The organism is Solilutibacter silvestris (assembly GCF_050574925.1).
GTDB classification, from domain to species: domain Bacteria; phylum Pseudomonadota; class Gammaproteobacteria; order Xanthomonadales; family Xanthomonadaceae; genus Solilutibacter; species Solilutibacter silvestris_A.
The window spans coordinates 273,868-331,538 of sequence record NZ_JBCMOO010000003.1 but is presented as its reverse complement, the minus strand read 5'-3'; the positions used below and the strand labels follow the sequence as shown (position 1 = coordinate 331,538).

Annotated in this window: 48 protein-coding genes and 5 tRNA genes (1 of these 53 running past the window's edge); 28 read left to right on the top strand and 25 right to left on the bottom strand. The window is 63.4% G+C overall.

Annotation, left to right across the window (positions count from 1 at the left end; translation table 11 throughout):
* From lon to grxC, 11 genes are all read right to left on the bottom strand, one after another.
* On the bottom strand, window positions 1-183 hold the 5' portion of the coding sequence (gene lon / locus ABE093_RS08280; RefSeq protein WP_430760401.1) for an endopeptidase La. Its footprint begins 2,298 nt before the window's first position; the window shows 183 of its 2,481 coding nt (coding positions 1-183); it begins with the start codon at window positions 181-183; the stop codon falls past the left edge of the window.
* Window positions 184-364: 181 nt separating this feature from the next.
* The gene (clpX, locus tag ABE093_RS08275) at window positions 365-1,660 is read right to left on the bottom strand and encodes an ATP-dependent Clp protease ATP-binding subunit ClpX (protein WP_430760400.1); all 1,296 of its coding nucleotides are present in this window, start codon (window positions 1,658-1,660) and stop codon (window positions 365-367) included.
* Window positions 1,661-1,784: 124 nt separating this feature from the next.
* A complete protein-coding gene (clpP, locus tag ABE093_RS08270; RefSeq protein ID WP_430760399.1) occupies window positions 1,785-2,414 on the bottom strand; it encodes an ATP-dependent Clp endopeptidase proteolytic subunit ClpP in 630 nt (209 codons plus the stop codon).
* Between the two features lie 69 nt (window positions 2,415-2,483).
* The gene (gene tig / locus ABE093_RS08265) at window positions 2,484-3,785 is read right to left on the bottom strand and encodes a trigger factor (protein ID WP_430760398.1); all 1,302 of its coding nucleotides are present in this window, start codon (window positions 3,783-3,785) and stop codon (window positions 2,484-2,486) included.
* A 124-nt stretch (window positions 3,786-3,909) separates the two neighbouring features.
* Window positions 3,910-3,994: transfer RNA gene (locus ABE093_RS08260), tRNA-Leu, on the bottom strand.
* A gap of 56 nt (window positions 3,995-4,050) precedes the next feature.
* Window positions 4,051-4,126: transfer RNA gene (locus ABE093_RS08255), tRNA-Lys, on the bottom strand.
* Between the two features lie 54 nt (window positions 4,127-4,180).
* Window positions 4,181-4,257 (bottom strand) — tRNA-His (locus ABE093_RS08250).
* A 23-nt stretch (window positions 4,258-4,280) separates the two neighbouring features.
* Window positions 4,281-4,357: transfer RNA gene (locus ABE093_RS08245), tRNA-Arg, on the bottom strand.
* A gap of 22 nt (window positions 4,358-4,379) precedes the next feature.
* Window positions 4,380-4,456, bottom strand: a tRNA-Pro gene (locus tag ABE093_RS08240).
* Between the two features lie 127 nt (window positions 4,457-4,583).
* Window positions 4,584-5,591, bottom strand: coding sequence for an isocitrate dehydrogenase (locus tag ABE093_RS08235; RefSeq protein WP_430760397.1), 1,008 nt, complete (start codon window positions 5,589-5,591; stop codon window positions 4,584-4,586).
* Between the two features lie 118 nt (window positions 5,592-5,709).
* Window positions 5,710-5,973 (bottom strand): glutaredoxin 3, encoded by a 264-nt coding sequence (grxC, locus tag ABE093_RS08230; RefSeq protein ID WP_430760396.1) that lies wholly within the window; start codon window positions 5,971-5,973, stop codon window positions 5,710-5,712.
* A gap of 240 nt (window positions 5,974-6,213) precedes the next feature.
* On the opposite strand from grxC, the gene ABE093_RS08225 reads away from it, so the two are divergent.
* The 5 genes from ABE093_RS08225 to ppx all read left to right on the top strand — a co-directional run bounded on the left by ABE093_RS08225 (window position 6,214) and on the right by ppx (window position 13,521).
* Window positions 6,214-7,743 (top strand): M48 family metalloprotease, encoded by a 1,530-nt coding sequence (locus ABE093_RS08225; RefSeq protein WP_430760633.1) that lies wholly within the window; start codon window positions 6,214-6,216, stop codon window positions 7,741-7,743.
* Window positions 7,744-7,833: 90 nt separating this feature from the next.
* Window positions 7,834-8,535, top strand: coding sequence for a phosphate regulon transcriptional regulator PhoB (gene phoB / locus ABE093_RS08220; protein WP_430760395.1), 702 nt, complete (start codon window positions 7,834-7,836; stop codon window positions 8,533-8,535).
* A 19-nt stretch (window positions 8,536-8,554) separates the two neighbouring features.
* Window positions 8,555-9,859, top strand: a complete 1,305-nt coding sequence (phoR, locus tag ABE093_RS08215) for a phosphate regulon sensor histidine kinase PhoR (protein WP_430760394.1) — start codon at window positions 8,555-8,557, stop codon at window positions 9,857-9,859.
* Window positions 9,856-11,949, top strand: coding sequence for a polyphosphate kinase 1 (ppk1, locus tag ABE093_RS08210; protein ID WP_430760632.1), 2,094 nt, complete (start codon window positions 9,856-9,858; stop codon window positions 11,947-11,949). The genes phoR and ppk1 overlap by 4 nt, the downstream gene beginning before the upstream one ends.
* Before the next feature lie 39 nt (window positions 11,950-11,988).
* Entirely contained in the window at window positions 11,989-13,521 is a 1,533-nt protein-coding gene (ppx, locus tag ABE093_RS08205; RefSeq protein ID WP_430760393.1) for an exopolyphosphatase, read from the top strand.
* An 11-nt stretch (window positions 13,522-13,532) separates the two neighbouring features.
* On the opposite strand, the gene ABE093_RS08200 is transcribed toward ppx, so the two are convergent.
* Together ABE093_RS08200 and ABE093_RS08195 are read right to left on the bottom strand one after the other, a co-directional pair.
* A complete protein-coding gene (locus tag ABE093_RS08200) occupies window positions 13,533-14,276 on the bottom strand; it encodes a queuosine precursor transporter (protein ID WP_430760392.1) in 744 nt (247 codons plus the stop codon).
* 50 nt (window positions 14,277-14,326) lie between these two features.
* Window positions 14,327-15,250, bottom strand: coding sequence for a M14 family metallopeptidase (locus ABE093_RS08195; RefSeq protein ID WP_430760391.1), 924 nt, complete (start codon window positions 15,248-15,250; stop codon window positions 14,327-14,329).
* 147 nt (window positions 15,251-15,397) lie between these two features.
* On the opposite strand from ABE093_RS08195, the gene phaZ7 reads away from it, so the two are divergent.
* Entirely contained in the window at window positions 15,398-16,510 is a 1,113-nt protein-coding gene (phaZ7, locus tag ABE093_RS08190) for an extracellular native short-chain-length polyhydroxyalkanoate depolymerase PhaZ7 (protein WP_430760390.1), read from the top strand.
* 124 nt (window positions 16,511-16,634) lie between these two features.
* The gene (locus ABE093_RS08185) at window positions 16,635-17,702 is read left to right on the top strand and encodes a tetratricopeptide repeat protein (RefSeq protein ID WP_430760389.1); all 1,068 of its coding nucleotides are present in this window, start codon (window positions 16,635-16,637) and stop codon (window positions 17,700-17,702) included.
* A gap of 21 nt (window positions 17,703-17,723) precedes the next feature.
* On the opposite strand, the gene ABE093_RS08180 is transcribed toward ABE093_RS08185, so the two are convergent.
* Window positions 17,724-18,896 (bottom strand): glycoside hydrolase family 18 protein, encoded by a 1,173-nt coding sequence (locus ABE093_RS08180; RefSeq protein WP_430760388.1) that lies wholly within the window; start codon window positions 18,894-18,896, stop codon window positions 17,724-17,726.
* Window positions 18,897-19,023: 127 nt separating this feature from the next.
* On the opposite strand from ABE093_RS08180, the gene ABE093_RS08175 reads away from it, so the two are divergent.
* The 3 genes from ABE093_RS08175 to ABE093_RS08165 are packed head-to-tail and all read left to right on the top strand — an operon-like array spanning window position 19,024 to window position 20,872.
* On the top strand, window positions 19,024-19,566 hold the full coding sequence (locus tag ABE093_RS08175) for a cytochrome b (RefSeq protein ID WP_430760387.1): 543 nt from the start codon (window positions 19,024-19,026) through the stop codon (window positions 19,564-19,566).
* Window positions 19,567-19,599: 33 nt separating this feature from the next.
* Window positions 19,600-20,142: a sigma-70 family RNA polymerase sigma factor gene (locus tag ABE093_RS08170; RefSeq protein ID WP_430760386.1), complete on the top strand. Its 543-nt coding sequence runs from the start codon at window positions 19,600-19,602 to the stop codon at window positions 20,140-20,142.
* Window positions 20,132-20,872: an anti-sigma factor family protein gene (locus ABE093_RS08165; RefSeq protein WP_430760385.1), complete on the top strand. Its 741-nt coding sequence runs from the start codon at window positions 20,132-20,134 to the stop codon at window positions 20,870-20,872. The genes ABE093_RS08170 and ABE093_RS08165 overlap by 11 nt, the downstream gene beginning before the upstream one ends.
* Before the next feature lie 9 nt (window positions 20,873-20,881).
* Here ABE093_RS08165 and ABE093_RS08160 read toward each other — a convergent pair whose 3' ends face one another.
* From ABE093_RS08160 to ABE093_RS08150, 3 genes are read right to left on the bottom strand one after another with little or no spacing between them, the layout of a single operon-like run.
* Complete coding sequence (locus tag ABE093_RS08160) at window positions 20,882-21,358, bottom strand: hypothetical protein (RefSeq protein ID WP_430760384.1); 477 nt, start codon at window positions 21,356-21,358, stop codon at window positions 20,882-20,884.
* Window positions 21,359-21,393: 35 nt separating this feature from the next.
* Window positions 21,394-21,804, bottom strand: coding sequence for a VOC family protein (locus tag ABE093_RS08155; RefSeq protein WP_430760383.1), 411 nt, complete (start codon window positions 21,802-21,804; stop codon window positions 21,394-21,396).
* A gap of 37 nt (window positions 21,805-21,841) precedes the next feature.
* On the bottom strand, window positions 21,842-22,306 hold the full coding sequence (locus tag ABE093_RS08150) for a helix-turn-helix transcriptional regulator (protein WP_430760382.1): 465 nt from the start codon (window positions 22,304-22,306) through the stop codon (window positions 21,842-21,844).
* 34 nt (window positions 22,307-22,340) lie between these two features.
* Between ABE093_RS08150 and ABE093_RS08145 the strand changes: the two genes are divergently transcribed.
* The 3 genes from ABE093_RS08145 to ABE093_RS08135 all read left to right on the top strand — a co-directional run bounded on the left by ABE093_RS08145 (window position 22,341) and on the right by ABE093_RS08135 (window position 24,490).
* A complete protein-coding gene (locus tag ABE093_RS08145; RefSeq protein WP_430760381.1) occupies window positions 22,341-23,183 on the top strand; it encodes a class I SAM-dependent methyltransferase in 843 nt (280 codons plus the stop codon).
* 143 nt (window positions 23,184-23,326) lie between these two features.
* Window positions 23,327-23,761 (top strand): hypothetical protein, encoded by a 435-nt coding sequence (locus ABE093_RS08140; protein WP_430760380.1) that lies wholly within the window; start codon window positions 23,327-23,329, stop codon window positions 23,759-23,761.
* Between the two features lie 6 nt (window positions 23,762-23,767).
* Window positions 23,768-24,490 (top strand): hypothetical protein, encoded by a 723-nt coding sequence (locus tag ABE093_RS08135; protein WP_430760379.1) that lies wholly within the window; start codon window positions 23,768-23,770, stop codon window positions 24,488-24,490.
* A gap of 16 nt (window positions 24,491-24,506) precedes the next feature.
* On the opposite strand, the gene ABE093_RS08130 is transcribed toward ABE093_RS08135, so the two are convergent.
* The 3 genes from ABE093_RS08130 to ABE093_RS08120 form a co-directional block, all read right to left on the bottom strand.
* Window positions 24,507-25,298: an alpha/beta hydrolase gene (locus tag ABE093_RS08130; protein WP_430760378.1), complete on the bottom strand. Its 792-nt coding sequence runs from the start codon at window positions 25,296-25,298 to the stop codon at window positions 24,507-24,509.
* 163 nt (window positions 25,299-25,461) lie between these two features.
* On the bottom strand, window positions 25,462-26,769 hold the full coding sequence (locus ABE093_RS08125) for an FG-GAP repeat domain-containing protein (RefSeq protein WP_430760377.1): 1,308 nt from the start codon (window positions 26,767-26,769) through the stop codon (window positions 25,462-25,464).
* A gap of 36 nt (window positions 26,770-26,805) precedes the next feature.
* The gene (locus ABE093_RS08120; RefSeq protein ID WP_430760376.1) at window positions 26,806-30,345 is read right to left on the bottom strand and encodes a methylmalonyl-CoA mutase family protein; all 3,540 of its coding nucleotides are present in this window, start codon (window positions 30,343-30,345) and stop codon (window positions 26,806-26,808) included.
* A 242-nt stretch (window positions 30,346-30,587) separates the two neighbouring features.
* On the opposite strand from ABE093_RS08120, the gene ABE093_RS08115 reads away from it, so the two are divergent.
* A complete protein-coding gene (locus ABE093_RS08115) occupies window positions 30,588-31,685 on the top strand; it encodes a Glu/Leu/Phe/Val dehydrogenase dimerization domain-containing protein (RefSeq protein ID WP_430760375.1) in 1,098 nt (365 codons plus the stop codon).
* The gene (locus ABE093_RS08110; RefSeq protein WP_430760374.1) at window positions 31,685-32,842 is read left to right on the top strand and encodes an isovaleryl-CoA dehydrogenase; all 1,158 of its coding nucleotides are present in this window, start codon (window positions 31,685-31,687) and stop codon (window positions 32,840-32,842) included. Before ABE093_RS08115 ends, ABE093_RS08110 begins: the two co-directional genes overlap by 1 nt.
* 71 nt (window positions 32,843-32,913) lie before the next feature.
* On the opposite strand, the gene ABE093_RS08105 is transcribed toward ABE093_RS08110, so the two are convergent.
* Window positions 32,914-35,799: a S8 family serine peptidase gene (locus tag ABE093_RS08105; protein WP_430760373.1), complete on the bottom strand. Its 2,886-nt coding sequence runs from the start codon at window positions 35,797-35,799 to the stop codon at window positions 32,914-32,916.
* A gap of 238 nt (window positions 35,800-36,037) precedes the next feature.
* Between ABE093_RS08105 and ABE093_RS08100 the strand changes: the two genes are divergently transcribed.
* From ABE093_RS08100 to ABE093_RS08065, 8 genes are all read left to right on the top strand, one after another.
* A complete protein-coding gene (locus tag ABE093_RS08100) occupies window positions 36,038-37,213 on the top strand; it encodes a thiolase family protein (protein ID WP_430760372.1) in 1,176 nt (391 codons plus the stop codon).
* A gap of 151 nt (window positions 37,214-37,364) precedes the next feature.
* The gene (locus ABE093_RS08095; RefSeq protein ID WP_430760371.1) at window positions 37,365-37,733 is read left to right on the top strand and encodes a hypothetical protein; all 369 of its coding nucleotides are present in this window, start codon (window positions 37,365-37,367) and stop codon (window positions 37,731-37,733) included.
* A 107-nt stretch (window positions 37,734-37,840) separates the two neighbouring features.
* Window positions 37,841-38,257: a hypothetical protein gene (locus ABE093_RS08090; protein ID WP_430760370.1), complete on the top strand. Its 417-nt coding sequence runs from the start codon at window positions 37,841-37,843 to the stop codon at window positions 38,255-38,257.
* 129 nt (window positions 38,258-38,386) lie between these two features.
* On the top strand, window positions 38,387-39,994 hold the full coding sequence (locus ABE093_RS08085) for a carboxyl transferase domain-containing protein (RefSeq protein WP_430760369.1): 1,608 nt from the start codon (window positions 38,387-38,389) through the stop codon (window positions 39,992-39,994).
* Between the two features lie 97 nt (window positions 39,995-40,091).
* On the top strand, window positions 40,092-40,661 hold the full coding sequence (locus tag ABE093_RS08080) for a bactofilin family protein (RefSeq protein WP_430760368.1): 570 nt from the start codon (window positions 40,092-40,094) through the stop codon (window positions 40,659-40,661).
* A 2-nt stretch (window positions 40,662-40,663) separates the two neighbouring features.
* Window positions 40,664-41,029 (top strand): hypothetical protein, encoded by a 366-nt coding sequence (locus ABE093_RS08075; RefSeq protein WP_430760367.1) that lies wholly within the window; start codon window positions 40,664-40,666, stop codon window positions 41,027-41,029.
* Between the two features lie 466 nt (window positions 41,030-41,495).
* A complete protein-coding gene (locus ABE093_RS08070) occupies window positions 41,496-42,695 on the top strand; it encodes an aminotransferase class I/II-fold pyridoxal phosphate-dependent enzyme (protein WP_430760366.1) in 1,200 nt (399 codons plus the stop codon).
* A gap of 25 nt (window positions 42,696-42,720) precedes the next feature.
* Window positions 42,721-43,704, top strand: a complete 984-nt coding sequence (locus tag ABE093_RS08065) for a malate dehydrogenase (protein ID WP_430760365.1) — start codon at window positions 42,721-42,723, stop codon at window positions 43,702-43,704.
* A 69-nt stretch (window positions 43,705-43,773) separates the two neighbouring features.
* Here the strand turns inward: ABE093_RS08065 and ABE093_RS08060 are convergent, their stop codons facing one another.
* From ABE093_RS08060 to ABE093_RS08050, 3 genes are read right to left on the bottom strand one after another with little or no spacing between them, the layout of a single operon-like run.
* Complete coding sequence (locus ABE093_RS08060; protein WP_430760364.1) at window positions 43,774-44,520, bottom strand: hypothetical protein; 747 nt, start codon at window positions 44,518-44,520, stop codon at window positions 43,774-43,776.
* A gap of 21 nt (window positions 44,521-44,541) precedes the next feature.
* Window positions 44,542-45,000: an SRPBCC family protein gene (locus ABE093_RS08055; protein ID WP_430760363.1), complete on the bottom strand. Its 459-nt coding sequence runs from the start codon at window positions 44,998-45,000 to the stop codon at window positions 44,542-44,544.
* Entirely contained in the window at window positions 44,997-45,329 is a 333-nt protein-coding gene (locus ABE093_RS08050) for an ArsR/SmtB family transcription factor (protein ID WP_430760362.1), read from the bottom strand. Before ABE093_RS08050 ends, ABE093_RS08055 begins: the two co-directional genes overlap by 4 nt.
* Before the next feature lie 327 nt (window positions 45,330-45,656).
* Between ABE093_RS08050 and ABE093_RS08045 the strand changes: the two genes are divergently transcribed.
* The gene (locus tag ABE093_RS08045) at window positions 45,657-50,429 is read left to right on the top strand and encodes an RHS repeat-associated core domain-containing protein (protein ID WP_430760361.1); all 4,773 of its coding nucleotides are present in this window, start codon (window positions 45,657-45,659) and stop codon (window positions 50,427-50,429) included.
* Window positions 50,430-50,441: 12 nt separating this feature from the next.
* Complete coding sequence (locus ABE093_RS08040; RefSeq protein ID WP_430760360.1) at window positions 50,442-50,888, top strand: hypothetical protein; 447 nt, start codon at window positions 50,442-50,444, stop codon at window positions 50,886-50,888.
* A 415-nt stretch (window positions 50,889-51,303) separates the two neighbouring features.
* Here ABE093_RS08040 and ABE093_RS08035 read toward each other — a convergent pair whose 3' ends face one another.
* On the bottom strand, window positions 51,304-53,784 hold the full coding sequence (locus tag ABE093_RS08035) for a prolyl oligopeptidase family serine peptidase (protein WP_430760359.1): 2,481 nt from the start codon (window positions 53,782-53,784) through the stop codon (window positions 51,304-51,306).
* A gap of 124 nt (window positions 53,785-53,908) precedes the next feature.
* On the opposite strand from ABE093_RS08035, the gene prpB reads away from it, so the two are divergent.
* The 3 genes from prpB (at window position 53,909) to ABE093_RS08020 (ending at window position 57,595) form a co-directional block, all read left to right on the top strand.
* Window positions 53,909-54,811: a methylisocitrate lyase gene (gene prpB / locus ABE093_RS08030; protein ID WP_430760358.1), complete on the top strand. Its 903-nt coding sequence runs from the start codon at window positions 53,909-53,911 to the stop codon at window positions 54,809-54,811.
* A gap of 15 nt (window positions 54,812-54,826) precedes the next feature.
* The gene (prpC, locus tag ABE093_RS08025) at window positions 54,827-55,981 is read left to right on the top strand and encodes a bifunctional 2-methylcitrate synthase/citrate synthase (RefSeq protein ID WP_430760357.1); all 1,155 of its coding nucleotides are present in this window, start codon (window positions 54,827-54,829) and stop codon (window positions 55,979-55,981) included.
* Window positions 55,982-56,209: 228 nt separating this feature from the next.
* A complete protein-coding gene (locus tag ABE093_RS08020; protein ID WP_430760356.1) occupies window positions 56,210-57,595 on the top strand; it encodes a DEAD/DEAH box helicase in 1,386 nt (461 codons plus the stop codon).
* Window positions 57,596-57,671 lie beyond the last annotated feature (76 nt).

Genomic DNA, 57,671 nt, shown 5'->3' with positions numbered 1-57,671 from the left:
GACCAGCAGGATGCGCTTGTCGCCTTCCATCGCCACTTCCAGCGCCTTGATCGATTTCTCGCGCCCCACGAACAGCGGGATCACCATGTGCGGGAACACCACCACGTCGCGCAACGGCAACACCGGCAATGCGCCCTCGGCCAGGATCGTCGTCGGGGTGGATTGGCTGGATTTCTCGGTCATTCAATTGCTCCGGTGCGGCAACAGCCGCTTCCTGAGAAGGTGCGGCACGCCTCCGCCATTTGCAAGGGACGCCACCACGCTTTTTTGCGCCGGATTCGCGGTTGGAATCCATTCATCCACGCAAAGCAGAACGGGCCGGCACAAGGCCAGCCCGCTCCGTTCATTTCGCGTGAGTGCCCGCTTATTCGGCGGCGGCGATCTTCTGCTGCGGCGGCTGCTGGGCGCCGGCGTCGTAGATCAGGAACGGCGGCGTCTTGTTGTCGATCACCGATTCGTCCACCACCACCTTGCTGACGTTTTCCAGCGACGGCAGGTCGTACATGGTGTCGAGCAACACCGATTCGACGATGGTGCGCAGGCCGCGTGCGCCGGTCTTGCGCTTGAGCGCCTTGCGGGCGATCGCGGCAAGCGCTTCCGGACGGAATTCCAGCTCCACGCCTTCCATCTCGAACAGCTTGCGGAACTGCTTGGTGATGGCGTTCTTCGGCTCGGAGAGGATCTTCACCAGCGCGGCTTCGTCCAGCTCCTCGAGCGTCGCGACCACCGGCAGGCGGCCGACGAATTCCGGGATCAGGCCGAACTTGATCAGGTCTTCCGGCTCGACGTCGGCCAGCACCTTGCCGGTATCGGCCTTGCGCTCCACCGACTTCACCTTGGCGCTGAAACCGATGCCGCCGGCTTCCGTCGTGCGCTGCTGGATGATCTTGTCGAGGCCGGCGAACGCGCCGCCGACGATGAACAGGATGTTGCGGGTATCGACCTGCAGGAATTCCTGCTGCGGATGCTTGCGTCCGCCCTGCGGCGGAATGCTGGCGACGGTGCCTTCGATCAGCTTGAGCAGCGCCTGCTGCACGCCCTCGCCCGACACGTCGCGGGTGATCGACGGGTTCTCGCTCTTGCGCGAAATCTTGTCGATTTCATCGATGTAGACGATGCCGTGCTGCGCCTTGTCGACGTCGTAGTCGCACTTCTGCAGCAGCTTCTGGATGATGTTCTCCACGTCCTCGCCGACGTAGCCGGCTTCGGTGAGCGTGGTGGCATCGGCCATGGTGAACGGCACGTTGAGCAGGCGCGCCAGCGTTTCGGCCAGCAGCGTCTTGCCCGAACCGGTCGGACCGACCAGCAGGATGTTCGACTTCGCCAGTTCGATGTCATCCGACTTCTGGCGGCTCTCGATGCGCTTGTAGTGGTTGTACACGGCGACCGCGAGCGTTTTCTTGGCACGCTGCTGGCCGATCACGTACTGGTCGAGGACCTCGAGGATTTCCTGCGGCTTCGGCAACGCGCTGCGGCTCGAATCCGATTTCTGCTCGAGTTCCTCGCGGATGATGTCGTTGCACAGCTCCACGCACTCGTCGCAGATGTACACGCTGGGACCGGCGATGAGCTTGCGGACTTCGTGCTGACTCTTGCCGCAGAACGAGCAGTAGAGAATCTTGGAACTGTCGGTCGTGCGGGTGGTGCGGTCGTCTGTCATTCCCTGTCCTGAGCTCGGGAGAGTGGCTCTCCCGGAAGATAGCATAAGACCGGGCGTCCACTAACGGTGTAGACACCCGACCAATTACGTTGTGAATCAAAGACTTGTTTGAACGCGCGTGCGATCAACCGGCCTGAACGGTTTCGTCGGGGCGACGTGCCAGCACCTGGTCGATCAGGCCATAGGCACGCGCGGCCTCGGCGTCCTTGAAGTTGTCGCGGTCGGTGTCGTGGCCGATGGTCTCGAGCGACTGGCCGGTGTGCTTGGCCAGGATCTCGTTCAGGCGCTGGCGCAAGGTCAGGATTTCACGGGCCTGGATCTCGATGTCGGCCGCCTGGCCCTGGGCGCCGCCCAGCGGCTGGTGGATCATCACGCGCGAGTTCGGCAGCGCATACCGCTTGCCCGCCGCGCCAGCCGCCAGCAGCACCGCGCCCATCGACGCCGCCTGCCCCACGCAGATGGTGGAGACGTCGGGCTTGATGAACTGCATGGTGTCGTAGATCGACATACCGGCCGTCACCACGCCACCGGGCGAGTTGATGTAGAGGCTGATGTCCTTCTCGGGGTTTTCGGCCTCGAGGAACAGCAGCTGCGCCACCACCAGGTTGGCGACGTTGTCGTCGATCGGACCGACCAGAAAGATCACGCGCTCCTTGAGGAGGCGCGAATAGATGTCATAGGCGCGTTCGCCACGGCTGGTCTGTTCGACCACCATGGGCACGAGGTTCAGCGAAGTGGCGGGAATCGACGACATGCTCAAGCTCCGTAGGGGGTGACGCGCCTCGTGACCGTATCAGACCCGGCGTGACCGCCGGGCGACTGATTATTCGGCGCGAATCGCGTCCTGGAAGGACATTGCCTGTTCCGTGTGCTGGGCCTGCCCGGCGATCCAGTCGATCACCTGCTCTTCCATCACGCGGTTCTGCAGACCCTGCATGAGTTGGGGATCGTTGCGGTACAAATCAATGACCTGTTGCGGCTCTTCGTAGGTCGAGGCGATCAGGCGCAGCGTTTCGACCAGGCGGTTGGAATCGAGGCTGAGCTTGTTCTGGCGGGCGATTTCGCCGACCAGCAGGCCGACCAACACGCGCTTGCGGGCGGCATCGGCGTACGGACCGGGCGTCGCTTCGACGACCTGGGCGCCGTTCTGGCGGGCCTGCTCGGCATCGGCATTGGCCATGCCCTGCGCTTCGTCCTGGACCAGGCGCGGCGGCAGTTCGACGCCGGCGAACTCCTTGACCAGCGCTTCGCCGACTTCGCGGCGCAGGCGGTACATCAGCGCGCCCTTGAGCTCGCGCTCGAGGTTCTGGCGGATGTCGCTGCGGAACTGGTCCATCTCGCCGCTGCGCACGCCGAAGCTGCGGATGAAGGCCTGGTCGATCTCCGGCAGCTTGGCTTCGGCGATCTGGGTCAGCTTGGCATGGACCTTGGCGGTCTTGCCGGCCAGCGATTCGATGCGCCAGTCGGCCGGGAATTCGATCTCGATGTCCTTCTCGGCGCCCGGCTCGAGGCCTTCGAGGGCGGTTTCCAGTGCCGGCAGCATCTGCGCCGAACCCAGCACGGTGGAAGCCGACTCGACGCCCTGCGGCGGCATGCGCAGGCCATCGACTTCGCTGCTCATCTCGACGTCGACCAGGTCGCCGCTCTTGGCGGCGCGCTGCACCGGCGACCAGCTCTGGCGCTGCATGCGCAGGTTCTCGACCATGCGGTCGATGTCCTCGTCGGTCACTTCGGCGGTGTGGCGGACCACGTTGAGCTTGGCGGCATCGATGTCGCCGAAATCCGGGACCAGTTCGAAATCGGCGACGTAGGCGAGCTCGCCCTCGCCCGCGGCCTCGTTGTTCGGGACGATGCGCGGATTGCCGGCGATGCGCAGATCCTGGCCTTCCACGGCCTTGCCGAAGCCTTCGCGCAGCATGCCGTCGAGGATCTCCCCGCGGATCTGGTCGCCGTAGCGGTTGTCGATCACGCTCGCCGGCACCTTGCCCGGACGGAAGCCCTTGATGCGGGCGTCGCGCGCGATTTCGCGCAGGCGTGAACCCACCTTGTCGTTGAAATCGGAGCTCGGCACCTTGAAGGTGACGCGACGGCCGAGGTTGCCGGTGGATTCGATCGAGACTTGCATGGACGCTCCTGCTCGCCGCGCTGACCTGCGGCCTGACGTTGTAGGTTGTTCGGGGCCCGCGCCGACGCGCGGGCAAGCGGAGGATTTTCGCCGATTTTGGGGGATCCTGCCACTCCACCCCGCGTGGTGCGAAAGGGGGGACTCGAACCCCCACGCCTTGCGGCACTGGAACCTAAATCCAGGGCGTCTACCAATTCCGCCACTTTCGCGTCGTGCACATCGTACAAAGAAAAACGCCCAGTCCTGCGACTGGGCGTTTCCGATTTGGTGGGCTGTCAAGGATTCGAACCTTGGACCTATTGATTAAGAGTCAACTGCTCTACCAACTGAGCTAACAGCCCCGAACCGCCAATGATACTGCATGTACGAAGACATGCAAGACCATCTTGTTGAAATGGGGTGGCTGAGGGGACTCGAACCCCCGACATCCGGAATCACAATCCGGTGCTCTAACCAACTGAACTACAGCCACCATTGAAACCTTGTTTTCGCGATTGGCGCGCCCGGCAGGACTCGAACCTGCAACCACCGGCTTAGAAGGCCGGTGCTCTATCCGGTTGAGCTACGGGCGCAAGGAAATCGATGCAGGAAGAATGGTCGGGGTAGAGGGATTCGAACCCCCGACATCCTGCTCCCAAAGCAGGCGCGCTACCAGACTGCGCTATACCCCGACGAGAGCCGTTCTTCCTGCCCCGCCCTGCGGTCCCCGCACACCGTGCAACGACGCTCGCGAAACAACGTCCGGCATTGTCGCGTCCGACCGCGGCAGTGTCAAATTGCCGCAGTCAACGCGCGATCTCACAACCTGCGCGTGATCGCTTCGGCGAAGCTGGTCGTGGTGCCGCTGCCGCCGAGATCCGGCGTCAGGTCGTCCTTCGCTTCCAGCGTCGCGACGATCGCGTTGCGCAGGCGCGTGGCCTGTTCCGGCATGCCGAGATGGTCGAGCATCTGGCCCGCGGCGAGCAGCAATGCGCAGGGATTGGCGATGCCCTTGCCAGCGATGTCCGGGGCCGAACCATGAACGGCTTCGAAGATCGCGCCGTGCTCGCCGATGTTGGCGCCCGGCGCGAGACCGAGTCCGCCGACAAGGCCGGCGCAGAGGTCGGAGATGATGTCGCCGAACAGGTTGGTGGTGACGATCACGTCGAACTGTTCCGGCTTCATCACCAGCTGCATGCAGGTGTTGTCGACGATCATTTCGTTGCACTCGATGTCCGGGTACTGCGCGGCCACCTGGCGCGCCGTCTTCAGGAACAGGCCCGAGGTCGACTTCATGATGTTGGCCTTGTGGACCACCGTGACCTTCTTGCGGCCGATCTTGCGCGCCATCTCGAAGGCGTAGCGGACGATGCGTTCGGACCCCTTGTGGGTGACCTTCTGCACCAGCGTCGCGGTTTCGCCGTCTTCGCTCACCGCCTGGCCGTCGCTCATGTACGCGCCTTCGGTGTTCTCGCGCACGGTAATGATGTCGATGCCGCTGGGGAAGCGCGACTTGGTGTTGGGGAAGCTGTGCGCCGGACGCACGTTGGCGTAGAGGTCGAAGATGCGGCGCAGGGTGACGTTGATCGAGGTGAAGCCCTCGCCCACCGGCGTGGTCAGCGGCGCCTTCAGCGCGATCTTGTTGCGCTTGATCGAATCGAGCGTGGCCTGCGGCAGCAGGTCACCGTGCTTTTCCAGCGCGACCATGCCGGCGTCCGCTTCCTCGTAGGCGAGATCGAGCTTCATCGCATCGAGCACGTGCAGGGTGGCGGCCATGATTTCGGGGCCGATGCCGTCGCCGCGGATCACGGTGATGGTCTGGGTCATTGCGGAATCCTTCTCTGGAGTACGGGCGTGGCGAAATTGCGCCTTGGGCGCGTCCACGCGGGAAATTCGGGTGCGTCAATTATGCCAGACGGCGGCGCATGGGGCCGCGCGCGAGGCTTCAGGCTTGCTGCAGCAGCGGCTCGAACTTGCCTGCGCGATGCAGGGCCATCATGTCGTCATAGCCGCCCACATGGGTCTCGCCGACGAAGATCTGCGGCACGCTGGTGCGCTTTGCCATCGCCACCATCTTCTCGCGCTCGGCGGGATCGAGATCGACGCGCACTTCGCGCCACTCCAGGCCCTTGCTCTTGAGGAAGTTCTTGGCGGCCACGCAGTACGGGCAGACCTGGGTGGTGTAGAGGGTGATTTCTGGCGTGGACATGGTCGGGATGGGGCGATTGATCTGCATATGATGCGACTTCGGAAGCCGCTTTGCATTGCCCCGGCGGGCCGGTTTACGGCAAATTCACGCCTGTGCCCCGCCAGCGCCACATGATGTGACGCGATCCACCCATTCCGCCACCGGACGTCCCGAGTGCACCGCCATCTCCCCACCGCCCTCGCCCTTGCCATCACGCTCGCCATCGGCGTGGCCCGCGCCCAGCAGGGACACCTGCCGGACATGGGATCGTCGGCGGCGCGCATCATCACCCCGGCGGAACAGCGCGAATACGGTGCGATGACGCTGGCGCAGTTGCGCCGATTCGATTACACGCTGGACGATCCGCTGCTGGCCGACTGGTTGCAGGGCGTCGGCAATCGCCTGGTCGCATCAAGCGATGCCAACAGCACGCCTTTCACCTTCTTCCTGCTGCGCGAACGCGAGATCAACGCCTTCGCCACCCTGGGCGGCTACGTCGCGGTGAACAGCGGACTGGTGCTGACCGCCGAGCGCGAGGACGAAGTCGCGGCGGTGCTGGCGCACGAGGTTTCGCACGTCAGCCAGTCGCACGTGTTGCGTGCGGTCGAACGCGCGCAGCGCGACCAGTTGCCGATCCTGCTGGCCATGCTCGGCGCGATCGTGGTGGCGCAGAAGGCCGGCGGTGGCGGCAATTCCTCCAGCAACGCGACGATGGCCGCGGTCGCTGGCGCGCAGGGGTTGATGGTGCAGCGCCAGCTCGACTATTCGCGCAGCAACGAATCGGAAGCCGATCGCGTCGGCATCCGCCTGCTGGCGCGCGCCGGCTACGACCCCAATGCCATGGCGGGATTCTTCGAGCGCATGGAAACCGCGATGCGCGCGAACCGCGGCGGCGACCGCGAGCAGACGCCGGACTACCTCCTCACCCACCCGGTCACCGGCAGCCGCATCGCCGAGGCCAAGGCGCGCGCCGCGCAAATGAGCAGCGCACCGGTGGTGACCAACATCGCCAGCCGCGACAATCCGCTGCTGCCGCCGGGCGTGCGCGTGCAGGTCGCGCAACGCAGCGCCAGCGGCATGTTCGATTACGCCAAGGAACGCATGCGCGCGCTCAGCGCGAGCACGCCGACGCAGGCCGTGCAGGAATACGAACGACTGGCGACCCGGCGTCCGCTCAGCGACGCACAGCGGTATGGCGAGGCCGTCGCCCGCCTGGCTGCCGGGCAATTCGCCCAAGCCAATACCGCGCTCGCCCCGCTATTGCAGAAGCATCCGGACAACTGGTGGCTGGCGGTCGGCATGGCCGAAGCCGACAACGGCATTGGCCACCGCGCCGATGCCGATTCCCGCCTCGCCGCATTGCTCCATCGCATGCCCGGCAATCGCGCCATCGCGATCGCCTATGCCCAGATCCTCAACCAGCGCGGCGGACGCGACGCCGGCCAGCGTGCGGTCGAGATCCTGCGCCCGCTCGCCGCCGACGGTGGCGACGACCCGACCTTCCAGAGCACCCTGGGGCGCGCCGCCGAACAGGCCGGCGATTCCATCCGCGCCGGCGAGGCCTATGCCCAGGCCGCCTACCTGAATGGAAATCCGCGCCGCGCCCTGCTCCAGCTGCACACCCTGAAAAACCGTTCCGACCTCGATTACTACGCCCGCACCCGCATCGATGCTCGCATCGCCGCGATCACGCCGGAGGTGCTGGATATGCGCAAACAGGGCATCCAGGACATGGACGCGGGTCCAAACGATGACAGGAACCTTCGGCAAGCGCTTGATTCACTGAGATAATTTTGCCGGGCACTGTCGACGATGACGTTGTCATCGTATTGTCAATAAACTGTCGTCTCCTGTCGCGATCCCGCCATTTGGGTTCATCCCGTGCAGAAGCGCATCCTGATCGTCGACGACGAGCCCGCCATCCGTGACATGGTTGCCTTTGCCCTGCGCAAGGCCGAATACGACGCCGTCCACGCCGGCGATGCCCGCGAGGCGCAGAACGCGATCGCCGACCGCCTCCCCGACCTCATCCTGCTCGACTGGATGCTGCCCGGCACCAGCGGCCTGGAACTTGCGCGGCGCTGGCGCAAGGACAGCATGACCCGCGACGTGCCGATCATCATGCTGACCGCGCGCGGCGAAGAGAACGATCGCGTCAGCGGCCTCGAGGCCGGCGTCGACGATTACGTGGTGAAGCCGTTCTCCTCGCGCGAATTGCTGGCGCGCATCCGCGCGGTGATGCGCCGTTCCCGCGAAGACGACGAGGAAGGCAATGTCGCCCTGGGCGCACTGCGCATCGACGGCGCCGCCCATCGCGTGTTCGCCCAGGCTGGCGACGACAATTCGCCGGTGGCGATCGGCCCGACCGAATACCGCCTGCTGCACTTCTTCATGACCCACCCCGAGCGCGTCTATACCCGCTCGCAGTTGCTCGACCATGTCTGGGGCGGCAGCGTCTATGTCGAGGAACGCACGGTCGACGTCCACATCCGTCGCCTGCGCAAGACGCTGGAACCGCACGCGCTCGACCACATGGTGCAGACGGTGCGCGGTGCCGGTTATCGCTTCTCGATTTCCGCCTGACGCCCGGCCCGCCCCGCGAATGAGCATCCGTTCCGCCTGGTTCGCGACATTGTTGCCGCTGGGCGTCGTGCTGGCGCTGGCCGCGCTGGTTGGGATCTTCAGCGGGCATATCTGGGCCGCGCTCGCGATCGCGGCACTGGTCGTGCTGGCCTGGCATTACTGGCGGATGCGCACGATCATCAACCGGATCGCCGCCCGCCGCCGCATCCGCGCACCCGAAGGCGCGGGCATCTGGAACGAGCTCGAACGCCTGCTCGCGCGCCAGCAGGGCGAAGTCCGCACCCGCAAGAAACGCCTGCTGGCGATGCTGCGCACCTATCGCGCCGCGGCCGCGACCCTGCCCGATGCCGTGGTGGTGCTGAGGCGCAACAGCCAGCGCACGCTGTGGTTCAACAAGGCGGCGACCACGCTGCTCGGCCTGCAATATCCCGAAGACATCAATCGCCCGATCGGCGAACGCCTGCAATCGCTGCCCTTGTCGCGCTGGCTGGCCGCCGGACGCAATGCCGAACCGATGCACGATGCGGCTTCGCCGGTCGATCCGAATCTTCGCTTGAACCTGCGCCTGATCCCGTATTCGGACGAATACTGGCTGCTGGTCGCCCGCGACGTCAGCAAGCTGCTGCACCTCGAACAGATGCGCCGCGACTTCGTCGCCAACGTCTCGCACGAACTGCGCACGCCGCTGACCGTGCTGCACGGCTATCTCGACATGATGGACGACGACAGCGACGGCGAAACCTCGCGGATGTTCGCCGAAATGCGCCAGCAATCGCAGCGGATGGCGCAACTGGTCGAGGATCTGCTGACCCTGTCGCGGCTGGAATCGCAGGAACGCTTCGCCGACGACCACGTGGCGATGCCGTTGATGCTGGCGGTGCTGCGTCGCGAAGCCGATGCGCTGAGCCAGGGCCGCCACGCCATCACCATCACGGACAGCGCCGACGTCGACCTGTGGGGATCGAACAAGGAACTGCACAGCGCCTTCTCCAACCTGATCAGCAACGCGATCCGCTACACGCCGGCAGGCGGCCGCATCGATGTCCGCTTCGCGCGCGAAGGCGATGGCGCGGTGCTGGAAGTGGCCGACAGCGGCTACGGCATTCCCGCCGCGCATATTCCCAGGATCACCGAACGGTTCTATCGTGTCTCCACCAGCCGCTCGCGCGAAACCGGCGGCACCGGACTTGGCCTGTCCATCGTCAAGCACATCCTGAATCACCATGAAGCCCGCCTCGACATCCATAGCGAGGTCGGCAAAGGAAGCACGTTCTCATGTCACTTCGGAAAGGAACGCGTCGTCCCGCGACCAGCCGCGGAATGAAGGCGTCGTCGCGCAAGGTCAAGCCCGACCTGCACGATCCCGCGTTGTACTTCAATCGCGAACTGTCGCAGCTCGACTTCAATTTCCGCGTGCTGGCGCAGGCGCAGGATCCTTCGATCCCGCTGCTCGAACGCCTGCGTTACCTGTGCATTTCCTGCACCAATCTCGACGAATTCTTCGAGATCCGCGCCGGCAGCCTGCAGCACGCCGAGCACCTCGGCCTGCAACCCGGGCCCGATGGCCGCTCGCATGCGACGGTGCTGCAGCAGATCCACGAACGCGCCGCCGAACTGGTGAAGGCGCAGTACGCCAATTTCGATACCGAACTGCGCCCGGCCCTGCATGCCGAAGGTATCCGCCTGCTGCAACGCACGCAATGGTCGCCCGAACAGACGGAATGGCTGCGCAAGTATTTCCGCGAGCAGATCATGCCGGTGCTGTCGCCGATCGCGCTCGATCCCTCGCATCCGTTCCCGCGCATCCTCAACAAGGCGCTCAACGTCGTCGTGGTGCTGCGCGGACGCGACGCCTTCGGACGCCAGGGCCATCTCGCCATCGTGCGTGCGCCGCGCTCGCTGTCGCGCATCATCCAGATCCCCGACCTGGCCGATGAAGGTGGCCAGAGCTTCGTCTTCCTGTCGTCGGTACTCTCGGAATTCGTCGACGAACTGTTCCCCGGCCTCAAGGTCAAGGGCGCCTACCAGTTCCGGGTCACGCGCAATTCCGAACTGATCGTCGACGAGGAAGAAGTCGACAACCTCGCCCACGCGCTGCGCGACGAACTGATCGGACGCGGCTACCTGAAGGCCGTGCGGCTGGAACTGGCGGAAAGCTGCCCACCGGAGATCGAACGCTTCCTGTTGCAGAACTTCGAGCTGACCGAGAACGCGGTGTACCGCATCAGCGGACCGGTCAACCTCAATCGCGTCGTGCAGGTGTACGACCTGATCCGCGATCGCCCCGACCTCAAGTTCCAGCCGATGATTCCCCGCCAGATGGAGGAGGAATCGATGTTCCGCCGCGTCGCCGCCGGCGACGTGCTGCTGCACCATCCCTTCGATGCGTTCACCCCGGTGGTCGACCTGATCCGCGAAGCCGCGGAAGATCCCGACGTGCTGGCGATCAAGCAGACGCTGTATCGCACCGGCAAGGATTCCACGATTGTCGAACACCTGATCCAGGCCGCGCGCAACGGCAAGGACGTGACCGTGGTGGTGGAGCTGCGCGCGCGCTTCGACGAGGAAGCCAACCTCGGCCTCGCCGACCGCATGCAGGAAGCCGGCGTGCAGGTGGTCTACGGCGTGGTCGGTTACAAGACCCACGCCAAGATGCTGCTGATCGTCCGCCGCGAAGGCAAAGGCCTGCGCCGCTATGTGCACCTTGGCACCGGCAACTACCACAGCAGCACCGCGCGCCTGTACACCGACTTCGGCCTGATCACCTGCAACAAGGACATCGGCGAGGACGTCAGCCGCACCTTCCAGCAGATTTCCGGCATGGCGTCGGCGATCAAGCTCAAGCGCCTCCTGCTCTCCCCGTTCACGCTGCACAGCGGCCTGCTGGCGCGCATCGAACGCGAGACCGAACACGCACGCAAGGGCAAGCCGGCGCATGTGATCGCCAAGATGAATGCCTTGAACGAACCCGACGTGGTGCGCGCGTTGTATACCGCGTCGCAAGCCGGAGTGAAGATCGACCTGATCGTGCGCGGCGCCTGCACGCTTCGCCCGGGCGTGCCCGGCGTCTCCGAGAACATCCGCGTGCGTTCGATCGTCGGGCGCTTCCTCGAACACCACCGCGTGTATTGGTTCGCCAACGACGGCGATCCGGAAATCTTCTGCTCCTCCGCCGACTGGCTGGAACGCAACCTGCTGCGACGCGTCGAGACCTGTTTCCCGATCCTCGATCCGGTGCTGGCCAAACGCGTCTATGACGAGGCGCTGGCGAACTACCTCGAGGACAACACTCAGGCCTGGGACCTGCAGGAAGACGGCGAATACCTGCACCTGCAACCGACCGACGGACAAGCGCCGCATTCCGCGCAGTTGTCGCTGCTGGAACGCATCGACGGGCCCGTGTCGGTGACCTGACTGCACGCCATCACGGATGACCCACTAAGCTAGCCCGACATGAGCCCGAGCCGCGCCATCACTGCCGAAACACCACTGCGCGACGGCGACATGCTGGCCGCGGTCGATCTCGGTTCCAACAGTTTCCACATGGTGGTGGCCCGCTACACCCTTGGCCAGTTGCGCGTGGTCGATCGCATCCGCGAAATGGTGCGCATGGCGGAAGGCCTCGATCGCTCCGGCCATCTGAACGCTGCCGTGCAGGAACGCGCACTCGATTGCCTGTCGCGTTTCGGCCAACGCATCCGCGACATCCCGCCTTGGCGCGTGCGCGCACTCGCCACCAACAGCGTGCGCCGCCTGCGCGAGCCCCAGGAATTCCTCGTTCCCGCGGAAATCGCCCTCGGCCATTCCATCGAAGTGGTGTCCGGCCGCGAAGAAGCGCGACTGGTCTACCTCGGCGTCAGCCACGCGCAACCGCCCCGGAACGGCGAGCTGCGGCTGGTGATGGACATCGGCGGCGGCTCGACCGAATGCATCATCGGCCGCGGACTGGAGCCGATCGAACGCGAGAGCCTGCAGGTCGGTTGCGTCGCCACCACCCGGCGCTTTTTCGCCAACGGCAAGCTCACCCGCAAGAAATGGCGGCAGGCGCTGACCGAAGTCGCGGCGGAATTCCAGCAGTTCGCCAGCACCTACCGCGACCTGGGCTGGGAAGACGCGCTGGGGTCCTCCGGCACCATCAAGGCGATCGGCAAGATCTGCGCCGGCACCGGCATGGGCAATGGCGAGATCACGCCGGAAGCGTTGTGGCATGTGCGCGAACTCATGCTCGCGGCCGGCAGCATCGGCAAGATCCAGCTGCCGGGATTGTCGGAAGACCGCACGCCGGTGATTGCCGGTGGCGTGGTGGTCTTGGAAGCGGCGTTCGCGACACTCGGCATCCGCCAGATGGATGTCAGCAAGGCGGCGATGCGCGAAGGCATCCTCTACGACATGATCGGCCGCGCCGGTGGCGACGATCCGCGCGACAGCTCGGTCACCGCGATGATGCAGCGCTATGGCGTCGACATGGCGCAGGCGCAACGCGTGGAAGACACGGCGATGGCGTTGTTCGACCAGGTGCAGCGCAGCTGGAAGCTCGACGCCGACGACGGCCAGATCCTCGGCTGGGCCGCGCGCCTGCACGAGATCGGCCTGGTGATCGCCCACAGCCAGTACCACCTGCACGGCGCCTACGTGATCGAGCACTCCGACGTGTCCGGCTTCACCCAGCAGGAACAGCAGATGTTGGCGATCCTGGTGCGCAGCCATCGCCGCAGCCTGCCGAAATCGGTATTCGACGCCCTGCCGGCGCGCCTGCGCCAGACCACGCGACGCCTCTCGGCGTTGTTGCGACTGGCCGTGCTGGTGCACCGCTCGCACGAAGGCGAAGCGATTCCGCGATTGAAACTGCGCGCGGACAAGAACGCATTGCGCCTGGAACTTTCGGGACGCTGGCTCGATGAGCGCCCGTTGCTGCGCGCCGACCTGGAAGGCGAACAGTCCGACATCGCCGGACTGGGATTTAAGCTGCAGATCCAGGCGAGCTGAGGACTAGAGGACTACGACTCGCGCGCGGTGATCTCGCCTTCGTCGCGCAACGAGAACGGATTGAAGCGCGTGGCGCGATCGTAGGTATCGACGGCTTCCGCGCGTTTCAGCCAACCGACCACGGCATAGGTCACCGGGGTCAGCACGACTTCGACCAGCACCTTCATCGTCCAGTTGAACAGGATGACCTTGACCAGCGTGGTGCTTTCCCAGATGCCGAGGAAGGCAATCGGATAGAAGGTGATGCTGTCGCAGGCCTGCCCGACCACGGTCGAGCCGATGGTGCGCGTCCACAGATGCTTGCCGCCGGTGAGGACCTTCATCCGCGCCATCACGAACGCGTTGACGAAATCACCGACCCAGTAGCCGATCATCGATGCCAGCGCGATCCGCCAGGTGTTGCCGAACACGACTTCCAGCGCAGGCTGCAAGGTCTTGTTGAACGGCTCGGCCGGACTCATCGGCATGTGCACGACCACCCATGCCATCACCGTCGCGAAGATCATCGCGCCGAAACCGGCCCAGATCGCGCGACGCGCGCGCGCATAGCCATACACCTCGGTCAACACATCGCCGAAGATGTAGCCGATCGGGAAAAACAGGTTGCCGGTGCCGAAGCTGAGTGGCCCGATGCCCGGCACGTCCATCACGCTGACCTTGGCCGGCCCGATCAGGTTGGAGCACAGCAATACCGCGACCATGCCGGCCACCAGCATGTCGTAATAGCGGAACGCCTGGCGTGGCGCTGCGGTCATGGCGTTCCCCCGGTCAAAGCGCGGATGGTAGCGCGGTCGCGTCCGGCAGGTCAGTTGTGCGCCAGCGCGTAGTCCAGCGCCGAACAGACCGCAGCCACCTGGGCGTCGTTGCACTGCTGCGGCGTGGCGCGCGGGCTGTCCGGATAGACCTCGGTGGTCGTGGTATAGCGCGCGCCGGTGATGCCCGCGCACAGTCCCAGCGACACCAGCGCGTATTCGATCACGCCCGGTGCCACCACCGGCGAGCCGATGATGGTGCCATCGGGATCGGCCGGAGCGATATGGGTCACCTGCTCCACCGCGGCGATGATCGCCTTCTGGAACCCGGGTTGGCGGTTCTCGCTGTCGTCGACCAGGTAGAAGCCGTCGGGGATCGTGCCCGGCTCGAACGGCTTGCCATCGCGTGCCGCCAATGCCGGACGGAACTCCGATTCGTCGCTGTCGGTGGTTTCGTGCAGGTCGATGTGCATCAGCACGCGACCCTTCAGCGGTTCGACCAACCCCAGCAACGCCGCCGATTCGCCAGCAGGGCTGTTCGCGTGGAAGGAACGGTTGGGATCGAGCGCATCGGGATTCCAGCGGTTGATGCGTTCGTAGGCCCACGGGCTGACGCAGGGCACGACGACAAGGTTGATGCGACCGGCGTAGTCCTGCATGTGGCGATCGATGAATTGCAGCGCGCCGTGGACGCCACTCGTCTCGTAGCCGTGCACGCCACCCGTGACCAGCGCGGTCGGCAAGGCATCGTTCCAGTCGCGGCTGCGCACGGCGAACAGCGGGTACACGCCATCGGGCGAATCATCGAGGTGGCCGTATTCCACGACGTCGAAGCGCGACTTGAAATCTTCGACCTTGCTGGCCACGTCGTCGCCATAGTCGCGTTGCTTGCGCTGGCGTGCGCGCCACTCGGCCTTTTCCGTCGAGCCCCAGGGCTGGCCGGGCGTTCCGACCGGATAGAAAGATGCAGACGTCATCGAGTCACTCGTTCGCGTGTTCCGGAACGCCATTGTAGGCCGCCCGGCCGCGCATGATGCGCCGCGTCATGCCCTTTCGTGCAATGGCCGGGCGTCGACGACGGGATCAGGATCGATGCGAATGCCCTTCGCCATCGGGAGACACCCATGTTCCGCATCGCGTTGTCATTACTCGTGTTTGCACTGCTCGGCACTGGCGCACTGCTGCTTCCCCGCGATGCGCATGCCTTGAGTTGCGGAAGCAACAACGGCTACATGTGCACCGGCACGGCCACGCAATACGCCGGCGGCTTCAATCCAGGCGTCGGCAGTGGCGGATTCGGCGGCGGAAGCTGCACTGCAACCCGAACCCCGGTGGTCTTCATCCCCGGCAACGGCGACAGCGCCATCAGCTTCGACATGCCGGCCGGCACCGTGAGCGGCTACACCACGCCGGCGAACTCGATCTATGCCGAACTCAAGGCGCGCGGCTACAACGACTGCGAGCTCTTCGGCGTCACCTACCTCGACTCCAGCGAGCGCGCGTCGCCGCAAAACAACTACCACTCGCCATCGAAGTACCAGATCCTCAAGACCTTCATCGACAAGGTGAAGGCGTATACCGGCCGCAGCCAGGTGGACATCGTCGCGCACTCGATGGGATCGAGCATGGCGCTGGCGATGATGAAGTACTACGGCTACCAGCCCAGCGTGCGCCGCTTCATCAACATCGGTGGCGGCCTACGCGGGCTCAATACCTGCTACGCCAGCGGCTACCAGTCGAGCTACGCGCCCACCTGCAATGCCGAAGCCTACGTCTGGCCGTACGACTATTACACCTTCGGCTTCTATCCCAGCACGGGCGTCGTCTATTACGGCTACAACCGCTGGACCGGCAGCGGCAACGACAGCCTGCGGGCCATGCCATCGGTGTTCACCGCCGTCAGTTTCTACACGATCACCGCCGGCTTCTACGACCAGGTCCACTGCTTCACCACCAGCTATTCCGGCGGCTGCGACAGCGGTGCCCTGTTCAACGCCGCCAGCAACGTCAAGGCACAGGTCGATATCGGCTTCGGCAGCAGCGCCTATGCCTACGACTGGAACTGGAACGACGGCAGCCCCTACAACCTCGGTGGCGGCGATACCAGCAACGGCGTCGGCCATTTCCGCTCCAAGAGCAACGCTGGTCGGATCGTCTACAACATGCTGGCGACCACCTGCACCACCGGCTGCGCCAATGGCTATGCCGGCGTGAACGGGCCTGCCGTCAATCGCTGAGATGAATGGACCTCCCGATTTGATGCATTTTGGTACATCCCCTACACGGGGCTGGCGCTAGACTCACATCCAGGGTCAGTCGAAGGCGATTGGCCGGCGCAGGCCTCCAGTGAGGGAATTGCGTATGCTCGCTTTGGCACTTTCGTTGTCGTTGCTGGCATCGTCCACCCCGCAGGTGGAGAAGGCGGTTCCGCTCCAGGAGCCGCCTGCCCAGGTCATGGCCTTGCCTCCCGAACTGCGCTCACGCCTGCAACGCGAGGTGATCGCGAAATCCACTTCGCCGCGCGATCGATTCGATCGCCTGATCAACCTGTTCCATGGCAGCAATGGCCTGGACCTGGCATACAAGGGCGATGCCACGCAGACGGTGGGCCAGACCTATGCCACCCGCAGCGCCAATTGCCTGTCATTCACCATGATCTTCATCGCGCTGGCCCGCGAGGCCGGTCTCGATGCGCAGCCGCAGGAAATCCGCAAGACGCTGATATGGCGGCAGGACGGCGGAATCCTCTACCGGGTCAACCACATCAACACGGTCGTGCGCTTCAACGGCTTCACGCAAGTCGTCGATGTCCTGCAAAACGCCGTGACCCCGCTCGAAGATCCCGAGCCGATTTCCGACCGGCGCCTGCTTGCCCATTACTACAACAACCTGGCGATGGATTATCTCGACCAGCGCCAGCTGGAACATGCACGGCAATACATGGACCAGGCCCTGAAACTCGACCCGGAGCATGCCGACAACTGGAGCAATTCCGGCGTCCTCCACATGTACATGAAAGACTTCGTCTCGGCTCGACGCGCCTTTTCACGCGCGCTCGAAATCGACCCGAAGGACATCAGCGCGCTCACGAACATGATCTCCCTCGCCGAGCGGCAAGGCGACACGCCATTGGCCAAGGAACTGCGCAACCGCCTGGAACATTTGCAGGAAATCGATCCGCTTTACCATTTCCTGCAGGCGGAGCTGGACGAACAATCCGGCGACTATCCGAATGCCATCACCCACTATCACCGCGCCATTCGCCTGCATGGCAACGAACCGCGCTTCTACGATGCCCTCGCGAGAACCTACCTCAAGGCCGGGGACCAGGCTTCGGCGCTCGGTGCATGGCGACAAGCCGCACGCTGGAGCACCGGATCGGAGCGCAGCGGATATCGCCAGAAGCTGGAGTCGTTGCAGGCCAAATAAGCACCTGCCCGCTTACCGGCATCACTTGAACGGCTGCGCCATCGCCTTCAACAGGCTCCGATCGTCGTCGTCGCCCGCCAGCTCCCAGGTGAAGACCCCGCGCAGGCCGCGATCGTGGGCGAACTTCGCGCGAATGCCGATGGAGCGTGGATCCTCGTAGCTGACGAAGACGTGCTCCTTGGCATTGAACAGCCACGGCGACTGGGCGACCGGATGCCAGTGCTGTTGCCACTGGGGATCCGTCAGGAGTTTCGCCTTGATCAAGCGCCAATCTCCCGCCGGATATGTCCCGCTGTACGACTGGTACAGGCCGTCGTTGGCATCGCTGGTGACGCGATAGCCGCGCCCGTAGAAGGGGACACCGACCACGATCTTGTCGGCGGGCACGCCATGTGCGCGGTAATACTCGACCGCGCCTTCCACGCTGTTCCAGCGCCGCAGTTCCGGGGCCAGCGGATCGGCAGGCACTCCACGCAGCGGCGAATTGAACGACGCCACCGGCGAGAACGTGGTGCCCATGTCGTAGCTCATCAGGTTGATGAAATCGAGCAGCTTCGCCACGGCGGCCAGTTCATAGCTCTGCGCGGGATCGTATGGGCCTGCCGACTCCATGCGCCCACCCGGCAACGCCGCGGTCAACAGGAAATGCTGTCCGCGCCGCTTGCCGAGCGCATCGAGGTCGCGGCGGAATTCGCGCATCAGCAAGGTCATGTTGCGTCGGTCTTCGGCGCGCGCCGCGATCTCCTTTGGACCACCCGACACCGGGAATTCCCAGTCGAGATCGACGCCGTCGAAACTGCCGCGATTGCGATCGAAAAACAACGTCATGCACGACGACACCAGGCGTTTGCGGCTGGCGTCGGTCAGCGCCGCATCGGAGAACCCGCCGGCGTTCCAGCCGCCGATCGAAATGATCGTGCGCAACTTCGGATGTTCGCGCTTGAGCTTGGCCAGCGCGGCGAAATGCGTCCCGGACTCCGGACTCGCGCTGCACTGTCCGTCCCTGATCCCCGCGAACGCATAGAACAGATGGGTCAACGTGTCTGCCGGGAGGGTTTCCACCGGATAACGCGCCACCGTGCCGCCCGAATAATAGGCGGCGACGACTTTCCCCGGCGTTGCCGCGCTGACTCGTGCTGACAACAGGGTTGCGGCGACCAGGAATGCCAGAAGGATCGGGAAGCGTCGAAGCATGGGAATTCCTGGAGCCGGGGCGAACGGATTCCTCCAGCTTACGGCCTTGGTCGCGCTCCGGGAATAAAACCACCGCCCGAACGATCTATTACCCGAGGACTCCCCTCGCCGACTCCGCGGGACCGCCATGACCAGCACTTCCTACACCCGAACCGCGATCCTCCTGCACTGGAGCATCGCCGTATTGATCCTGCTCAACATCGCCGGCGGCTTCCTGATGGCCAGCACTCCCAAGCAGGCGCCCCGGCACGACGCGATCCTGTTCTGGCATGCCTCGCTGGGCAGCCTGATCTTCCTGCTGGCGGTCGTGCGGCTGGGCTGGCGGCTCACGCACCAACCGCCGCCGCTGCCGAACAGCATCCCCGCCTGGCAGCGCGGCGCGGCCCACGCGCTGCACTGGCTGCTCTACACCCTGATGCTGGTGCTGCCGTTCAGCGGCTATCTCCATCGCCTCGCCGGCGGCCATGAAGTGAGTTTCTTCGGCCTGTTCAACTGGCCGGACATCATCGCCAAGGACGAACCGTTCCGGGTGTTCACCCACAACCTGCACGAGGCGCTGGCCTGGACGTTGTGCATCCTCATCGTCGGGCACATCGGCGCGGCGTTGAAGCACGCCTTCATCGATCGCGACGGCGTGCTGCGGCGCATACTGGTGGCCCGTGCCACGTGACCGGAATCGTTTCGCGATGAGGAATGCCCGCGGGTGAGCACGCTATCCGGCCATGAGGCGGTGGACGAATTGGCCCTGCGCCATCTCGACGCCGCCTACAACCTCGGGCGCTGGCTCCTCGGCAACGAACAGGACGCCGCCGATGCGGTGCATGACGCCTATCTGCGCGCCAGTCGTTTCGCCGCGACCTATGCCGGTGGCGATGCCCGTGCCTGGTGGTTGGCGATCGTGCGCAACTGCTGCCATGCGCGACTGGCCTTGCGCAAGCGCGATACCCGCAATGTCGCCGCGAACGACGACGACCATGCGGCGTGGATGCCGCACAGCGACAGCGATGGCGTCGAACGCCTGGTCGACGACGTGCGTCGCCATGACCGACTGGTGCAGGCGATGGAAGCCCTGCCGGTGGAATTCCGCGAAACGATCGTGCTGCGCGAACTGGAAGAACTGTCCTACCGCGAGATCGCCGACATCCTCGCGATTCCGATCGGAACCGTGATGTCGCGACTCGCCCGCGGACGCGCGATGCTGCAGAAGGCGCTGTCCACGCCGAAGGGAGACACCGATGGCGCTTGAAACCGGCCACGAATTGCTGCCGCTATACCTCGATGGCGAACTCGATGCGGAAACCAGTCGCGCCTTCGAAGCGCATCTGGATGCCTGCACGGAATGCCAGGCGCGCCTCGCCGAACTCGAGGCCTTGCGCAGCGCCATCCGCACGCAGGCGCACTACCATGCCGCGCCCGACACCTTGCGCCAGCGCATCATGGATGCCTCGGCACCGCGCAAACGCTTCGCCAATTGGCCGCCGCTTGCACTTGCCGCGTCCTGGGCCGCGGCATTCCTGCTGGGTGGCGCCTTGATGTGGACCATGCAGCCGGGTTCACGCCAATCGTCGACCGCTCCCCTCGCCCGCGATCTGATCACCGGACACCTGCGTGCGCTGGCCGCGGCATCCCCGGTGGACGTCGTTTCCAGCGATCACCACACGGTGAAGCCGTGGTTCGCCGGCAAGCTCGCGATCTCGCCGCTGGTGCAGGATTTCGCCAACGAAGGCTACGCGCTGGTCGGCGGCCGTATCGACTATGTCGGCGACAGCCGCGTTCCGGTCCTGGTCTATCGCCATGGCCAGCATCTCGCCGATGTCTTCGTGCTGCCGCAGGGCACGACGCTTGCCGCGAGCCAATCGCAACAAGGCTATGCCATCGATACCTTCACGTTGGGCGGCCAGCCGGCCGCCCTGGTGTCCGACCTCGGCGATAGCGAGCGTGCGCAGCTGAAACAGCTGCTCGCGAACGCACGCTGAGGCCTGCCCTCAACCGACCGCCTTTTTCACCAGCGCGCGGATCTTCTTTTCCTCGGCATCGCCCAGCGATTTCAAGGCATAAGACGTCGGCCACATCTCGCCGTCGTCCAGCATCGCGGCATCGTTGAAGCCGAAGGTCGCATAGCGATCGCCGAACTTCTTCGCATCCCGGAAGAAACAGATGATCTTGCCGTCCTTGTTCGCATAGGCGGGCATTCCATACCAGGTCTTGGGCATCAGGCCGGGCGCGACCGAAGTGACGATCGCATGCAGGCGCTTGGCCATCGCGCGATCCGGTTCCTGCATCGCCGCGACTTTCGACAGCAGATCGGCCTCGCCTTCGGCGCGGGTCTTCTCGGCCTTGAGCTCGCGGGCGCGCTCCTTCATCGCCTCCTTTTCGGCAGCGTTGAACCCTGCGGATGCGGTGCCCTTGGTCGCGGCCTTCTTTGCCGGCTTGCCCGCGGTTTTCTTGGTGGTCGTACTCATGTCGGATTCCTCGAATCTGGGTGGATTGCGCGGCCTCAGCCACGCTCCTGCACGCGCAACAGGTTGCCGGCCGGATCGCGCACCGCGCAATCGCGGACGCCGTAAGGCTGCATCGTCGGTTCCTCGACGATCTCGGCGCCGCTGGCCTGGATGCGCTCGAAGGTGGCATCGAGATCCTTGGTCGCCAGCAGCATGATGGCGTAGGTGCCCTTGGCCATCATCTCGGCGATGGTGCGCTTCTCGTCTTCGGTCACGCCGGGACTGGCGGCCGGCGGGAACAGGACGATCGACGTGCCGGGCTGGTCGGGCGGCCCCATCGTCAGCCAGCGCATGCCGTTGTAGCCGACGTCGTTGCGCAATTCGAAACCGAGTACGTCGCGGTAGAAGGCCAGCGAGGCCTCGGGATCGGTCTGCGGGAGGAAACTGGAATGGATGGTGATGTCCATGGGTGCGTGCTCGCTGCGTGGGTGGTGAGCCGTAATGCTAGGTGGGCTCGCGTTCCTGCGCTTCTCGATTCCTGATCGGTCGCGTCACCTGGCGGGCGATGCAGGACGGCATCCCCGCAGTCGCCTGCGCGGCCTCGCGCTTGTACACGCCAGGCGAGACACCAACGAGTTCGGTGAACCGTGTCGTGAACGTGCCGAGCGACGCACATCCGACGGTGAAGCAGACCTCGGTGACGCTGAGATCGCCACGCCGCAGCAAGGCCATGGCGCGCTCAATCCGGCGCGTCATCAGATAGCTGTAGGGCGATTCGCCGAAGGCCAGCTTGAATTGCCGGCTGAGATGCCCGGAGGACATGCCGATATCCCGCGCCAGTGCATCGACGTTGAGCGGCTTGGCGTATTCGCGATCCATGCGATCGCGCACGCGACGCAGGCGCGCGAAATCGCGCAACTGGACCGCATCGGGAGTCGGGCTGGCCTGGGTCACGCCCCACCGTATCATGGCGCATCACCGAATCGACATACCAATTCCACGCATGACCTGTTATTCCGGCCCCTTGCTCACTCGTGAAATTGGTGCTGCCCTGCTCGCGGCGCGTGACAGTGGCGCGTCGACGTGGACGGGGTCGCTCGATCTTGGTCGCAGCAGCGATGAAGTGCGGTTGTTCGCGGACGACTGGGAATATCGCGGCACGCGCCATCCATATCCGGAAAAACTCAAGGAACGCACGATCTACTGGTGGGATGGCGATGAATTCGCCGCGGTCTCGCGCTATGCCGGCAAGCTGATCAAGCTGGTGCCGACGGAATGGGACGTTCCCACCTTCGAGATCGACGGCATCAAGATGCTGCCGAGCGCGAAGGAATCGCCGCTGGACGACGCACGGCGCAAGGTCGCGTTGATCCAGCCCACCGGCAAGACGGTGCTCGATACCTGCGGCGGACTCGGTTATTTCGCCGCCTGCTGCCTCGATGCCGGCGTCGCGCGCATGCAGTCGTTCGAGAAGAACGAAGACGTGCTGTGGCTGCGCACCATCAACCCGTGGTCGCCCGACCCCGATGCGCCCGCCAGCGGCGGTCGCCTGCACCTCGCCCACGGCGATGTATCGACCGCGATCCTGCAATTGCCCGATGCCTCGTTCGATGCCGCTCTGCACGATCCGCCGCGCTTCGGCATCGCCGGCGAACTGTATTCGCAGGCGTTCTACAACGAACTGGCGCGCGTGCTGCGCCGTGGCGGCCGATTGTTCCACTACACTGGTAGCCCGAACAAATTGACCAGTGGCCGCGACGTTCCGCGCGAAGTGCAGAAACGGCTGGAGAAAGCCGGCTTCAAGGCCGAGCTGGCACTCGACGGCGTGCTGGCCACCAAGCGGTAGCCGTGTAACGCACTCCCCCGACGGCGGTTGACGTGCGTTCACCGCGGTCTTTGTCCAAAAACCCCGAAAAGACAGCAGGCATTCAAGCTGAAGGGACTAGCGTATCGACATGGCCTCCATCACGGCAGGCGCGGAGTGGCGCGATGAAGCATGTCCTCGTCCTGATGCTTTCGATGATCGCGACTGCCCCCGTCCTGGCCGCGGGTAGCGGACAGTCCGATAGCGCGACTGCCAAGGCGCTCGATCTCAGCGTTCCCGCGCAGACGAGCTATTCCTACGCACCGACCGATCCACGTGGCACGTACGATCCGGCCAAGCGTTTCGCCACGCCCTACGTCGCGGCACAGGCGCAACCGGTTGATACCTGCGACGGCAAGCCGCACGGCAGCGCCACGGTCGGTGTCGGCTATTCCAGTCGCTGGGGCAACAGCAACTTCCAGGCTGCCCAGCTCAATACCTGCAAGCGCTACTACAACGACAACGGCGAAGCCCGCGAAGTCGGCATGAGCATCAGCATCGGCCAGAGCAATGTCGGTCCCGGCCATGCCCAGCGTGGTTGGCCCGGACGCGGCTGGTAATCCCGCATGCAAGCTTCCTTTCTTCGACGCGGCCTGCTGCTGGCCGCCTGCCTGTGCATGACTGCCACGGGCAATGCGATGCAGGCCAATGCGCCGCAAAAATCCGTCGATGGCACATGGCAGGCGGACGTCCAGCACAACATGGATGAGGCGGATGCCGCAGCCGCGGAATTCCGCAAGCACGCCCCTGCCCCTGACTCCGGCAACGCGCCGGGAAGCGATTCCGATACGCCACCCGCCGGCAGACATGGCGGTCGCGGCGGCATGGGCGGAGGTGGCGGCATGGGTGGTGGCCACGGCGGAATGGGCGGCAGAGGCGGCGGTCGCCGCGGCCCGGGATCGGGTGGACCTGCATCGGCAGGCAACCAACGTCCGCTGACTCCGCAGGCGCATCTGCAGGAAGGCGTGTTCAACGCAGTCGCACCGATGGTCCACGGGTTGGTGGTCGCCCGCATGGGCGGCGCCGTGATCATCGCCAACCGCGACGGCGGCAACCAGATCCAGGTTCCGCTGGACAGTGCCCCGGTCGAACTGGAAGGCGGCGTGTGGGCCACCGCGCATGACGCCAAGGGCGCGCTGGAGCTACAACTGGAATCGGTCGACGGCTTCCACGCGCAATACCGCTACCTGCCCGATCCGGCGAATGCGGGCGTATTGCATGTGCAGATCGAAACGCATGGCCGCGGCGGCAGCCAGCCCTATCGGGTCGAACGCACGTACCGGCAGTAGACGCGGTCGCGGATCGCTAACGGGCGGCGTGCGATGCGGAGGGTGCCGGCACGAATTTCTGCGCGACCAGCCAGTCGAAAAACTCCGTCGGCCAGTGATCGCTGCTCGTCCCTTGATGCTTCATGCCGAAGCCATGCCCCCCGGCCGCGAACACATGCGCCTCCGGCTTCGCGCCCGCGGCCTTGAGCGCCGCGTAGAAGCGATCGATCTCCTCCAGCGCCATCGGGTCGTCCTGTGCCCAGACCATGAATACCGGAGGCAATGATTTGGGAATCGTCGGCATCTTGCCGAACGGTGCCCCGTAGATCAGCGCGGCGAAATCGGGGCGCGCTGACGCATCCGGTTGCAGCAAGGCATTGCTCGCGACCATCGCGCCCGCGGAAAACCCGACAATGCCGAGCTTGCCCGGCGCTACGCCCCACTCCTTCGCGTGTTTGCGCACCAGCGCCAACGCACGCAACGCATCGGCGGTGCCGTACTTCGATGCCGCGTCGAAATCCATGTCTGCGGGAATGCCCTGCCCGTGCTTTTCCGGAATGCGGTATTTCAGGACGAAGGCGGCGATGCCGCGTTGTTGCAGCCAACGCGCCACGTCATCGCCTTCGGCACTGATCGCCAGCGCCACGAATGCGCCGCCTGGCGCAACGATCACGCCGGCGTCGGTCGCCTTGCTCTTCTCGGGCAGATAGGCCGTGAGCGTCGGCTCGGTTACGTTGATGACGATGGTGCCGACGGGCGTGCCGGTGATGGTTTGTTCGTGTTGTTGCCAGTACTCCGTACCTGGTGGTGGGCCGGGCCAGAGCTTCACTGTCGTTTGTGCAAGTGCACACGAAGCAAAGAGAAACAACAGCAATATCGCAAATGCGTGGCGCATGATGTTTTCCGAAGCCCGCCTGAAAGTCGATATCGATGGGGATTCCTGTAGTTAAAAAATCGCCATGCGCAGTGAACTCACATCCAGCGGCGGAATATCACTTCTTGCATCCGGAACCCGTCAATACAATCAATCCCTCTTGATTATCCGCGATCGCAACATCAACACACCCATCCGAATTAATGTCTCCCAACGCAAGACCGTTGGGTCGATAGTGTGAGGTTGGGTGATACATGTCGGTGATGCCCACAAGCTTTTCAGGCATGAATCCTGACGGTCCCTGCAAGTAGTACCCCAATGTCCGGTAGCCTGCATGGACGGTCAGGATGTCATCCAACCCATTTCCATCCAAATCCGCAACGGCAATCGGCTCCGGGGTGTCATAGGAATCCAGGATGGCATTCAGGGAATAGGATCCGTCTGTTTGGCTCAGATAGATCCCGATGCCGGCCGGACTATTGGAATTGAAGGTCGCGGCAACGTCTTTGCGGCCATCATGATTGAAATCGCCGGCTGCCACTCCCCATCCTGACCAAGGCGCGTTGTCCGAAGGCCGCCGCGGAATCGGATTGGCTTGTGCACTACCAAAGCTTCCTTTCCCATCGGCCAACATCACCCACCAATTGGCATATCCCTGGCCATTGGTCATGATCAGGTCCGCACGGCCGTCTCGATTCATGTCGCTCGCAACGATTGCGTTGTACCCCAAAAGAGGGGTTGCCAAGGTCCCAATGACCTGAAAGCCAAGGCTTGCGTCATATTTGTACAGGGTGGCTCCATCATCCCATCCCTGTGCAATGACTTCGGATTTCCCATCTCCGTTGATATCGATCGCTGCAACCGCATTGATCCTCCGCTGGGACGGCGTTCGCTTCACTTCCAGCTGTTGGGTGACCGAATTGAACTTCGCCACGGCAATGCCTTTTTCATCCCCCACGACAACTTCAAGCACACCGTCACCATCCACATCGCCCAGCGTCGAGCCTCCCGACCCATACAGGCTCTGGTCAAAATACGCAGCCTTGATCGGGGACCCCAAGGTCCCGTCCTGAAGTTGCGGATACACCATGACTTGATTCATGTACTCAACGGGAATATAGATTCCACTTCCCTGAGTGATGAGCACCACGTCTGGCCGCTTGTCGCCTGTCACATCACCAATCAAGACAGAGTCCGCGAGGAAGTATCCGCTGGCTTGCGAATAGAGTGTCCGGGGATTCAAGCCGAAATTTTGATTGACTTCATACGATGGAGGCGGCGGCGGCGGTGGAGGCGCGGGAGGCGGTGGCACCGATGACACCGATGCCCCGTTACCCCCTCCTCCTCCGCTTCCGCACCCACTCATCCCAAACGAAAGCACGACGGCACACAACACCGCTTGCGTAATCAGCCGCTTGTCATGCATCCAATTTCCCCTCTGTTCGTATCAAAAAAACTGGCGTCACATATTTCTACGATATTCCCCACCCACATCGTACAACGCATGACTGATCTGCCCGAGGCTATGCGTCTTCACCGCCTCGACCAGCGCGGCGAACACATTCCGGCGATCCCGCGCGGTCTTTTGAAGATAGCTCAGCCCATGTCCGTCATGGACTTCGCCCTCCACCGTCGCATCCTCGATCACATGGCCGTGCTCGGTCTCGCCGCGCGGCGCCAGGTGGTTGCGTGATTCCTGCCAGCCACGCACGTTCTCGATCTGCTGGCCCTTCTCTTCTTCGGTCGAGCGGATCAGCTCGATCTCGGTGACCACTTCGCCGGCGTGTTCCTTCGGCAGGAACATGTTGACGCCGACCAGCGGCAGGCTGCCATCGTGCTTCTTCTGTTCGTAGTACAGGCTTTCTTCCTGGATCTTGCCGCGCTGGTACATGGTGTCCATCGCGCCGAGCACGCCGCCGCGCTCGCTGATCGCCTCGAATTCCTTGTACACGGCTTCCTCGACGATATCGGTCAAGTATTCGACCGCGAAGCTGCCCTGCCACGGGTTCTCGTTGAAGTTGAGGCCGAGTTCCTTGTTGATGATCATCTGGATCGCCACCGCGCGCCGCACCGATTCCTCGGTCGGGGTGGTGATCGCTTCGTCGTAGGCGTTGGTGTGCAAGCTGTTGCAGTTGTCGAACAGCGCATACAGCGCCTGCAGCGTGGTGCGGATGTCGTTGAACTGGATTTCCTGCGCGTGCAGCGAACGACCCGACGTCTGGATGTGGTACTTCATCATCTGGCTGCGTTCGTTGGCGCCGTAGCGCTCGCGCATCGCGCGCGCCCAGATGCGGCGGGCGACGCGGCCGATCACGGTGTACTCCGGATCCATGCCGTTGGAGAAGAAGAACGACAGGTTGGGCGCGAAGTCGTCGATCTTCATCCCGCGCGCGAGGTAGTACTCGACGATGGTGAAGCCGTTGCTGAGGGTGAATGCCAGCTGCGAAATCGGATTCGCGCCCGCCTCGGCGATGTGATAGCCGGAGATCGATACCGAGTAGAAATTGCGCACGGCGTGGTCGACGAAGTATTGCTGGATGTCGCCCATCATCCGCAGCGCGAATTCGGTGCTGAAGATGCAGGTGTTCTGCGCCTGGTCTTCCTTGAGGATGTCGGCCTGCACAGTGCCGCGCACGGTCTTGAGCGTTTCCGCCTTGATCCGTGCATAGGTGTCGGCATCGACCAGCTGGTCGCCGGTGACGCCGAGCAGTCCAAGGCCGAGCCCGTTGTTGGTCGGCGGCAGATCGCCGTGGTAACGCGGACGTTCGCGACCGGCAAAGAAGGCATCGATCTTCTTCTGCGCCTCGGCCCAGCGCGCCGGGTCTTCCTTCAGGTATTTCTCGACCTGCTGGTCGACGGCGGTGTTCATGAACATCGCGAGGATGATCGGCGCCGGTCCGTTGATCGTCATCGACACCGAGGTCGTCGGCGCGCACAGGTCGAAGCCGGAATACAGCTTCTTCATGTCGTCCAGCGTCGGGATGTTGACGCCGGAGTTGCCGATCTTGCCGTAGATGTCCGGACGCGGCGCGGGGTCTTCGCCGTACAGCGTCACGCTGTCGAAGGCGGTGGACAGACGCGCGGCCGGCTGGCCGACGCTGAGGTAATGGAAGCGGCGATTGGTGCGCTCCGGCGTGCCCTCGCCCGCGAACATGCGGATCGGATCCTCGCCGGTGCGGCGGTACGGATACACGCCACCAGTGTACGGATACGAACCCGGCAGGTTTTCCTTGCCGAGGAAGGTCAGCAGCTCGCCCCAGGACTTGTAGGTCGGCGCGGCGATCTTCGGCACCTTCTGGTGGCTCAGCGATTCGCGATAGTTCTCGACGCGGATGGTCTTGCCGCGCACCTGGTACTCGTTCACTTCATCGGTGATCGACTTCAGGCGCTGCGGCCACTCGCGCAGCAGCCTGAGGTTCTCGGCCGCAAGAGATTGCACGGCATCGTTGTAACGCTGGCGCAGGGTCAGCAGCGAACGATCGATGCCTTCCGCGCCCGGCTGCACGTCATCGCTGACATAGAGTTCCAGCGCCTTCGGCAACTTCGCATCATCGAGTTCGCGCAGCGCTTCCCAGCAACTCTGGGCGCGGTCGGCGATCTCGGACTGCTTGCCGATCTGGCTGTTGATCGAACGGCCCTGCTCGGCGATCTCGGCGAGGTAACGCACGCGAGCGCCGGGAATCAGCACGGTCGCACGCGGTTCCTTCAGCGCGGTATCGATGGCCGGCGACCACTTCTCGCCCGGCAGCGACAGCTTCTCGCGCAACAGGCGGCACAGGTTGGCGAACATCCAGCTGATGCCGGGATCGTTGAACTGCGAAGCGATGGTCGGATAGACCGGAACGTCCTCGTCCTTGGTCTGGAACGCCACGCGGTTGCGCTTCCATTGCTTGCGGATGTCGCGCAATGCGTCCTCGGCACCACGCTTGTCGTACTTGTTGAGCACGATCAGCTCGGCGTAATCGATCATGTCGATCTTCTCGAGCTGCGACGCCGCGCCGTAGTCGCTGGTCATCACGTACATCGGGAAATCGACCAGATCGACGATCTCCGAATCCGACTGGCCGATGCCGGCGGTCTCGACGATCACCAGGTCGTAGCCCAAGGACTTCAGGAAGCTGATGCAATCCTTCAGCACTGCATTGGTCGCCACGTTCTGGCGGCGTGTCGCCATCGAACGCATGTAGACGCGATGGCTGCGCAGCGAATTCATGCGGATGCGGTCGCCCAGCAGCGCGCCACCGGTGCGGCGGCGGGTCGGATCGACCGAAATCACCGCGACGCGCATCTGCGGGAAGTTGGACAGAAAGCGATTGAGCAGTTCGTCGGTCACCGACGACTTGCCGGCGCCACCGGTACCGGTGATGCCGACCACCGGGGTCTTGCCGCCGGCCAGCTGCCACTGCTTGCGCAGGTGGGCGAGTTCGGATTCGCCGAGCTGGCCGTCCTCGATCGCCGACAGCACGCGGCCGATGCCGATCTCGTCGTCGATACCGGGGACATCGTTGCTCGTGCCCTTCACGTGCTCGCCGCGACCGTCATTGGCGCGCTTGACCACGTCCTCGATCATCTCCACCAGCCCCATCTTCATGCCGTCGTTGGGGTGGTAGATGCGCTCGACGCCGTAGGCCTCGAGTTCGCGGATTTCTTCCGGGGTGATGGTGCCGCCACCGCCGCCGAACACCTTGATGTGCGGCGCGCCACGCTCCTTCAGCATGTCGACCATGTACTTGAAGTACTCGACGTGGCCGCCCTGGTAGGACGACAGCGCGATACCGTCGGCGTCTTCCTGCAGGGCCGCGCGTACCACGTCCTCGACACTGCGGTTGTGGCCAAGGTGGATCACCTCCGCGCCCTGCGACTGGATCAGCCGGCGCATGATGTTGATCGCGGCGTCGTGGCCATCGAACAGGCTGGCGGCGGTCACGAAGCGCAACGGCACCGCGGTCTCGCTGGCGGTGGTGGATTGGCTTTCGGTCAACGTCTGGGCAGGCGTGCTCATGGCGGAATTCACGGCGGATTGCGGGAAACCGCGATTGTAGCGCGGGCGCCCGCGGCAGCCCTTCCACGCACCAGTGCGGCAGCGAATGTCAACCCTGCATTCATCCGCCACCCGTGCGCCCGCGAATGCCCGCCCCTGCGGGAAGGACTAGAATATGCCGCCCTCGCCGACCGGCGTCGGCGTCGTTCCCCACCCCCGGACCCGCACCGGCCATGGTTGTCGGCGCACATCGGAGTTCATGCATGATTTTCGAAACCCTCGACACCACCGGCCACGAGCAGATCGTTTTCTGCCACAACAAGGATGCCGGGCTCAAGGCGATCATCGCCATCCACAACACCGTGCTTGGTCCCGCACTGGGCGGCACGCGCATGTGGCCTTACAAGAGTGAAGACGAGGCGTTGAACGACGTGCTGCGACTGTCGCGCGGCATGACCTACAAGAACGCGGTGGCCGGCCTGAACCTGGGCGGCGGCAAGGCCGTGATCATCGGCGATCCTGCCAAGGACAAGTCGGAAGCGCTGTTCCGCGCCTTCGGCCAGTTCGTCGAATCGCTGGGCGGCCGCTACATCACCGCCGAAGACGTCGGCATCGACGTCAACGACATGGAATTCGTGTTCCGCGAAACCGAGTACGTCACCGGCGTGCACCAGGTCCACGGCGGTTCGGGCGATCCCTCGCCGTTCACCGCCTACGGCACCCTGCAGGGCCTGATGGCGACGCTGCACAAGAAGTTCGGCGACGAGGAAGTGGGCAAGCACTCCTACGCCGTGCAGGGCCTCGGTCACGTCGGCATGGAGTTCGTGAAGCTGCTGAAGGAGCGCGGCGCCAAGATCTTCGTCACCGACATCAACAAGCAGCTGGTCGACAAGGCCGTCAGCGAATACGGCGCGGAAGCGGTCGGCCTCGACGAGATCTACGACGTCAACGCCGACGTCTACTCGCCCTGCGCACTGGGCGGCACCGTCAACGAGAAGACCCTGCCCCGCCTCAAGGCCAAGATCATCTGCGGCGCGGCCAACAACCAGCTCGCCACCAACGAAATCGGCGACGAGCTGCAGCGCCGCGGCATCCTTTACGCGCCCGACTACGCGGTGAACGCCGGCGGCGTGATGAACGTGTCGCTGGAAATCGACGGCTACAACCGCGAACGCGCGATGCGCATGATGCGCACCATCTACCACAACCTCGGCCGCATCTACGAGATCTCCGAGCGCGACGGCATCCCGACCTACCAGGCCGCCGACCGCCTCGCCGAAGAGCGCATCAACGCGATCGGCAAGCTCAAGCTGCCGATGGGCCGCGGCAGCGCGCGCTTCAAGGGCCGGATCCGCCACTGATGCGTATTCCAAGCCTGGGTGAAGACATCAATGCACTGCGCGACGCGGTTCGCCGCTTCGCCGAGGCGGAAATCGCGCCGCGCGCCGCCAAGATCGACGAGGAGAACTGGTTCCCGCAGGACCTGTGGCCGAAGCTCGGCGAGATGGGCCTGCTCGGCATGACCGTACCCGGCGAATTCGGCGGCAGCGAGATGGGCTACCTCGCCCACATGGTGGCGATGGAGGAAATCAGCCGCGCCTCCGGTTCGGTCGGCCTGTCCTACGGCGCGCACTCCAATCTTTGCGTATCGAACCTGTACGCCAACGGCAACCAGGCGCAGCGCGAGAAATATCTGCCCAAGCTGTGCAGCGGCGAATGGAAGGGCGCGCTGGCGATGAGTGAGCCGGGCGCCGGCTCCGACGTGGTCGGTTCGATGTCATGCCGCGCCGAACTGCGCGACGGTGTGTGGATCGCCAACGGCAACAAGATGTGGATCACCAACGGTCCCGAAGCCGACGTGCTGCTGGTCTACATGCGCACCGCGGGCAAGGACGCCGGCAGCAAGTGCATGACCGCCTTCATCGTCGAAAAGGGCATGAAGGGGTTCAGCACCGCGCAGAAGCTCGACAAGCTCGGCATGCGCGGCTCCAACACCTGCGAACTGGTGTTCGAGAACTGCGAGATCCCGCAGGACAACGTGGTGGGCGAAGTCCACCACGGCGTCAAGGTGCTGATGTCCGGCCTCAATACCGAACGTCTGGTGTTGAGCGGCGGCCCGCTCGGCCTGATGCAGGCCGCGCTCGACATCACCTTGCCCTACCTGCGCGAACGCAAGCAATTCGACGCCGCGATCGGCACCTTCCAGCTGATGCAGGCCAAGGTCGCCGACATGTACACGGCGCTGCAATCGAGCCGCGCCTTCGCCTATTCGGTCGCCCGCGATTACGACGAGGGCCGCAAGAGCCGCGTCGATGCCGCGGCCTGCCTGATGCATGCGTCGGAAGCTGCAGTCGACGTGACGCTGGAAGCGATCCAGGCGCTCGGCGGCAACGGCTACATCAACGAATTCCCGACCGGCCGCCTGCTGCGCGACGCCAAGCTCTACGCGATCGGTGCCGGCACCAACGAAATCCGTCGCATGCTGATCGGGCGCGAGCTGTTCAACGGGCAGAGTTGATGCATCTCTCGGGCATCCAATGAAAAACGCGGCCAATGGCCGCGTTTTTCATTCCGGTTGGTAATGACCGTTCAGAACGCACGCTCGTAACGTGCCATCCACGTCCGCGCATTGCCCAGCGAGCTATTACGCTGGCTCAGGTCGAAGCGGAAATGCGTCCGCACCGACGGATCGAGATTGAAGCCGAGCCCGAACAGGCTGCCCTGGCGTGCCAGACCCAATCCGCTCACCGGCATCCACTGATCGACGCCGGTGAAGCTCGCCATCAGCGTGTCGTTCCCATGCAGCAACTGCTGAAACTCGCCACGTGCTTCAACTCCGACACGCCAGCCATTCGCCAGGCGCCAGTCGCGGCTCATGCGCAGCCCCGCATAGCCCTGCCAGCGATCGTTGCGCCAGGCATTCGCCTGCAAGCCGAAACCGGAAGCATCGAATTCGCGGAACCCTTCGTTGCGGATCGATGCGTACTGCGTTCCGACATATGGCGTGAGCGCCAGGCCGGAGAACGCGAAGCGGTAGCCGCCCTCGACATTCGCGAATGTGTAACTGCCGCGCTGCAGGGCACTCGCGCCTTCATTGTCGAGGCCAAGCTGGAGCATCCGGTCGGTGCGGCGATCGAAACGGCCGGCGCCGGCGCTACCCAAGGCAAACCAGCCGCCACGCCACAACCCGGCATACATCTGCGCTTCGGACTGGTGACCCTGGGCGCGATCGCCCAACGCGCTCATCCAGCCATTGAGCCGCGTCTGGCTCATCGCCATGCCAACCACCGCGTTCTGACCGATGCGCTGGTCGTAACCCGACATCTGGCCATCGACATTCATGCCGAGGCTGTTCAATCCCGACTGCGCCAGCGTGCCATCGCGCTGCAAGTCCTGCGACCACGCGCCTTTCAGCAGGGCATCATCCGACAGATTGGCGAAGCGGCGATCGAGTGCGTGGCGACCGGCATCCAGCGATTCCAGCGTCATCGTCGCCGAGGCCGCCTGCAACTGTCCGGACAACGACGACAGCGTGCGTTCGGCGACACGCGCGTCCGGCGATTGCTGGATCGCTGCCGCGCCGTCGATGAAACCGGTCGGGATGGCGCCAGTGCCCTTGGCGATCTGGCCATCGATCGCCGTCATCGCGCTTTCGACGCGCGTCGCCGAGGCGACTGCCGTCGTCGTCAGGCCCAGGCCCGCGGCCGCGGCACTCACGTTGATGCGATTGATGTTGAGGAAGGCGTTATTGGGGTCGTAGCTCACCGTCGCATCGAGGAACACGTTCGGCGCCGCCTTGACACTGGCGAAGGTGCCCGAGAGTCCGCCGTTGGCCTTCAGCAGCGTTTCCTTGGCTTGCGTGGTGTAGTTGCTGCGCGTTCCCAGCAAGCTGAGTTGTCCCGCGATCGACGCCGTGCCATTGACCTGCAGCGGCGTGCCCAGCCAGATGCCGAGATTGCCGCTGGCGCCCTGGGTGTAATTGCCAACGATGGTGGCGCCGGAATCGCGTCCGTTGATGAAGAACCCGGAATTGCTCACCGTCTTGCCGAAGGTCCCGCTGGCAAAGACGCTGGCGCCGGACGAAATCGACAGCGCCGAATTGGCCAACCCCTGGCGAACATCGAGCGCACCACCCTGCACCTGCGTCGCGCCGGTATAGGACTGCGCCTGGGTCAGCGACAGCGTGCCATCGCCCTGCTTGATCAGGCCGCCCGCGCCAATGATCGAATTGCGCCAGATGGAACTGCCGGAGAACGAAACGGTGACATCGCCCCAGGCGAAATTGCCCGGACCGTTCGCTGCCTTGCTGACATCAAGCAGGCCCCAGCCGAATACCGGATCGACGCCGGCCGCGCCAAGATCCTTCGCGGTGCCGAGCAGCGTCTGCCGCACTAGGTCGTTGTTGAAATACGGGAACTGCGCCCAGACCACGGCGGCCGCACCGCTCACCTGCGGCGCCGAGAACGAGGTGCCGCTGCCGTTGTAGAGGCCGTATGCGGAGGACGAGTTGTAGTGCTGCGCGACCACGACGTCGCCCGGCGCGACCAGGCAATAGTTCATCGCGACGCCGCACTGCTGCGAATAGGAGGTGAGCTGCGTCGGATTGTTGGGGTCGAGCGCGCTTACCGTCAGCCAGCCTTTCGCCAGCGTCGCGTCGCCTCCATCCATGCTCGGCAGCATCGCGTTATCCGAAGGATTCGGGCGCAGGCCTGCGGTGGCGCCGTCGTTGCCGCTGGCGAACACGATCAGGCCGCCGCGATTGACCACGAAGTCCTTCCATGCCGTCTGCAGTTCGAGCGACAGCGCGGGATCGTTCCAGTACAAGCCGCCCCAGGAATTGTTGATGATCTTGGCGCCGGCGTTGGCGAGCTCCGTGTTCCTTGCCTGGAAATAAGCGCCATAGCCTTGGCCCGCGCCAATCGGATTGCCACCCTGGCCGGTGCCATCGTCCACCGGCGGAGCGTCGTTGATGATGCGCGACGAGATGACGGTCGCGCCCTGCGCCACGCCGCCCTGCCAGGTGGACGTGCGCACGACGTTGTTGTTGGTGTCGAGGTAATTCGCCGCCATCGGCTTGCCCGCCGCAAGCGACGCGACGATGGTGCCGTGACCGACCACGTCGTCGACGGCGGTGTTGTTGGTTGCGGGATCGATGCTGATGTATTCCGGCAACTGCACGCGGCCCGCCAGCGCCGGGTTGTTGCGGTCGATGCCGGTATCGAGGAAACCGATCTTGATGCCGGCGCCGATCTTGCCCGCGCCCAACGCGCCGGCATCGTTGATCAGCACATGCATCTGCGCGAGATTGGGGTCCGAAAAGGTCGCGGGCGCCGGTTCGGCGGCGATGCTCGGCGGCGTGATGTTGGTGAGGGTGGAATCGTTGGCGATGGTCGGAGTGAACGGCGGCGGCACCGTCGTCCCCCCCGAACCCGACGATTTCGTTCCGCCCCCGCCCCCGCAGGCGGTCAGGGCCATGGACGATATCGCCAGGACAATGGCGGTCGACAACGCGTGACGCGGCGGAATCATCATTGCTACCTTCCCTCCGAAGGGGTATCCGGGCATGCCCGGAACGTGATCGATGTTGCGAATTTGTAGCGCGACGGGATGCGCGATGGCAAGGCGGGAATGCGAGGCGAATGCTTAATGCGTCGCAGGCCGCCACCGTCTGGGCGATAATCGAGGACTGTCCCCCCTTCCAGACCGGAACCCCATGTCTGACATCGTCATCGTTGGTGCCAAGCGCACCGCCATCGGCTCCATGCTCGGCCAGTTCACTGGCGTCCCCACGCCGACCCTCGGCGCGACCGCCATTGCCGCTGCAGTCGAAGCCGCCGGCGTCCAGCCCGATGCGATCGACGAAGTGATCATGGGCTGCGTGTTGCCGGCCGGCCTCGGCCAGGCGCCCGCGCGCCAGGCGGCGCGCACTGCCGGCATCCCCGACAAGGCCGGCGCCACCACCATCAACAAGGTCTGCGGATCCGGCATGAAGGCGGTGATGCTCGCCCACGACCTGATCAAGGCAGGCAGCGCCAACGCGGTGATCGCCGGCGGCATGGAGTCGATGACCAATGCCCCGCACGTGCTCAACGGTTCGCGCACCGGCATCCGCTACGGCAGCGCCGAATTCCTCGACCACATGGCATGGGACGGGCTGACCAACCCGGAAGACGGCAAGGCGATGGGCGTCTTCGGCGACGCCACCTGCAAGGCGCTCGACTGCAGCCGCGAGGAAGTCGATGCCTATTCGGCGGAAAGCGTGCGCCGCGCCCAGGCCGCGATCGCATCCGGCGCCTTCAAGGCCGAAATCGCCCCGCTGACGGTCAAGGGCCGCAAGGGCGATGTCGTGGTCGACGCCGACGAAGAGCCCGGCAAGATCGACATCAGCAAGATTCCCGGCCTGCGCCCGGCCTTCGGCAAGGAAGGCACGCTGACCGCCGCGTCTTCTTCCAAGATTTCCGATGGCGCCGCCGCACTGGTGGTGATGTCGGCCGATGCCGCCAAGGCAGCCGGCGCCAAGCCGCTGGCGCGCATCGTTGCCCACGCCACGCATTCGCAAAAGCCCGAAGAATTCACCACCGCTCCGATCGAAGCCATCCGCAAGGTGATGGAAAAGGCCGGCTGGTCGGTTGGCGATGTCGATCTGTTCGAAGTCAACGAAGCGTTCTCGGTTGTCGCGATGGCGCCGATGAAGGCGCTCGGAATTCCCCACGACAAGCTCAACGTCAACGGTGGCGCCGTTGCCCTCGGCCATCCGATCGGCTGCAGCGGCGCGCGACTGCTGGTGACGCTGATCCATGCGCTGCAGGCCCGTGGCGCCAAGCGCGGCGTGGCCTCGCTATGCATCGGTGGTGGCGAAGCCACCGCCATGGCTGTTGAATTGGCGTGAAGACGGGACTGAAGCTGCTCTAAATCCGCCCCAACGCAATCGGCAAAAAAACCGGCCAAGGTTCTTGACACGGCTCAGCATTGGGTCATGATGGGACCCAACGCGCCATCGTTCGCGTTACCCACCCACTCACGAGGATCCCGACATGACCATGAACAAGGCTCTCCTGGCACTGGCCATGGGTATCGCGCTCTCCGCTTGCTCGAATTCGCAGCAGGCCAGCGATGCCGCCGCCGACGCCAACAAGGCTGCCAGCGCTGCCCAGCAGTCCGCTGACCAGGCCGCTGCCACTTCCGGCGCCAACGCTTCGACCGCCCAGGCTGCCCAGGCCGGTGCCGACGCCGCCGCTGCTGCTGCCGACGCTGCTTCCAAGCAGGCTGCCGACGCCGCTGCCGCTCCGACGGCCGCCGCTGCCGACGCTCACGCCGACGCCGCTGCGGACGCCGCCAAGGCTGCTGACAAGGCCAAGGACGCTGCCAAGCAGGGTGCCGACGCCGCCAAGGCCGAAGCCAAGAAGTAATCGATCGGTAACCACGATCGCGAGAGGCCGCCAGCTTGCTGGCGGCTTTTCGGCAACAGAGTTCCAACCGCTGTAACTCCACAACCGAAATATCCGAGGACATTCGAATGAACCTGAAGATCGCTGCTCTCTTCGCCGCCGCTACCCTGGCCCTGGCCGCTTGCAAGCCGGCCGACCAGGCTGCTGACGCCGCCAAGCCGGCCGACGCCGCTGCTGCTCCGGCCGCCGCCGACGCTGCCGCCAAGCCGGCTGACGCCGCTGCCGCTCCGGCCGCTGCTGCCGACGCCGCTGCTGCCGCTGGCGACGCCGCCAAGGCCGCTGGTGACGCCGCTGCCAAGGCTGGCGACGCTGCCGCTGCTGGCGCCGACGCTGCCAAGGCCGCTGGTGCCGACGCTGCCCACGCTGCTGCCGGTGCCGCCGGCGACGCCGCTGCCAAGGTCGGCGACGCCGCCAAGGCCGCTGGTGACGCTGCCAAGGCCGCTGGCGACAAGGCCAAGGCTGCTGCCGACGCCGTCAAGAAGTAATCCATCCTTCCAGGATGTGATCCGAAAGGCCCGCGCAAGCGGGCCTTTCTTTATGGCCCGTCGCCCGCGCAAGCGGGCCTTTCTTTTGCCAACAGGTATCCTGTCGGCCTCGTTCGTGCACTACTCGCCATGCCCGTCATCAAGTCACAGATCGATTCGCGTTCCCCCGAATTCACCGCAACCGCCGCGCACCATCAGGCATTGGCGGACGAACTGCATGCGCGCCTGCAACGCGCCGCGCAAGGCGGCGGCGAAGCCGCGCGACGCAAGCACACCGAACGCGGCAAGCTGCTCGCACGCGATCGCATCGATGCCCTGCTCGATCCCGGCTCGCCCTTCCTCGAGCTCAATGCGCTCGCCGCCGAGGGCATGTACGACGATGCCGCGCCGGCTGCCGGCGTCGTTACCGGCATCGGCCGCGTCATGGGCCAGGAAGTGGTGATCGTCGCCAACGACGCCACCGTCAAGGGTGGCACCTATTTCCCGATGACGGTGAAAAAACACCTGCGCGCGCAAGAAGTCGCGCGGGAGAACCATCTTCCCTGCGTCTACCTCGTCGATTCCGGCGGCGCCTTCCTGCCATTGCAGGACGAAGTCTTCCCCGATCGCGAACACTTCGGCCGGATCTTCTACAACCAGGCGCGGATGAGCGCCGACAACATCCCGCAGGTCGCGGTGGTAATGGGCAGTTGCACCGCCGGTGGCGCCTACGTGCCGGCGATGTGCGACGAATCGATCATCGTCAAGAACCAGGGCACGATCTTCCTGGGCGGTCCGCCGCTGGTGAAGGCCGCAACCGGTGAAGTGGTCGATGCCGAAGCACTCGGCGGCGCCGATGTGCACACCTCGGTGTCGGGCGTTGCCGATCATTTCGCCGAAGACGACCACCACGCGCTGGCGATCGCCCGCGACATCGTCGCCACCTTCAATCGCAAGCGCGCACTGCCGGTCGAACTGCAGGCGAACCGCGAACCGCTCTACCCCGCCGACGAGCTCTACGGCATCGTGCCGCAGGACACCCGCAAGCCCTTCGACATCCGCGAAGTGATCGCGCGCATCGTCGACGGCAGCGAATTCCAGGAATTCAAGGCGCGCTACGGCAAGACGCTGGTGACAGGCTTCGCGCATATCCACGGCTGTCCGGTCGGCATCGTCGCCAACAACGGCATCCTGTTTTCGGAGAGTGCGCTCAAGGGCGCCCACTTCATCGAGCTGTGCAACCAGCGTGGCATCCCGCTGGTGTTCCTGCAGAACATCACCGGCTTCATGGTCGGCAAGAAATACGAGAACGCCGGCATCGCGAAGGACGGCGCCAAGATGGTCACCGCGGTCGCGTGCTCGTCGGTGCCGAAGTTCACCGTGGTGATCGGCGGCAGTTTCGGCGCAGGCAATTACGCGATGTGCGGACGCGCCTATGGCGGACGCTTCCTGTGGATGTGGCCCAATGCGCGCATCAGCGTGATGGGCGGCGAACAGGCCGCGAGCGTGCTGGCGACGGTGCGCCGCGATGGCATCGAAGCCAAGGGCGGCCAGTGGAGCGCGGAAGACGAAGACGCGTTCAAGGCGCCCATCCGGCAGCAATACGAAGACCAGGGCAATCCCTATTACGCCACCGCGCGATTGTGGGACGACGGCATCATCGATCCCAGGGACACCCGTTGCGTGCTCGGGCTGGCATTGGCGGCATCACTGAATGCGCCGATCGAACCGGCGCGCTTCGGCGTATTCAGGATGTAGGTTCGTTTCACCACGCAAGCGGCTGATTCAATTGCAATCGAGCCGTGGTATGGTCGGTGGCCCCAGCAGCACAGCTGCCCTTTCCCCCGAGGTGATCATGGCAATCTGGAAAGACCCGACCCAGCCGAAAAAGGACACGGCACTTTTCCCGCAAGCGGAGCCGTCTCCGGCGGCTGCGCCGATCAATCCGACCCGCAACGAAACCGCGAGTGCTGCCATGTCCGCCAATCCCGAATCGATCTCCCCCGTCCGCGCCGTCCCCGCTTCCTCGCCCGCGATGAAGGAATCGGTCATCGCCAGCGACCTCACCATCGAGGGCAAGATCCAGGGCGCCGGCCACGTCCGCATCGCCGGTCGCTTCAAGGGCGACGTCGACGTCAAGGGCGACCTGACCGTTGAACAGGGCGCCAAGCTCGATGGCAGCGTCAAGGCCGACAAGGTGATCGTGGCCGGCGAGCTCGACGGCAACATCCATTCCGCCAATCGCGTCGAACTGCTCGCGACCTGCGCGATGAACGGCGACATCAAGGCCGACACCCTGACCGTCGCATCCGGTTCGCGCCTGCGCGGCCGCGTCGAATGCGGCAACTGGGACAACGCGCCGGCGAAGCGTGACAACAACAGCGACGACGCCACCAAGCGCGAGGCCAACAGCACCTCGGTATGAGCATGAGCCTGCCGCGCGCGGGAACCGTGCCGAAAGCCGGCGAGATCGGCGCGACGCGCGCTTGTCCGCACTGCAAGGCGACCATCCTCGAAAGCGCGCCGGTCTGTCCGGCGTGCAAGGGGCATTTGCGGTTCGGCGAAGCGTCGATCCGCAAGGCGCTCGATCGTCCGCTGGCGATCGAGGGCACGCTCTCGCAGCCGCCGGGCGGCGTACCGATCGAGTACTCGGTGGTGATCGCGATCCGCAACGAACGCGGCGAGGAAGTCGGTCGACACGTCGTCGGCGTCGGCGCCATGCATCCGGGCGAAAGCCGCACTTTCAGCCTGGCGGTGGATGTGTTCGCCAGCACGAAGGGAAAACTCCGCTAAGCAGACGCTGCTGGCGTCATCGCGAAAAGCTTGCCCGGCCCTGCGCCTTTAGCGGTTATCCGCTGTGTCCGACACGCCGTGAATCCATCCATGGAGGCTCTCCGCCGCATCCATGCGGCGGAATGGTCGGCCACAGCGGACGAACCGCACGGCGCCGCCGGTGGCAGGCTTTTCGCTTCTTCCTTGGAGCAACAACACGCGCGCGGAAGTGGGGCGCCACTCCGATGCGCGGGCATTGCGCCGCATGGATGCGGCGCATGAGCCTACATGGACGTATTCACGGCGTCCCGCACGGCGGGCAGGTGACCCGCGCACCAGTGCGTGCCGACGGAGCCCCAACGCGCGCCGCAGCCCTTGATCCACATGGGTTTGAGTGATGCTGCAATGCGGCAGCTGTGCTAACATTTTTGGCTTCCGAAGGCGAGATTTCCGCCTTCCCGACAGGTGAATCCGGAGACCGTTCCCCATGCCTCAACTGTCCCAGCGCATCGGCCGCGCCAAGCCCAGTGCCATCATGCAGGTGGCCGAGAAAGCCAAGGCGCTGAAAGCCGCCGGTCGCGACATCATCAGCTTCTCGATCGGTGTTCCGAACTTCCTGCCGGGCCAGCATGTGTATGACGCCGCGCGCGACGCGCTGTCGCACGACAGCGGCCAGTACGGCAGCAATCGCGGTTCCGATGCGCTGATCGCCGCCTTCCTCAAACACATTGAGCAGGTTGGCCTGACCGGTTACACCGCGGCCAACTGCGCCACCGGCATCGGCGCCAAGCACGTGATCTACAACCTCGCCGAAGCGCTGCTCGACGAAGGCGACACCATCGCCTTTGCCGCGCCGTACTGGACCAGCTATCTCGACATCGCCGACATCGTCAACGCGAAGATCGACCTGCTGGAATGCCCGCCGTCGCAGGACTACAAGCTGACGCCGGCGCAACTCGACGCCGCATTGGCGAAGAAGCCGCGGGTGTTCCTGTTCAACAATCCGAACAACCCGACCGGCATGGTCTACACGAAGGACGAGATCAGCGCGCTCGCCGACGTGATCGTGAAGCATCCGGACACCTGGGTGATCACCGACGACATCTACAACCGCATGGTGTTCGACGGCATCGGCTACCACAATTTCGTGCAGGCGCGTCCGGAACTGAAGGAGCGCGTGATCTTCATCGATTCGCTGTCCAAGACCTACGGCATGCCCGGTTGGCGCGTCGGCTTCATGGCCGGCCCGGAAACGGTCGCGAAGGCGGTGGTGACGATGAATTCCAACCACATTACCAACCTGCCGGAAGTGACCACCGCGGCGGCGATCGCCGCGCTCAGCGGCCCGCAGGACGTGCCGACCGAGAAGTGCACGGAATTCCAGGCCAAGCGCGACCAGGTGATGGCGGTGATGAACGCGATTCCAGGCGTCGTTTGCCCGCGTCCGCAGGGCGCGTTCTACGTGTTCCCGGACGTCAGCGCCTATTTCGGCAAATCGCACGGCGGCAAGGTGATCGCCAACGACATCGACCTGTGCAATGCGCTGCTCGAAGCCAAGGGCGTGGCCTGCGTGCCGGGCTCGGCCTTCGGCGAACCGCGCGCGCTGCGCATCAGCTACACCTGCCCGACGCCGCAGCTGGCGCCCGGCCTGCAACGTTTCCAGGAATTCTTCGCGGAATTGTCCTGAATCCCCCAAACATCGGAGTACACACATGAAAGCACCCGTTCGCGTTGCCGTTACCGGCGCCGCTGGCCAGATCGGCTACGCCCTGCTGTTCCGCATCGCTTCCGGCGAAATGCTCGGCAAGGACCAGCCGGTCATCCTGCAGATGCTCGAGCTGCCGCTCGACAAGGCGCAGGCCGCGCTCAAGGGCGTGATGATGGAGCTCGAGGATTGCGCGTTTCCGCTGCTGGCCGGCATGGTCGGCACCGATGATCCGGAAGTCGCGTTCAAGGACGCCGACTACGCGCTGCTGGTCGGCGCCATGCCGCGTGGCCCGGGCATGGAGCGCAAGGACCTGCTGCTGAAGAACGCCGAGATCTTCACCGTGCAGGGCAAGGCGCTGAACAAGGTCGCCAGCCGCAACGTCAAGGTGCTGGTGGTCGGCAATCCGGCCAACACCAACGCCTACATCGCCATGAAGTCGGCGCCGGACCTGCCGGCGAAGAACTTCACCGCGATGCTGCGCCTCGACCACAACCGCGCGCTGTCGCAGTTAGCGAACAAGGCGAATGTCGCCGTCGCCGACATCAAGAAGCTGACCGTGTGGGGCAACCACAGCCCGACGATGTATCCGGACTACCGTTTCGCGACCGTCGATGGCAAGTCGCTGAAGGACATGATCAACGATCAGGACTGGAACGCGAATACCTTCATCCCGACCGTCGGCAAGCGTGGCGCGGCGATCATCGAGGCGCGTGGCCTGTCGTCGGCGGCATCGGCGGCGAACGCGGCGATCGATCACATGCACGACTGGGCGCTCGGCAGCAACGGCGAGTGGGTGACGATGGGCGTGCCGTCCGACGGCAGCTACGGCATTCCGGAAGGCATCATCTATGGCGTGCCGGTGATCACCGCGAACGGCGAATACACCCGCGTCGAAGGTCTGGAAATCGACGACTTCAGCCGCGCCGCGATGAACAAGACGCTGGCGGAACTGGAAGAAGAGCGCGCTGGCGTGGCGCATCTGCTCTGAATCTTCCAGGATTGAGAATCGAAACAGAAACGCCGGGGAAACCCGGCGTTTTGTTTTTCACGCACTGATTCAGCGATGCGCGTGCTCGAGGCAGAGCACGCGGTTCCAGCTGCACAAATCATCGACCAGTTGCGTTTCATCGGCGAGGATCTTCGCCTTCTCGGTTTCACCGACCATCTGGATGAAATAGCTCTGCTCGGCATTGCCCTGCCGGTCGACGAACGGCCATTGCAGGCTGGCACGGTCCGCGAGATCCGGTTTGGCCGCGATGTCGTCATTGGTGACGCCGGGGGCGTAGAACATCAGGTGTGGCATCGCCATGGTGTGCAGGGCGAAGTCGGGCGGTCCCTTGGCGCGCATCAATGGCGCGACCATGTAGGAGAGGCCGGCTTTCGACGGCGCACGGTAGATCTTCGCGCGATAGCGGCGTTCCACTTCGCTCTTGATCGCGGCGGCTGTCTTGCCGTCCGCGCGCAAGGTGGCGACATCCATGATCACCTTCAGCAGCGTATCGCTGCCGGCCTTGTCGTAGCACAGCGGAACGAAGACGTCGTCGCGCAATTCGTTCCATTCCCAGACGGTGCGCTCGACCAGGCAGTCCACGCCGTTCGTGCCCTGGCGCGACAGTCGATAGCCTTTCGCCGGATCGAGCAGCCAGACCGTTGCGCCCTCGCGCAGGGCAGGCGGCAACGCGCTGAGCGCGAAACGCGTCTCGAGTTGCGCCGGCATCGGCGCGAGCCGCGATTCATCGGCATAGGCGGCCGGCGATGCCATGCACGACAGGACCAATGCTGCGAGAAAGATTCCCGATTTCACGACAGTCTCCTTTCGTTCGAATCAGAGACGCGGACCGAGTTCGTCGAGGAAGCTGGTCCAGCCACCCCTGTGCGCTTCTGCCATTTCTTCGGTGGGCAGGCCATCGTGCGTCAACGTCAGTTCGGTCTTGCCGTTGCGTTCGCTCAGTTCGATCAACACCACGGATTCCTTGCCATGCGTCCATTCGCTCACCCAGGTGTGTTCAAGCGTATGCGGGCTGTCGACGCGGAGGTAACGGCCATAGTGCGGATTGATTTTCTCCATCCCGCGCATTTCGAGATAGAACAGGCCGCCGGGACGGACATCGGCGCTGGCGTATTCGCCCTTGGTCAGCCATGCACTGATGCTCGCGGGGTCGGTCCAGGCGCGAAACACCTTCTCCGGCTTGGCGTCATAGGTGCGTGTGATGCTGATCGAGTGCGGTCCCATCACCTGCGCGTTGCGACCCTGCATCTGCACTGCATTCATCAAGGCATTCATGGCTGTTGTTCCTCATCGGGTTGGTTGGCAAGGAATTCGTCGAGCGAATCCAGTTTCTGGTTCCAGAAGCGTTCGTAGCGGGAGATCCAGCGGGCGACATCGCGCATCGGTTTGGCTCGCAGTTCGAGGTAGTGCTCGCGTCCTTGTTTTTCCCGACGCACGAGGCCGGAACGCTCCAGCACCTTGATGTGCTTGGACACCGCGTTCAGCGACATGTCGAAGGGCAGGGCGAGATCGGTGACGCGCGTGCGTCCGCGCGACAGGCGCTGGACGATGCGGCGACGCGTCGGGTCGGAGAGGGCGGCAAAGGCGAGATCGAGCGTGCTCATGACTATATTCAACCAAATGGATGAATATTTGTCAAGACATACGTAGATGGATGGCCGCAACATCAAAGCGCCTCGATCTTGTTCAACCTAAAGTCGAATAACTTTCCCCAATTCCGCCATTCATCCTGTCTTATTCAGGTGGCGAACTGGCTTGCTTTTGGGGAGGCTTGACAGTCGTTGCATTTTCCTCGAATAGTTCCAGTCGGGGCTGGGCGTGTTCATGCACGATATTCGGGGGAAACAATGGGGCAATGCCGTCTTCTGGTTCAGACAGCGATCGCTGTCGTCGTTCTTGGAATCATGTGCGCGAGCGCTACTGCCGGAACGGTGCAGTCCGAGCAGGAATATTCGAAGCAGATCGACAGGGGACAAGCACTTCAAGGGAGTGGGGCAGCGCCATTTGGTGAAGCAATCAATTTGCGCGATGGCGGAATGCAGTTCCGCCAAGTCGATATCGATCTTCCCGGCATTGGCCCGTCGATTCAAATCGCCCGGACATTTCGGGTTCGGGAGTTAGGTAAGGCCGTCGAGACCTCCGGCAACATGTTGGGGGATTGGGAACTGGAAATCCCGCGCTTCAAGACCATGACGTCCTATGCCAGCCAGGCAAAACCGACAAGTCCGACCAGCTGGCAGGTTGCCGGAAGCAACAATGCACGCTGCACTTACTTTTCGGCACCCAGCGTCATCTCGACTTATTACGGTACCCATCATTGGGCATCGGATGACTGGTGGAATGGCTATCAGTTGGTGGATGGCCAAGGCAATGAAGAGCAGGTATTCAAGAGCCCCTCGATTACACCGACCAATGGCGGCACTTACGTCGCGATTTCCACCGGGCGTTGGGAGTTTTCCTGCTTGTCGAGCACGGCAAACGGGATGCCGGGAGAAGCCTTTCTTGGCCTCGCTCCGGATGGAACCAAATACTGGTTCAACTATCTCGTCTATACGACTGCCGATTCACTCAACTGGAACGATTACGAAACCCTCGATCGCCGCTATGGCGCGATGCTGGTCACGCGCGTCGAGGATCGCTTTGGAAATTACGTCAATTACCAATACAGCGGTGGTTTGCTCACGCAAATCGATGGCAGCGATGGTCGGCACGTTGATATCACGAGAAGTGGCACATCGATCGTCATCGGCGCGGGAACCGGAAGCACGCGCCGGACCTGGAGCTATGAAACGACCAACGGCTCGTTGACCCGAGTGGTCCAGCCCGACGGTTCGGCGTGGAGCTACAGCTTTGCCGGTCTTTCTTCGGCTGCTTTGCTGGACGACATGCTGAATCCGAACGAAGGAACTTGCAACGGAACGGCCTCGTCAAGCTATAGCCCCACGGCCACCGGATCGGCCACTGCACCTAGCGGGGTGACCGAAAGCTTCACCTTCAAGGGCACGCCGTTTGGCCGGTCGAATGTGCCTCGCATCTGCTATGGGGGCGAGACAACCGAGGATGGCTTCACCTATTTCCCTCTCGACTGGCGCAGTTACGCGATCACCCAGCGAACATTCTCCGGCCCTGGCATCAGCACCCAGACCTGGAACTATTCGTATTCCGCTTCCAATGCCAGTTGGCAAAGCCAGTGTGGTGCTGGTTGCGTCACGACGGTATGGACCGATGTGGTTGATCCCGCAGGCGTCCGTCAGCGCAGCATTTTCAGCAACAAGTTTGATGAAACGGAAAACCTTCTCCTGAGACAGGAGAATTACGCCAGCAACGGCACCTTGATGAAAAGTGCCGATTTTGGATATGCGACCTTTCCCGCGGGCAATGGTCCCAATCCGTATCCGTGGCCGTCCTATATTGGCGGCGACATGCGTGGCCGGGTGAACGCGGCTGTCGAAAATCGGTGGACGCCACTCCGGCAGACCACGATCAGCCAGGATGGCGTCACCTTCAGCAGCTATGTGAACAGCTACGACACCTATGCGCGACCGGCGAGTGTCGGGAAATGGAGTTCGTTGGGGTACAGCAGGACCGACGTCACCGAGTATTACAACGACACCACGCATTGGGTGTTGGGTCAGATCAAACGCCACTACAACGCCGATACCAACCTGGTCGATACCCGCAACGAGTACGACGCCAATACAGCGCTGATGCTGCAGACCTACGCCTTCGAGAAGCTCAAGGCGACGATGACCTACAACGCCAACGGTACGTTGGCGACGAGCAAGGACGGCAATAACAATACGACGACGTTCAGCAACTGGAAGCGAGGGATTCCGCAGGCCGTCCAGTACGCCGATGGAGCTTCAGTCTCCGCGATCGTCAACGACAACGGCTGGATCACAGCAGTTACCGATGAAAACGGGTTTTCAACTGGCTATGGCTATGACGCCATGGGACGGCTTGCATCCATCGTCTATCCCAACGAGCCGACGTTCAACTACAACACCAAGACGATCAATTTCCAAGCGACGGCGGGTGAATGGGTGCCGCCTGGAATCCAGACGGGACAGTGGCGACGCTATGAGGCTGTCGGAAACCACATCACCCTTACTTATTACGATGCAATGTGGCGCCCTGTTTTGGTGCTCGAATATGACTCGGCGAATGTCGGGGGTACAAACCGCTATACCAAAATCTCTTACGATGTTGTAGGAAGAAAGATATTCCAGTCGTATCCTTCAACCATTGTTTCGGATGTGGGGGTGCGCACCAATTATGACGCCCTGAGTCGCGTCATGCAGGTCCAGCAGGACTCGGAACTGGGGACGCTGACCACCACGACGGAATACCTGATCGGCTTCCAGGTACGCACTACAAACCCGCGCGGGTACCAGACCACCAATGGTTATCAGGTCTATGACCAGCCAAGCTACGACCAGGTAGCGTGGAGTGCACAACCGGAGAACAAGGACGTCACCATCACCCGTAATTTCTTCGGGATGCCGCTGACGATCAAGCAAGCTGATCATGTCAATTCGGCCGTCAGTGTGACGCGTAGCTATAGCTATGATGGCTACATGCAGCTGTGCAAGACACTGGAGCCGGAAACCGGCGCGACGCTGATGGACTACGACGCAGCAGGCAACCTCGCGTGGAATGCTTCGGGTCTGCGCGGCGGGGATTACGACAACGCCAGCGAATGCACGAACTCACGTTCCGCGGCCTATGGCTCAGGACGAAGGGTGGATCGCAGTTACGACGCTCGCAATCGGGTGCTGACCTTGTCCTTCCCGGATGGCGTGGGCAATCAGAATTGGCAATACACCCCAGATGGGCTGCCATCTCAGATCACTGCCTATAACAGCGGCAGTAATGGCACGCCTGTGGTGAATGCCTATAGCTACAACCATCGCCGATTGTTGGGCGGAGAGACCTCGAGTCAGTCGGGCTGGTATAGCTGGGGCATCGGTTATGGCTATGACGCTAATGCCAGTCTGGCAGCCAATACCTATCCGGATGGGTTCAGCGCCAATTTCACCAACAATGCACTTGGCCAGCCAACACAAGTGACGAGTGGCTGGGGCACCTTGGCCTCGGGAGTGAGTTATTACCCTAATGGTGCAATCAGCCAGTTCACCTACGGCAACGGCATCGTCCACACGATGACCCAAAACGCTCGGCAGATGCCTGCCCGCAGCATGGATAGTGGTGGCGTGCTGAACGATGTCTACAACTACGATGCCAACGGCAATGTCGGATCCACCATCGACGAACTGGTAGGCGCCGGGAACTACAGCCTCAATAGTCGCTGGATGACTTATGACGGTCTGGATCGTCTGACAGGAGCCGGTTCGGGCAGCTTCGGCGGCACCGACAACTGGCATCGCTACACCTACAACGCGCTGGACAACATCACTTCGTGGAAGCTGGCAGGGGTCAAGGACTATGCCAACTACATCTATGACGGTACCAATCGACTGACGCAGATCAACAATACGGCGGGGTCGGCTGTAGTCGCCCTGAGTTATGACGCGCAGGGCAATCTGCAAAACAAGAGTGGCCAGAACTACTCGTTCGACTATGGCAACCGCTTGCGCGAGACGACGGGGAAGGATTACTACCGGTATGACGGCCTGGGTCGCCGGGTAATGAACTGGAATCCAACGCAGGGCAGCATCCTGTCGGTGTATTCCAGCTCGGGACAGCTGATGTTCCAGCAAGATCAGCGGCAGACGCTGAATATTCCTCAAATCTATCTGGGCGGAAGCGTGTTGGCACGCTTGGAATACAACTACACGACAAGCACGGGACAACTTAAGTACGAGCACACCGATGCGCTGGGTAGCCCAGTGGCGATTACCAATCAGGCGGGGCAAGTAATCGAGCGGACGCAGTATGAGCCTTATGGCAATGTCATCGGCAGGGCCAACAACGATCGAGTTGGCTATACCGGACATGTGATGGACAGCCAGACTGGGCTGACCTACATGCAGCAGCGCTATTACGATCCAACCATCGGGAGGTTTCTCTCGACCGATCCAGTACAAGCAGATGCAAGTACGGGGGCACTATTTAATCGTTACGATTATGCCTATAACAACCCGTACAAATTTTCGGATCCTGATGGAAGGCTGCCAGAAGGTCCAGGCGATCCTTATAGGCTTAGTAGTGGATATACAGGGGAAAGCGCATACCAACCAGCTACTCCGAATACTCGAAAGTCTATGACGACCAGTCAAGTTGGATTGGACTTTATTAAAGATTGGGAAGGTTGGAACGGAACTTATGACAAAAAGCTTGGTGCTTGGGTTGCAAAGGATGATGGATTTGGTAATGGAACCATCGGTTGGGGGCACAATTGTGGGAAATGTGAAGATTTCAGAAATGGCATTACAAAAGAACAAGCTGAAGTTCTTTTAAGATCTGACCTTGGAAAGTTTGAGAAAAGTGTAAATGATTTAGGGGTGGCAGTCAGTCAGCAGAAGTTCGATGCGCTTGTGTCGTTCGCTTTCAATGTTCGTGGCTATGCGGGTTCGACACTTTTCAAGAATGTGGTATCAGGAGTGCGAGTTACGGAGCAAAATTTCACTGCATATGGTCATGCGCGCGTCCGTGGGAAGCTGGTGGAAATACGAAGTTTGATGGCTCGTCGGCGAAGCGAGTACGACATTTATGCAAATGGCCACTACGACAGTAGTCATTAAAGGAGCGTCGATATGCGAATTTTAGTTGTGTTTCTTGTGACAATGCTTTCAACAGTGCAGAGTGGAGATCATATTCCTCGCGTACTCACTGGAAATTGGTCAGTTGGCATGCCCTATGACCTAGGGCAGCCGGTTGGATTGGATGCTAATCAGGAGAAAAAGATCAAAGGACTGAATGTTCACATTTCCGGTGGTTACATCGAGGTTTGCGGTAAATCAATACCGGTTAAATCTGTTAGCGTGGAAACCTTGAGCGCCAAGCAATTCTTAGAGAGATTCAATTTCTCTCCTGTTCAAGTGGGGCTGCGAGGTTTGCGGGTCACAGAGGTGATTATAAATAAATATCACTCGACAAATACTTGTGGTGATTTCGAGGATCCAGGCTCTCATTTGTTTGTCAGCGCTGGAGCTGTTGTAATGGAAACGGGGAATGATTATTTCCCTCTCAAAAGACGATAAATAACGAATGTCCGCGTACTGCGTGCGCCTTTTTGCTATTCAGTGATTACGATCGTTAGATGTATGCTTGCGCGAGTATTGATTGGTCGGCTAGTTAATTGTGGGATGTTTAGCGGCGACGGCGCTTCGACGAGTACATGTATTTCGAAATGGCTTCCCGTTAAGTATTTTCTGGCCAAATCTGATTTCATCTCGCGACAACTGCTCAAATTCTCCAAAGACTGTTTCTGCACTGTTGTGGTTCCAAGGTTGCCGATGCCATGCAGTAGAGGTGTATTAAGATTAAAAAATAGGCGGTCTAATCGCGCTGCGAAGTACGACTAGCTCCCTTTAATCTGTTGCCTGATTGTGCCTGGGCAATATAAAAGAACCCCGCTCGCGCGGGGTTTCTTCGATATGCAACTGGCGACAAGACTTACTTGGTTGTGGCCTGCGGCGCCGGCGCGTTCCTCACGTAGCGATCGAACCAGGTCAGCATTTCGTAGACCTCCTGCTCGTTCGATTCCATCGCGGTGTACCAGTGCGGCTCGTAGGGCAGCATCACCAGGCGCGTGGTGCCGCCAAGGCCGCGGATCGCCTGGAACAGCTTGGGGCCCTGGATCGGCTCGGTGCCGGGATTGGCATCGTCCATGCCATGCATGATCAGGAGCGGCGACTTGATCTTGTCAGCGTGGAAGAACGCGGACGCCTGTTCGTACACGGGCGTCGCAGCCCACAGCGAACGCCGTTCGTTCTGGAAGCCGAACGGCGTCAGCGTCTTGTTGTAGCTGCCGCTGGTGGCGACGCCGGCGCGGAACAGGTTGGTGTGGGCGAGCAGGTTGGCCGTCATCAATGCACCGTGACTGTGGCCGGTGACACCGATGCGATCGCGGTCGACCACGCCAAGTTCCACCGCCTTGTCGACCGCGGCCTGGGCATCGGCGACAAGCTGGTCCATGTAGGTGTCATAGGCCGACTTGGGATCGCCGACGATCGGGAACGCCGCGTTGTCGATGATCGCGTAACCGGCGAGCAGCAACAGGCGATAGCCGCGCAGGAAGTCGAAGGTCTTCTGCGAGCCGCTGACCTGGCCGGCCTTGGACGGATCGGCGTAGTCGAGCGGATAGGCGTAGAGCACGGCGGGAATGCGCGTGCCTTCCTTGTAGCCGGGTGGCGTGTACAGCGTGAACGAGAGATCGACGCCGTCCTTGCGCTTGTAGGTCACCAGGCGCTTCTTGACGCCACGCACCTGCGGCATCGGATCGGCGATGTGGGTCACCGGCGTGGTCGAATTCGCGTAGGCGGCTTCGCCATCGGCAGCGGTCGTCGCCGCGCCCAGTGTCGCCATGAAGACGTTGGGCGGATCGACCGGTGATTGCTTCGACACCAGGAAGCGGGTGCCGCCCGGCAACACCGAGCCGACGCGCTCGTAAGCATCGGCGCTGCTGCGGAACAGGCGTTCGGTCTTGCCGCTGGCGAGGTCGTAGCGATCGAGGAAGGGACGGTCGCCCTGCGGCGACGAGCCATTGCCGCGCAGGTAGACCTTGCCGCCGTCTTCCTGCACGACCACCGCGCCATTCGGCTGGCGCTGCATCACCAGCGAACCGGGCGCCTTGTATTTCTCGTCGGTGGAATAGTCCCAGACGACCTTCGGCGCCTTGCCGGGCGACGCGACATCGATGCGGGTGACGCGTACCCAGTGCTTGTTGGCGTCGTATTCGTAGACGAAGGGCTCGTCGCCCTGCGCCAGCCATGACATGCCACTGAAACGCTGCGGCGTGCGCATGACTTCGGTTGCCTTGGCGGTGAACGGTGCAGCCTGCATCATCACCTTGTCGCGATTCGGCACGCTGGCCTTCCAGTCGCCGCCATCGAGGGCTTCCGCCCAGATCAGCGTTGCCGGTGCATTCGCGCGCCAGCCGAAATCGCGCGGACCGGTGGGCACGCCGCCGACCGGAACGCGATCGGCGACCGGCGAGGTGTCGATCACTTTCACGCTGCCGTCGCCGGTATCCAGCACCGACGTGTCCTTGGCGAAACGCTCCCAGGTGGTGACGTAGGAGTACGGGCGCTTCAAGGTCTCGAACAGAACGTGTTTGCCATCCGGCGCGATATCGATGCCGGCGATCGCGGCGGGCTTGCCGTACGACGTGATCTTGCCGGTGGCGATGTCGACCTTGGCAAGTTGCGAGGTGGTGTAGTAGTCGAACAGCGCTTCGTCTTCGGGGCCGGTCAGGGTGTCGCGCGACTCGTAGGTGCTGCTTTCGCCCTTGCCGCCCAGCGATTCCTTGATCTCCGGCGCGATCGGCGCTTCGCTGCGGGAAGGCGCGTTGCCGAGATTCGCCGGAACCTGCTTGACCAGCAGCGTGTTGCCACCGTCCAGCCACTGGATCTCGCTGTCGAGGATGGTGTTGAGGACGACGCCATCGATGCGGTGCGCGCTGGCGCTGGCGACATCGCCGATCCACAGTTCGACGTGATCGGCGACGGTGTTGTTGAAGGCGAAGCGTTTGCCATCGGGCGACCAGCCCGGCATGCCGGGGCAGGCGCCGGCGGGCAGGGCGATCTTGCGTTCCTTGCCGCTGGCGATGTCGATCAGGCTGAAGCCTTCCAGGCAGGTGCGGATGCCGTAGCCGTTCGAGGCATCGTGGCGGGCATGGGTGCGCGGTTCGACGCGAACGCCGCCCAGCTTGAGATAGGGCTCGGCGACGCGCTTGATCGACGGGTACTGCGCCTGCTGCACCATCAGCAGGGTGCGATTGCTGGGATCGGCGAGCGCCGACGGCGGCAGCGGCGTATGCATCGTGCCGAGGATCGGCTCCGGCGGCTTGTTGTAGCCGGTGGCGGCGAACGACGGTGTGGTGCACAGCGTAATGGCGAGCGCGACCGCACCCGGTAGCAGGCGTTGGCGTGACATGGCGGGATCTCCTCCTGGATCCGTCCCACGCTACACCAGCCCGCCGGCCGTTCTCCCTGCCGAAAGTCATGTCACTCCGCCACGGTCCCGGCTGGCTTAAAATTGTCCTTTTCCCGGAGTCCGCATGAATTCCCCTGCCTCCGCCGGCGCCCTGGCTTCCAATGGAGCCAAGTTCCGCGCCGCCCTGTCCCAAGAAACCCCGTTGCAGGTGATGGGCGCCATCACCGCCTACGCCGGCCTGATGGCCAAGCGCACCGGCTACAAGGCGCTGTACCTGTCGGGTGGCGGCGTCGCCGCCAACTCGCTGGGCATGCCCGACCTCGGCATCAGCACCATGGAAGACGTGCTGACCGACGCCCGTCGCATCGTCGACGCCACCGGCATGCCGTTGCTGGTCGATATCGATACCGGCTGGGGCGGGGCGTTCAACATCGGCCGCACCATCCGCAATTTCGAGCGCATCGGCGTCGCCGCCGTGCACATGGAAGACCAGGTCGGGCAGAAGCGCTGCGGCCATCGTCCCGGCAAGGAAGTGGTGACCAAGGACGAGATGGTCGATCGCGTCAAGGCTGCGGTCGATGCCCGCACCGACGCCGGTTTCGTGATCATGGCGCGCACCGATGCCGCCGCGGTCGAAGGCATCGATTCGGCGATCGAACGCGCGGTGGCCTATGTCGAGGCCGGCGCCGACATGATCTTCCCCGAGGCGATGAAGACCATCGACGAATACCGCAAGTTCAAGGCGGCGGTGAAAGTACCGATCCTCGCCAACCTCACCGAGTTCGGCTCCACGCCGTTCTTCACCACCGACGAGTTGCGCGATGCCGGCGTCGACATCGCCCTGTATTGCTGCGGCGCCTATCGCGCGATGAACAAGGCGGCGTTGAACTTCTACGAAACCGTGCGCCGCGAAGGCACGCAGAAGAACATCATCGACACGTTGCAGACCCGCGCCGAGCTGTACGACTTCCTCGGCTACCACGCCTACGAAGACAAGCTCGACCAGCTGTTCTCGCAGAACAAGTAATCACAAGGAATCCCGATGAGCGACAACACCAACCCAGTGCTTCCCAAGGTCAAGAAATCCGTCGCGCTGAGCGGCACCGCCGCCGGCAACACCGCGCTGTGCACGGTCGGCCGCAGCGGCAACGACCTGCATTACCGCGGCTACGACATCAAGGACCTGGCGACGCAATCCACCTTCGAGGAAGTCGCCCACCTGCTGGTGCATGGTTCGCTGCCGACCGCGTCGCAGCTCAAGGCCTATCGCACCAAGCTGAAGCGCCTGCGCGGCCTGCCGGCGATCGTCACCGACGCGCTGGAGCTGGTGCCGGCCAATGCGCATCCGATGGACGTGATGCGCACCGGCTGCTCGGTGCTGGGCACGGTGCTGCCGGAACGCGAAGGCCATCCGGTGTCGGAAGCGCGCGACATCGCCGATCGCCTGATCGCCAGCTTCGGTTCGATGCTGCTGTACTGGTGGCACTTCACCCATAACGGCCGCCGCATCGACGTCGAAACCGATGACGAGACGACAGCTGCGCACTTCCTGCACCTGCTGCACGGCGAGCCGCCGTCGGCGCTGCACGCGGATTCGCTCGACAAGTCGCTGATCCTCTACGCCGAGCACGAGTTCAACGCCTCGACCTTCACCGCACGCGTGATCGCCGGCACCGGTTCCGACATGTACTCCTGCATCACCGGCGCGATCGGCGCACTGCGCGGACCCAAGCATGGCGGCGCGAACGAAGTGGCGATGGACATCATCAGCCGCTACGGCACCGCCGACGAAGCCGAGGCCGACATCAAGGCGCGGATGGAGAAGAAGGAAATCATCATCGGCTTCGGCCATCCGGTGTACACCATCGGCGATCCGCGCAACCCGATCATCAAGGAAATCTCGCGCAAGCTGTGCAAGGACGGCGGCAACCAGACGCTGTTCGACGTCAGCGAACGCATCGAGACGCTGATGTGGGACAGCAAGAAGATGTTCCCGAACCTCGACTGGTTCAGCGCATCGGCCTACCACATGATGGGCGTGCCGACCGCGATGTTCACCCCGCTGTTCGTGATCGCCCGCACCACCGGCTGGAGCGCGCACGTGATCGAGCAGCGCGAGGACGGCAAGATCATCCGCCCGAGCGCCAATTACATCGGTCCGGAAGACCGCGCCTATACGCCCATTGACAAGCGTTAAGGCAGGGCGTAGCTGAATGGGGTAGACTAAACGGGTTCGCGCACGGCGGATCCGTTTTCCAACCGGAATCCCCGCGGGGCTCCAAGCCCCGCCTTCCCACGCACGTCTCTCGTTGCGCCGACACGTTTCCGGATAATCGGGAGCGTCATACCCAGCACTCGCAGCGCGTCAGGAAAGCTCCGGGGCATCGCACGGCACAGGCCGTGCGGACACACTTTGGAGCAAACAATGAACTTTGAAACCCTCGGCATTTCGCCGGCCTTGCTGCGTGCGCTCGCGGACGCCGGCTACACCACGCCCACGCCAATCCAGGCCCAGGCCATCCCGTTGGTGCTGTCCGGCGAAGACGTCCTCGGTGGTGCGCAGACCGGCACCGGCAAGACCGCCGCGTTCGGGCTGCCGCTGCTGCAGCACCTGTCCAAGAACATGGGCGTGCGCGGACCGCGCAAGCCGCGCGCGCTGATCCTGGTGCCGACCCGCGAGCTGGCGGTGCAGGTCAGCGACAACCTCAAGACCTATGCGCGCCACCTGCGCATCAACGTCACCACGCTGTACGGCGGTGCCGGCATGCAGCCGCAGATCAACAACCTGCAGCGCGGCGTCGACGTGCTGGTCGCCTGCCCGGGCCGTCTGCTGGATCACATCGAACGCGGCACCGCCAAGCTCGACGCGATCGAAATGCTGGTGCTCGACGAAGCCGACCGCATGCTCGACATGGGCTTCCTGCCGGCGATCAAGCGCATCCTCGCGCGCGTGCCGGCGCAGCGCCAGACGCTGCTGTTCTCGGCGACCTTCGAAGCACGCATCAAGGCGCTGGCGCTGGAATTCATGCGCAACCCGAAGCAGGTGGAAGTGGCCGCGCAGGCGACCATCGCCTCGACGATCGTCCACCGCGTGCATCCGGTGGATGCGTCGCGCAAGCGTGACCTGCTGATCGACATCCTCGCCGCCCGCCACAGCGAGCGCGTGCTGGTGTTCGGCAAGACCAAGCATGGTTGCGATCGCCTGTGCAAACAGCTGGACCAGGCCGGCCTGCCGTCGGTGGCGATCCACGGCAACAAGAGCCAGGCCGCGCGCCAGAACGCCTTGAACCAGTTCAAGAGCGGCCGCACGCGCATCCTGGTGGCGACCGACGTCGCCGCGCGTGGCCTGGACATTCCCGATCTGCCGCTGGTGATCAACCACGACCTGCCGATGGTCGCGGAAGACTACGTGCACCGCATCGGTCGTACCGGTCGCAACGGCGCCAGCGGCGAAGCGTTGTCGCTGGTTGCTCCGGATGAAGCACCCTTGCTGCGCCAGATCCAGCGCATGCTGAAGGCCGACATCGCGATGGAAACCGTGGATGGCTACGAGCCTTCGCGTCCGATCCGCCTCGATGGCCCGGCGATGGCCAAGCGTCCAGCCGCAGGCAAGCCGGGTGGCCAGAGCGCGCCGCGCAGGAACGCTTCGGCGCCGCGTCCGCAGGGCGCGCCCAAGGCTGGCAAGCCGCATCGCGGGCATGGACACGCACACGGCGATGCGAACAAGGCTGGCCCGCATGCCCATGCCGCGCGCAACGGCAGCCCGAAGCATCGGGGTGCGCAGGGCGGACGGCGCGATCGTCGCGCTTAGGGCGCTGTCGCACGCGCTGTCTCAGCGGGTCGCCAGTTCGGCGCGCGGGACGCCGTGAATACGTCCATGTAGGCTC

Coding starts and splice junctions, on each gene's coding strand:
- clpX (WP_430760400.1), bottom strand. CDS start 1,660: ATGACAGACGACCGCACCACCCGCACGACCGACAGTTCCAAGATTCTC.
- clpP (WP_430760399.1), bottom strand. CDS start 2,414: ATGTCGTCGATTCCCGCCACTTCGCTGAACCTCGTGCCCATGGTGGTC.
- tig (WP_430760398.1), bottom strand. CDS start 3,785: ATGCAAGTCTCGATCGAATCCACCGGCAACCTCGGCCGTCGCGTCACC.
- ABE093_RS08235 (WP_430760397.1), bottom strand. CDS start 5,591: ATGACCCAGACCATCACCGTGATCCGCGGCGACGGCATCGGCCCCGAA.
- grxC (WP_430760396.1), bottom strand. CDS start 5,973: ATGTCCACGCCAGAAATCACCCTCTACACCACCCAGGTCTGCCCGTAC.
- ABE093_RS08225 (WP_430760633.1), top strand. CDS start 6,214: ATGGGATCGTCGGCGGCGCGCATCATCACCCCGGCGGAACAGCGCGAA.
- phoR (WP_430760394.1), top strand. CDS start 8,555: ATGAGCATCCGTTCCGCCTGGTTCGCGACATTGTTGCCGCTGGGCGTC.
- ppk1 (WP_430760632.1), top strand. CDS start 9,856: ATGAAGGCGTCGTCGCGCAAGGTCAAGCCCGACCTGCACGATCCCGCG.
- ppx (WP_430760393.1), top strand. CDS start 11,989: ATGAGCCCGAGCCGCGCCATCACTGCCGAAACACCACTGCGCGACGGC.
- ABE093_RS08200 (WP_430760392.1), bottom strand. CDS start 14,276: ATGACCGCAGCGCCACGCCAGGCGTTCCGCTATTACGACATGCTGGTG.
- ABE093_RS08195 (WP_430760391.1), bottom strand. CDS start 15,250: ATGACGTCTGCATCTTTCTATCCGGTCGGAACGCCCGGCCAGCCCTGG.
- phaZ7 (WP_430760390.1), top strand. CDS start 15,398: ATGTTCCGCATCGCGTTGTCATTACTCGTGTTTGCACTGCTCGGCACT.
- ABE093_RS08185 (WP_430760389.1), top strand. CDS start 16,635: ATGCTCGCTTTGGCACTTTCGTTGTCGTTGCTGGCATCGTCCACCCCG.
- ABE093_RS08180 (WP_430760388.1), bottom strand. CDS start 18,896: ATGCTTCGACGCTTCCCGATCCTTCTGGCATTCCTGGTCGCCGCAACC.
- ABE093_RS08175 (WP_430760387.1), top strand. CDS start 19,024: ATGACCAGCACTTCCTACACCCGAACCGCGATCCTCCTGCACTGGAGC.
- ABE093_RS08165 (WP_430760385.1), top strand. CDS start 20,132: ATGGCGCTTGAAACCGGCCACGAATTGCTGCCGCTATACCTCGATGGC.
- ABE093_RS08160 (WP_430760384.1), bottom strand. CDS start 21,358: ATGAGTACGACCACCAAGAAAACCGCGGGCAAGCCGGCAAAGAAGGCC.
- ABE093_RS08155 (WP_430760383.1), bottom strand. CDS start 21,804: ATGGACATCACCATCCATTCCAGTTTCCTCCCGCAGACCGATCCCGAG.
- ABE093_RS08150 (WP_430760382.1), bottom strand. CDS start 22,306: ATGATACGGTGGGGCGTGACCCAGGCCAGCCCGACTCCCGATGCGGTC.
- ABE093_RS08145 (WP_430760381.1), top strand. CDS start 22,341: ATGACCTGTTATTCCGGCCCCTTGCTCACTCGTGAAATTGGTGCTGCC.
- ABE093_RS08140 (WP_430760380.1), top strand. CDS start 23,327: ATGAAGCATGTCCTCGTCCTGATGCTTTCGATGATCGCGACTGCCCCC.
- ABE093_RS08135 (WP_430760379.1), top strand. CDS start 23,768: ATGCAAGCTTCCTTTCTTCGACGCGGCCTGCTGCTGGCCGCCTGCCTG.
- ABE093_RS08125 (WP_430760377.1), bottom strand. CDS start 26,769: ATGCATGACAAGCGGCTGATTACGCAAGCGGTGTTGTGTGCCGTCGTG.
- ABE093_RS08120 (WP_430760376.1), bottom strand. CDS start 30,345: ATGAGCACGCCTGCCCAGACGTTGACCGAAAGCCAATCCACCACCGCC.
- ABE093_RS08115 (WP_430760375.1), top strand. CDS start 30,588: ATGATTTTCGAAACCCTCGACACCACCGGCCACGAGCAGATCGTTTTC.
- ABE093_RS08110 (WP_430760374.1), top strand. CDS start 31,685: ATGCGTATTCCAAGCCTGGGTGAAGACATCAATGCACTGCGCGACGCG.
- ABE093_RS08105 (WP_430760373.1), bottom strand. CDS start 35,799: ATGGCCCTGACCGCCTGCGGGGGCGGGGGCGGAACGAAATCGTCGGGT.
- ABE093_RS08100 (WP_430760372.1), top strand. CDS start 36,038: ATGTCTGACATCGTCATCGTTGGTGCCAAGCGCACCGCCATCGGCTCC.
- ABE093_RS08095 (WP_430760371.1), top strand. CDS start 37,365: ATGAACAAGGCTCTCCTGGCACTGGCCATGGGTATCGCGCTCTCCGCT.
- ABE093_RS08090 (WP_430760370.1), top strand. CDS start 37,841: ATGAACCTGAAGATCGCTGCTCTCTTCGCCGCCGCTACCCTGGCCCTG.
- ABE093_RS08085 (WP_430760369.1), top strand. CDS start 38,387: ATGCCCGTCATCAAGTCACAGATCGATTCGCGTTCCCCCGAATTCACC.
- ABE093_RS08080 (WP_430760368.1), top strand. CDS start 40,092: ATGGCAATCTGGAAAGACCCGACCCAGCCGAAAAAGGACACGGCACTT.
- ABE093_RS08075 (WP_430760367.1), top strand. CDS start 40,664: ATGAGCCTGCCGCGCGCGGGAACCGTGCCGAAAGCCGGCGAGATCGGC.
- ABE093_RS08070 (WP_430760366.1), top strand. CDS start 41,496: ATGCCTCAACTGTCCCAGCGCATCGGCCGCGCCAAGCCCAGTGCCATC.
- ABE093_RS08065 (WP_430760365.1), top strand. CDS start 42,721: ATGAAAGCACCCGTTCGCGTTGCCGTTACCGGCGCCGCTGGCCAGATC.
- ABE093_RS08055 (WP_430760363.1), bottom strand. CDS start 45,000: ATGAATGCCTTGATGAATGCAGTGCAGATGCAGGGTCGCAACGCGCAG.
- ABE093_RS08050 (WP_430760362.1), bottom strand. CDS start 45,329: ATGAGCACGCTCGATCTCGCCTTTGCCGCCCTCTCCGACCCGACGCGT.
- ABE093_RS08040 (WP_430760360.1), top strand. CDS start 50,442: ATGCGAATTTTAGTTGTGTTTCTTGTGACAATGCTTTCAACAGTGCAG.
- ABE093_RS08035 (WP_430760359.1), bottom strand. CDS start 53,784: ATGTCACGCCAACGCCTGCTACCGGGTGCGGTCGCGCTCGCCATTACG.
- prpB (WP_430760358.1), top strand. CDS start 53,909: ATGAATTCCCCTGCCTCCGCCGGCGCCCTGGCTTCCAATGGAGCCAAG.
- prpC (WP_430760357.1), top strand. CDS start 54,827: ATGAGCGACAACACCAACCCAGTGCTTCCCAAGGTCAAGAAATCCGTC.
- ABE093_RS08020 (WP_430760356.1), top strand. CDS start 56,210: ATGAACTTTGAAACCCTCGGCATTTCGCCGGCCTTGCTGCGTGCGCTC.